The organism is Sphingobium sp., from assembly GCF_036170395.1.
Lineage (GTDB): Bacteria > Pseudomonadota > Alphaproteobacteria > Sphingomonadales > Sphingomonadaceae > Sphingobium.
In genome coordinates, this window is sequence record NZ_JAVHPD010000062.1 from 1 (window position 1) to 52,781 (window position 52,781).

Genomic DNA, 52,781 nt, shown 5'->3' on the forward strand with positions numbered 1-52,781 from the left:
ATAACGGCCAGCCGGTCGAATATGACCAGCCGCTGATCGTCATCGAATAAGGCCGGCACGCTCATGGCCATCGAAAAGCTGCTGATCGCCAATCGCGGCGAGATCGCGCTCCGCATCCACCGCGCCTGCCATGAAATGGGCATCAAGACGGTGGCGGTCCACTCCACCGCCGACGCCGACGCCATGCACGTCCGCCTCGCCGACGAAGCGATCTGCATCGGGCCGCCGGCCGCGCGCGACAGCTATCTCAACATCGCCGCCATCATTTCGGCGGCGGAGATCAGCGGGGCGGACGCCATCCACCCCGGCTACGGTTTCCTGTCCGAAAACGCCAAGTTCGCCGAGATCGTGGAAGCGCACGGCATCGCCTTCGTCGGCCCCAAGCCCGAACATATCCGCACCATGGGCGACAAGATCGAGGCGAAGCGCACCGCCGGCGCATTGGGCCTGCCGCTCGTCCCCGGCTCCGACGGCGCGGTCAGCGACCTTGAGGAAGCCAAGGCGATCGCGGAAAAGGCCGGCTATCCCGTCATCATCAAGGCCGCCTCGGGCGGCGGCGGCCGGGGCATGAAGGTGTGCAATTCGCCCGACACGCTCGAAACGCTGATGCAGCAGGCGGGCAGCGAGGCGAAGGCCGCCTTCGGCGACGCCACCGTCTATATCGAAAAATATCTCGGCAACCCGCGCCATATCGAAATCCAGGTGTTCGGCGACGGCAACGGCAACGCCATTCACTTAGGGGAACGCGACTGCTCGCTCCAGCGCCGCCACCAGAAGGTGCTGGAGGAAGCCCCCTCCCCCGTCCTCTCCGCCGCCGAGCGTGAGCGGATCGGCAGCGTTTGCGCGAAGGCGATGGCCGACATGGGCTATCGCGGCGCGGGCACGATCGAATTCCTCTGGGAAAATGGCGAATTCTACTTCATCGAGATGAACACCCGGCTCCAGGTCGAACATCCGGTGACGGAGATGATCACAGGTCTTGACCTCGTGCGCGAACAGATCCGCGTCGCCGAAGGCCGCCCGCTCTCGGTCGCGCAGGAGGATCTGCGCTTCACCGGCCACGCGATCGAATGCCGCATCAACGCCGAAGACCCCAAGAGCTTCGCGCCTTCGCCGGGCACCGTCACCAGCTATCATGTCCCCGGCGGCATGCACGTCCGCGTCGATAGCGGCCTCTATCAGGGCTACAAGGTGCCGCCTTATTACGACTCCATGATCGGCAAGCTGATCGTCTACGGCCGCACCCGCGAAGGCGCGATCATGCGCCTGAAGCGCGCGCTGGAGGAATATGTGATTGAGGGGATGAAGACCACCATCCCTCTCCACCAGGCGCTGCTCACCGACCCCGACTTCCTCGACGGCAACTACACCATCAAATGGCTGGAGGAGTGGTTGGCGCGGCAGGAGGGCTGACCCCAGAGTGCGTTGACAGAAATCAAGAGTTTCCTGTTCCCCGGCGGAGGCCGGGATTCAGTCCCGCCCCATCCGCCTCGCACCTCTTGCACCTCTTGCACCCTTCCATATTTCGACTAATATCGAAATATGGAATCGTCCGCCGCCATCGACGCCCTGGGCGCCCTCGCTCACCCCACGCGGCTGGCGCTGTTCCGCCTGCTCGCCACCGCGCCCGACGCGGGTCTTGCGGCCGGCGACATCGCAGAAAAGCTCGCAGTCGCGCCGTCCACCCTGTCGCACCATCTCGCCGCGCTGGAGCGGCCCGGCCTCATCCGCCATCGCCGCGACCAGCGCCGGCTGCTCTACAGCGTCGCTCCGCCGACCGTCAGCGCGCTCATCGCTTTCCTGACCGACCAATGCTGCGGCGGCCGCCCGGACCTGTGCGGAGGCCGGCCATGAAGCGCGTCTGCGCCGCCGAAGCGCTCGGCACCGCGCTGCTCGTCGCCACCGTCATCGGCTCGGGCATCATGGCGGAGCGGCTTTCGGGCGGCAATGTGGCCGTCGCCCTGCTCGCCAACACGCTCGCCACCGGGGCGGCGCTCTACCTCCTCATCACTCTGTTCGCGCCGATCAGCGGCGCGCATTTCAACCCGGTCGTCAGCGCCCTCGCCGCGTCGCGCCGCGAATGGCCGCATCGCATGGCTGCGCAGGTCGCCGGCGGCCTCGCCGGCACGATTCTCGCCCATGCGATGTTCGGCCTGCCGCTGCTCGCCCTCGGCACGAAGGTCCGCACCGGCCCCGACCAGTGGCTCGCCGAAGCCGTCGCCACCTTCGGCCTGCTCCTCACCATTCGCCTGGGATCGGCCTTCCGCCCCGCCGCCATCCCCGCTCTGGTCGCCGCCTGGATCGTCGCCGCTTACTGGTTCACCGCTTCGACCAGCTTCGCCAACCCGGCTGTCACGCTCGCCCGCGCCTTCACCGACAGTTTCGCCGGTATCCGCCCGGTCGATGTCCTGCCCTTCGTCGCCGCCCAGATCGCGGGCGGGGCGCTCGGCCATCATGTCGCCGGCTGGCTGCTCGCTGCCCCCTCCCACCCACTGGAAAGCCCGACCCATGAAAGCCACCATCTGGCATAATCCCGCCTGCGGCACCTCGCGCAAGACGCTCGCGATCCTTGAGGAGACGCCGGGCGTGGAGGTCGAGATGATCGAATATCTGAAGACCCCCTACAGCCGCGACAAGCTCGCCCAGCTCATCGCCGACGCGGGCCTCACGCCAGCGCAGGCGATCCGCAGGATGGGTACCGATGCCGAGGAAAAGGGCCTGCCCGATCTTGACGCGGACGCGATCCTCGACGCCATGGTCGCCAACCCCGCTTATGTGAACCGCCCCTTCGTCGAAACCGACAAGGGCGTCCGCTTCTGCCGCCCGCAGGATGTGGTGCGCGAGATACTCTGATTTCATTTCGATACCGAAACAAAACGGCATCGAAAGTGCGAATCAGCTGTCCCACTCGCTGTTCTCTTAAGCCCTCGCCATCCTGTCACGATCCCGTAACAAGGCCATGATTTCAGCCTTGCTTTAGGCGCGGGATTGCATAGCCTGCGGCCATGGCAAAGGAACCGGCATTGGCGACCATCGCCGTCTACAGCCTCAAGGGCGGCGTGGGCAAAACCACCTTCTCGGTCAACCTCGCCTGGACGTCGGCGACCATATCGAAGCGGCGCACTCTCCTCTGGGATCTCGACCCGCAGGCGGCGTCGAGCTGGCTGCTCTCCACCGACCAGACCAGCCGCGACGCCGCCCAGGCGATCTTCAGCAAGGATGTCGAGGTCAGGAAGCTGATTCAGCCCTCGACCGTGCCGGGGCTGGACCTCATCGCCGCCGACACCTCGCTGCGCGGCCTCGACCATCTGTTCCGCGAACTGGACAAGAAGAAGCGGCTCGCCAAGCTGATCGAGAGCCTGGGCAAGGATTATGACCGCATCATCCTCGATTGCCCGCCGGGCCTCACTGAAACCAGCGAGCAGGTGCTGCGCGCCGCCGACCTCATCGTCATCCCGGTCATCCCCTCGCCTTTGTCGCAGCGCGCCATGGGAGAAGTCGCCCGCTATCTCGTTCAGCGCGGCGGCGCCCATGCGCCGATCCTGCCGGTCTATTCGATGGTCGATCGCCGCCGCAGCCTCCACCGCAAGGCGATGGAGGCTCAGCCCGGCTGGGGCGTCATCCCGATGGCGAGCGGGATCGAGCAGATGACCGTCCGCCGCAAGCCGCTCGGCGCCTTCGCCCCCGCCTCGCCCCCGGCGCAGGCGTTCGCGTCGCTCTGGACCATGGTCGAACGGCAGCTCAGCGCCGGCTAAGCCTTGATGCCGATCGGCATCGTTTGAACCTTTTAGCCTGTTGTTCCCCGGCGAAGGCCGGGGCCCAGTTCCACGCTCTCGACTGGACCCCGGCCTGCGCCGGGGAACGCAATCCGTTCGTCAGATCCCCGGATCAACGCACTTTTGTTCACCCCACCGCCCGCTGCAACGGCGGCGGGAACAGCCGCGCCGCGTCCTTCGCCAGCATCGGCCGCCCGAAATAATAGCCCTGCACCTTGTTGCAGCCCAGCCGCCGGACCATGTCCAGCTCCGCCTGCGTCTCCACGCCCTCGGCGGTCGTCACCATCCCCAGGCTCTCGGCCAGCGTCACCACCGCCCGGATGATCGCCAGGCTCTCGGCGGTATTCTTCGACGCCCCGACCACGAAGCTGCGGTCGATCTTGATCGTGTTGAACCGGGTCCGGCTGAGATAGCCGAGCGAACTGTAGCCCGTCCCGAAATCGTCGAGCGACAGTTGCACCCCGAGGCCAATCAACTGGTCGAGCAGCTTGAGCGCCCCGGTATCGTCGTTCATGAACAGGCTTTCGGTGACCTCCAGCTCCAGCCGCCGCGCCTCCAGCCCGCTGCTGGCCAGCGCCGAAACGACCGCCGCGACGAAGCTTGGATGCGCCAGCTGCTCGGCCGACACATTGACCGCGACCCGCACATCCTCGGGCCAGTTCACCGCTTCCATGCAGGCGGTGCGCAGCACCCATTCGCCGATCGGGCCGATCAGCCGCGCCTCTTCCGCCACCGGCACGAACTTGGCGGGCGAGATCGGCCCCAGCTCCGGGTGAGTCCAGCGCACCAGCGCCTCGAACCCGACCACCACCTCGCGCCCGGCATCGACCACCGGCTGATAAACGACATGCAGCTGCTCCTTCTCCAGCGCCTCGCGCAGCGCCATCTCCAGCTGCCGCCTTTCCTCGGCCTGGGCATGGAGCTGCGGCTCATAGGCGCAATGCTGCCCGCCGCCGTCGCCCTTGGCGCGGTAGAGCGCCAGGTCGGCGCTGCGGGTCAGCGCCTCGGCGTCGCGCCCGTCCATCGGCGACATCGCCGATCCGACCGACGCGCCGATATGCAGCATATGCTGATCGACCTGATAAGGGGCCGACAAGGCAACGATGATCGCCGACGCCAGCCGCGCCACCGCCGCCTCATTTTCGACATGGGGCATCACCACCGCGAACTCGTCCCCGCCGATCCGCCCGCAGAAATCGCCATTTTCGCACAGGTCCAGCAAGCGCCGCGCCACCTGGCTCAGCAGCCGGTCGCCGGTCTGGTGTCCCAGCGTGTCGTTGATCGCTTTGAACCGGTCGAGGTCGATCATCAGGAAGGCGCAGCCAGGCATGCGCTGCTTGGCCCCCTCCAGCGCCTTATCCAGCGCCTCGCGCAGATGGCTGCGGTTAGGGAGGCCCGTCAGCGGATCGAAGCGGGCGAGCTGCGCGATCTTGTCGGCCGACTCGCGCTGTGCCGTCACATCGGAACCGACCCCGCGAAAGCCCAGGAACGCGCCTGTCTCATCATAGCGGGGCGAGGCGGACAATTCCCACCAGCGCCACTGGCCCTTCACCTCGACCGGCAGCACCAGCGCGCTGAAGCTCTCCCGCCGCTTGAGATAATCGGCGAGGGTGTGAAGCCCCGCCGCGAACCGCCCCTTGTCCCACCCGCTCCCGGCGAGCAGCTGCACTAGGGGCGCGCCCTCCACCTGACCCGGCGGCAGGCCCAGCGTCTCGGCGAAGCGCGCCGACACGCCGCTGATCCGCCGCAGCACGTCGGTCTCCCACAGCCAGTCCGATCCCCCCACCTCATATTCGCGCAGCAGCAGGCTCACCACCTCGCTCTTTTCCACCAGCTGCGCAGTCGTGCTGTGCTGGCGGGCGAAGGTGCGGGCATAGATGATGCACCCGGCCAGCAGCGCCAGGGCATAGCTGATCGACAGCGCGCGCGACGGCGCTTCGCCGCTGCCGTCGAACATGCCGAACAGGCCGACGATGCAGGGCAGCAGGAAGGCGGCGGCGGACAGCGGCACCGGCGCATAGCTGATCGCGCCGCACACCATGACGCAGCTGATGAGGGTCCAGAGCGCGACCAGCTCCTCTGTCTCGCCCGACCAGCCGACCAGCATCATGCAGGCGGCCCAAGCCAGCCCGCTCAGCAGAGCGCCCAGCGCATGGCGGCGCAGATCGGCCGCCGTCACCCCGCCGCCGCTGGCGCGACGGCCCCGGTCCAGAAGCAGCCCCGCCACGGCCGCGCCTACCAGCCCGGCGGTGAGACCGCTCAGCAGCAAGGGGGAACAGCAATGGGTGAAAACCTGCCACAGGAACAGCACCCCGCAGATGCTCATGCCGTGCCGCAGCGGCGCGATGGCGTCGGCGGACCGAAGCTGCGCCTCCGCCACCCGCAGGTCGGATCGTCCGGCGAGGCCAATGAGCCCCATCATCGCCCGCAGCGACGCGCGCCCATTCTGCCCTTTGCGGGCGCTTATCGTTTCATTGTCGACCACATGCCGGCCTTAGCAGGCGCGGGTTAGCAATCGGTAACCCGCCCGCTAAGCATGGCGCCGGCGCGTCAGGCAGCGATGTCGTAGGGCCGGATTTCCCCGGTCAGATAGAGGTTGCGGGCCTTGGACCGGCTGAGTTTGCCCGAGCTGGTGCGCGGCAGCGTGCGCGGCGGCACCAGTTCGACAACGCAGTTCATGCCGGTGATCGCCCGCACCCGCTCGCGGATCTGGTCGCGCAACCGGGAGCGTTCTTCATTGTCGGACGTGCGGCAATGGACCAGCACGGCGGGCGCTTCCTCGCCGCCCGGCGTCGTGATGGCGAAGGCGGCGATGTCGCCCTGCTTGAAGCCGGGAAGCTGCTCCACTGCCCATTCGATATCCTGCGGCCAGTGATTCTTGCCGTTGATGATAATCATGTCCTTGGCGCGGCCGACGATGTAGAGATAGCCGTCGGACAGATAGCCCATATCGCCGGTGTCCAGCCAACCGTCGGCCATGCACGCCTTCGTCGCCACCTCGTCGCGGAAATAGCCGACCATCAGGGATGGCCCGGTAGTCCACACCTTGCCGATCTGACGCTCGGCCATCAGCCCGCCATCCTCGTCGCGGATTTCCACGACCATGTCCTTGGCCGGCTTGCCGCAATTGACGATCGACCGATAGCGCTGCGGCCGCCCTTCGGGCGCGTCGCCGCCCGACAGGTCGGTTTCCTCGACCAGCTCGACGATGATGCCCTCCCCTGGCGGCATGATGGTGACGGCCAGCGTCGCTTCGGCCAGGCCATAGCTTGGCAGGAACGCCTTGGGCGAAAAGCCCGCGTCAGCGAAGGCGTCGACGAAGCTCTGCATCACGTCGGGGCGGATCATGTCCGCGCCATTGCCCGCCAGTCGCCAGCGCGACAGGTCGAACCGATCCTGCGCCTTGGTCTGGCTCGACATGCGCCGCGCGCAAATGTCGTAGCCGAAGGTCGGCGAATAGCTGATCGAGGTGCCTTCATTGCGGCTGATAAGATCGAGCCAGGCGAGCGGGCGGCGCGCGAAATCCTCGGTCTTCATATAATCCGCCGACACCTGATTGGCGACCGGCGACAGGAAGCAGCCCACCAGCCCCATGTCATGATACCAGGGCAGCCAACTGATGCAGCGGTCGCTCTCCACCACTTCCATGCCATGGCTGTGCGCCGACAGGTTGCTCAGCAGCGCATGATGGGTGACAGCGACGCCATGGGGGAAACGGGTGGAGCCGCTCGAATATTGCAGATAGGCGATGTCCTGCGGCTGCGCCTGCGGCAGATCGCGAGGCTCGGCTTCGCGGGCGACAAAATCCTCGAAGGCGATGCTGTCGACCGACTTCTGCCGCCCGGCCTCGCCCGCCATCTCTTCCAGTTCCTTCGGGAACAGGAACAGCATCGGGTCGCAGCTTGTCAGCTGGACGTTGAGCTGGTCGATATAGCTTTCCTTGCCGCCGAAGCTGGTGGGCAGCGGCAGCGGCACCGGCCAGGCGCCGGCATAGACAATGCCGAAGAAAAGCTGGGCGAAGTCCACGCCCGTTTCCGCCACCAGCGCCACCCGGTCCTGCGGCTTGACGCCATGCGCGATCAGCCGATGCGCGCAGGCGATGGCGTCCTCGCGCAGCTCGGCAAACGGATAGACGCGCGCCAGATTGCCGCGCGCGTCATGGAAATTCAGGCCCCGCTTCCCCCGCGCGGCATAATCGAGCGCTTCGCCCAGCGTCCCGAAATCGGAGAAGCGGCGCGGCAGATCGTCATAGGTCGGCGTCGGTGCCATCATCTCTTGCGAACCCGTCATATTGGTTTCACCCAATGTCATAAATCGTTGAAGCGCGGCCGCTAGCAGCTTTGCGGGCCGCGCGCACCGGATAGTTACAGTCCAGCGTCACTTCTATCCGACAAGGCAAGGTAAAATTCGGACCCGACTGTGGCATAAAGATGGCGGCTGATCCATGGTGCGCCGATGCCCGGCAAACGCCCGCCCCCGCCGCTCGACGCGGACGCCTTGCGCGATCTGGCGCTGCGCCATGTCAGCCGCTTCGCGCTCAGCCGGGGCAAGCTGCTCGCCTATCTCAACCGCAAGCTGCGGGAGCGCGGCTGGGCCGGGGACGGGCCGGCCGCGCCGGAGGCGCTCGCCGACCGGTTCGTGGACCTCGGCTATATTGACGATGCCGGCTATGCCGCGATGAAGAGCGCGGCGCTTGCCCGGCGCGGCTATGGCGCGCGCCGCATCGACGAGACTCTGCGCGCCGCCGGCATCGCCGAGCCAACGCGGCAGGAGGCCGGCGCGCAGGCGGATCGCTGGGCAGCGGCGGAGCGCTTCGCCCGGCGCAAGCGGATCGGCCCCTATGCCGATACGCTCCCCGATCCCAAGCAGCGCGACAAGGCGATCGCCGCCTTCCTGCGCGCCGGCCATGATTATGACCTCGCCCGCCGCTGGGTCGATGCGCGGCCCGGCGAGCCGCCCGAGGAAGCGTAATCAGGCGGCGACAGCAACGCTTTCCGCCAGCGCCTTGAACTGTGCGATCATCTGGTCCCAGCCGGGATGGAAGCCCATCTCCAGATGGCGCTGCTTGGCTTCCGCATCCCAATGCCGCGCGGTCGCGGTGAAGCGCGTGCCCTCCCCTTCGTCGGCGAAGCTCCAGATGGCGGTGAGGAACGGCGTCTGCGGCAGCCAGCCGACGCGATAGGCATCGGTCGTCACCACCCGTTCGCCGGGCACGACCTCCAGGAACACGCCCTCCATCGGCCCGGTATCCTCGCCATCGGGACCGAACATCTGGACCGCGCTGCGCCCGCCGGCGCGCATATCCTCCGCGATCACCTCGGCGCGCCACGGCTTGGGGCAGAACCAGTCCGCCTTGCGCTCCGTCCACACCCGCCAACACAGGTCGCGCGGCGCAGCGACATAGGCCGTCACCGACAATTCATGCTCCGCGCCGCTCATACCGTCTCTCCCTCGAAAGCCGCCTGCATCGCGACGGTGTCCAATTTCCGCATCGTCATCATCACCTTCATCATGCGAGCGATGCCGGCCTCGTCGCCGGTGCGATACTTCGCCATGATGCCGCTCGTCACCAATTGCCAGGACAGGCCATATTTGTCCTTCACCCATCCGCACGGTCCGTCCGAACCGCCATCGGCAGTCAGCGCGTCATGATAGCGGTCCAGTTCCGCCTGATCCTCGCACGCGACCGAAAGCGACACCGCCTCATTGAACTGGAAGTGCGGGCCGCCGTTCAACGCCTGATAGCCTTGCCCGTTCAGCGTGAACTCGACCAGCAGCACCCGGTCGGACGGCGTCGGCGCCGGGGTCATATTCTCCTCGGGATAATGGCTGACATGATCCACCGACCCGCCGAACACCGAAACGTAGAATCGCGCGGCTTCCTCCGCCTGCCCGTCGAACCACAAGCATGGAACGATGCGGTCCATCACGCCGCACCCCTCGACCCGACCAGCGCAAACATCGCGCCCTGCGGATCGGTCGCCTGGATGATCCAGCCGCCGCCCGGCACTTCCATCGGCCCGTTCAGCACCTGCCCGCCGCCGGCCTTGACCTTCTCGACCGCTGCGTCGATGTCGCCCACCACGAAGTAGAAGAGCCAGACCGGCACCGGCACTTCGTTCGGGCGCGGCATGATGCCGCCGTCCATATTCTGGAAGTCGGCGCCGCCCGTTTGCGACACGAGTTGATAGGTGCCCATCGGCCCCATATCCATGGCCTCTCCCGTGCTCCAGCCGAACTGGCCGGTGTAGAAGGCCAAGTCCCGGTCGAAATCGCCGCTATAGAGTTCATGCCAGCCGACATGCCCCTGGGCCATGGGCGGGGCGGGCTCCATGCCGTCGGGACTGTTGCCCTTAAGCAGCATGAAGGTCGCGCCGCCCGGATCGTTCAGGACGGCAAAGCGCCCGACGCCAGGAATATCCTCCGGCGAGCGCATCACCTTGGCGCCCGCCTCGGTCAGCCGCGCAGCGTCGGCATCCACATCGGGCGACCCGATATAGCCGCCCCACCAAGGCGACAGGCCGCAATCCTTGGCTTCCGCCGGGATCGCCATGATCCCGCCCAATGGGCCTGCGCTGCCGGACACCACATGATAGGGATCGTCGGTCCGCTCGCCGCCGAAAGGCTGCGCGGTCCAGCCCAGCACGTCGCCGTAGAAGGCCAGCGCCCCCTGCGGATCGCTGGTCATCAGTTCGTACCAGAAGAATTTGCCGTTAAGATCAGCCATCGTTCCTCTTCCCTTTCAGCCTTTGTGATCGACCAGAACCGCAAAGCCGCCATAGATCAGCCGCGCGCCGGAAAAGGGCATCTCATCCGGGCCTTGATCCATCCGGGGGTCGGCCATCACCTTTGCGGAGCCCGCATCGCGCGTTTCCTTGTCCGGCCATTCGATCCAGGAAAAGACGACCTCCTCCTCTTCCTCGGCAAGGACCGCGGTGCGGAAGTCATTGACCTTCCCCGGCTTCACATCGTCCTGCCAGCATTCAACGACGCGCGTCGCGCCATGTTCGATGAAGATCGGCGCGGCAAAGGCCGCCAGTTCCCGATAGCGCTCCTTGTTGCCCTTGGGCACCGGGATCACGAAACCATCCATATAGGCCATCGTCTCTCTCCTTGGCGAAGGTCGGCGGCTGCCCAGTGGCAAGCGACTCACCGCTTGAACTTTGTGCGCGCGATGCTTAACCAATGCAACTTGTAAGTTAGAAAAGATAACCAATGACGACCGAAACACGCAAACGCGCCTATCAGGACGGCTGCGCCACCGCGCATGCGCTCGACATCATCGGCGATCGCTGGGCGATGCCGATCATGCGCGAACTGATGCTGGGACCGAAGCGCTTCACCGACATTCGCGCCGGCCTGCCCGGAATCAGCGCCAATGTGCTCACCCAAAGGCTGGAGGAGCTGGAAGCGGCGAGCATCCTCGTGCGCCGCCGCCTGCCTCCTCCGGCCGCGGTCCAGGTGTATGAGCTTACGGAATGGGGCCGCGAGTCGGAGATATTGTTTCAGGTGCTGGGCCGCTGGGCGTGCCGGTCGCCGACGATGCAGCCGGGCAAGCCCATGAGCCAGGCGTCGGTCGTGCTGTCGATGCGCACGATGATCGACCGCAGCCGCATCGGCGACATGAGCGCGACGATCGGCTTCCGCTTCGGCGCGGAGGAATTTCGCGCTGTCATCGCCAGGGGCGACTTCCAGATGGATCGCGGAGAGGCAAGCGGCGCGGACCTGATCCTGTCGGGCGACCAGAATGCGCTCGCCGCCGTCCTTTATGGCGGGGCATCGTTCAAGGATGTCGCCAACGCGCTCCATGTCGAGGGGGACAGGCGGCTGGCCGACCGGTTCGCCCGGCTCTTCCCCCTGCCCCCCAAGGCCCCTTCGACGGTCAGTGCTGGTTGAGCGCGGCGAAGACCTGCTCGAAATCGCCGCGCCTGGTCGCTTCGCTCAGGAATTTGACGCGTTCGACGTGAATTTCCGAAGGGGTCGGCTGCTGCCGCAGCAGCGCCATCGTTTCGGCGATATAGTCGGCGAGCGGCATCATCTCGGGATTGTCGGCATGGCCCGGCATCAGGTCGGTCTGCACGCCCGGCGGCACGATCTCGATCACCTCGACCCGGCCTTTGAGCTGTTCGCGCATCGAGAGCGACCAGCTGTGGATCGCCGCCTTGGTCGCGCTGTAGGTGGGCGTCGCCGCCAGCGGCACGAAAGCAAGGCCCGATGAGACGGTCAGCAGCGCCGCGCTCGCTTGCGTTTCCAGATGGGGTAGCAGCGCATGGGCGAGCCGGATCGGTCCCAAGAGGTTGGTCGCGATCGTCGCTTCGGCCGTGGCAAGGTCGATACCCTGCTCCGCCACCATGATGCCGGCGTTGAGCAGCGCGGCATTGAGCGCGGGAAATTGCGCCACAATCTCCTTGGCGAACGCTTCGATCGCAGCGGAGCTGGTCATGTCGAGGGTCATCGCCGCCATGCCGGGATGATCGGCGACGACGGCGTCGAGCGCCGCCTGCCGCCGTCCGGCGATGATGACCTGATTGCCGGCCGCGTGAAATTCATGCGCCAGCGCCGCGCCGATGCCCGATCCGCCGCCGGTGATGAGGATGGTGTTGCCTGAACTCTGCATGGGAAAGCTCCTTTCAATGCTCTGCGATCCCATGTAAATCGACACTCTCTTTTTGAAAGTAGGCACGTCAAAGTGCCATAGTCACCGGACAGTAAGCATGAGCAAATCCGCCGCCCGCTTTTCCGCCGATACGATCGCCGAAGCCGAAACCTACCTCGCCGGGCCGGATGAGGAGACGACCGACCCGCGGGTAGAGCGACTCGTCAACGATCTGATTGGACGGGTCGCGGACAAATGGACCCTGCTGGTGCTGGAGGAACTGGAGGAGAAGGGCGTGATGCGCTTCACCGAAATCGGCCGCGCCGTCGAGGGAATCAGCCAGAAGATGCTGACCCAGACGCTGCGGCAGATGGAACGCGACGGACTTGTCCGCCGCACCGTCCATCCGGTCGTGCCGCCCCATGTCGACTATGCGCTGACCCCGCTGGGCGAGAGTTTGAGCGCGGCCTTCTGCGGCGTGTGGATGTGGGCCGAGCGGCATCTGGAGCAGGTGGAGGCCGCGCGCGCCACTTTCGACGCGCGCGACTGATTATTCGTTGCCGGCGGGCAGCGGCTGAACCACCAATTTGGGCGCGCTGTTGTCGGGCAAGGTCCGCGCCGGCGCCGGAGGGCCGGACGGCGTGCCCGAAGGGGTCGTGACCGGCGTGGTCGGCGTCACCGGAAGGCTGGTCGGCATACCGGGGGTCCAGCCGGCGGGCACTTCGGCCGGGGGCCGCGGCGGCGGCGGCAGCGGCGTGGGAGACAAGGTGAGAGTCACGGTCGCTCCGAACCGCGACTGCCATTCCGCCAGCCGGCGCAGATAATCTTCATAGGCGGCATAGAAGTCCTGGAAGGGCTTTTCCAGTTCGGCCAGCAGCGCGGGCGCTTCCACCAGCAACTGGGTGGACGGGATCGCCAGCACCTTCGCGCCCACCGTCACCGCGACCGGGCAGAAATTCTTGATGACCGGCGGCAGGGCGAAGAAATTATAGACGATCGTGTTCAGCCGCTCGCGCGACTGGAGCGCGGCATTGCCATAGGCGGCCTTGTAATTACGGTCCACCGCAGAGTTGGCGTCGCCCAACATGTCCTTATGCACCGTCAAAATCTGATTATACTGGTTGCGCGCGGTGCTGCCATATTTGTCGCAGTTGAGCGCGGCGACGTTGAGCGCCATGCGGACATGCCACAGGGCGGTGTTCGAGGTGACGCCGCGGTTTGCGGTCAGGAATTTGCCCGTCTCGTCCTTGCCCGGGATGCTCATCCCTTCGGCGGCATTGTCCGGCGGGACGGGGCGCACGGTCGGCACCACCGGCGGCGGCGGGGTGGGCGGCGGCGGCGGTGGCGGCGGGGTCGAACAGGCCGCCAGGACCGCCAGCGATACCAGCGACAGGCGGCCGAGGATGCGGCGCGAAAGGGGCATCAAATTCTCCGATGAAGCTTTGCGCCGGTCATGCCGGGCATTGAGACATGAGGAAATATGCCGAACGCTCCGTTCACCGCAAGCCTTCACGCGGCTCGCCGCTCCAGCGCTTGCGCGGCCTCGTCCAGCAGCTGCGCGATGATCGCCGCGACCGGCTCCTCGCGGGTCACCATGCCCACCGACTGTCCCGCCATCAGCGATCCGCCATCGACATCGCCGTCGATCACCGCGCGGCGCAGCGCGCCGGCCCAATAATGTTCGATCTGCAATTGCGCCTCTGCCATGTCCACCTTGCCCTCGTCGAGCAGGGTGGCGACTTCGCGCTGCTTGGCGGTGAAGGCTTCGGTGCCGGCATTTTTAAGCGCGCGCACCGGGATCACCGGCAGACGCGGGTCGATCTGGACGCTGGCGATAGCGTCGCGGGCCGAGGCGCGAAAGAAGGCTTTCTTGAAGGCGGGATGGGCGATGCTTTCGGTCGCGCAGGCGAAGCGGGTGCCAAGCTGCACGCCCGCCGCGCCCATTTCCAGATAGGCGGCGATCGCTTCGCCCCGGCCGATGCCGCCAGCGACGAACACCGGCACCTGATCGGCCATTTCGGGCAGGATTTCCTGCGCCAGAACGCTGGTGGCGACCGGGCCGATATGGCCGCCCGCCTCCATCCCTTCCACCACCAGCGCATCGACGCCCGAGCGCACCAGCTTCTTCGCCAGTGCCAGCGCAGGCGCGAAGCAGATGAGCTTGGCGCCCTTCTGCTTGATCGCCTCGATGCTGCCCTTGGGCGGGAGGCCGCCAGCGAGCACGACATGGCCGACATCATGCCGCGCGCATATGTCGATCAGGTCGAACAGTTGCGGGTGCATGGTGATGAGGTTGACGCCGAACGGGCGATCGGTGAGCGCTTTCGTCGCCGCGATTTCCCGGTCCAGGAGGTCGGGGGTCATCGCGCCGCAGGCAATGACGCCGAAGCCGCCGGCGTTGGAGATGGCGGAGACGAGGTGCCGCTCCGAAACCCAGCTCATCGCGCCGCACAGGATCGCGGTTTCGCAGCCCAGAAAATCGGCGCCGCGCGCCATGAGGGACATGAGCTTGCTTTGCGTGGTCATGATGCGCTGTCTTCCTTCCCCGGCCCCGGTGGGTCGCGCCTATCCAGGGCATCGGCGGCCGATGCAAGCGCAAAATGGCGGCGTAGCGATGGCGGCGACGCGCTCAATCGACCCGGTCCATCAGGTAAAAGTCGCGCAGCGCCCGGGCATCATGCAACGCATTATGCGGCACGCGGCTGTTGGCGGCGGCGCTGAAACCGGCGGCGTTGATGAGTTCGAGGCGCAGGCCGAAATCGACCCCGGCCATCCTGCCCGGCCCCGTCACCAGCAGCGCGCAGAAATGGGCGAGATCCTCCGGCCAGTCGGCGATGATGAGCGGATCATCGTCGCCCGCGAGATAGGCGGCGACCATGTCGGCGGCATCCACCCGATCCAGTTCATGATCGACGCCGGGCGGCACGAGGCGAAGGTAGGGCACGACATTCTGCGCAACCCAGGGTTCCAGAACCTCCGGCAGCGGCAGCGAGATATAGAGTTCCTGGTCGCCATGTTCGGGCACCAGCGCGACGCTGATGAGGCCGCCGCCAAAGCCGTTAAATTCGGTATCGAGAAAATAGCGCATCGCGGGTGCCTGTAGCATTTGCGCCGATGTTGCCAAGCTGCCATGCGGCGCGACGCGGCAAATGGAAGGACAGGCATCATGATCCCGCGGGAATATCTGGGCTCGGCGCTGGTGCCGGGCGGGCAGGAGCTGAAGCTCTACCGGCGCGGCGCGGACCATATGATCGTGCTCGACCGCAACGAACTCATGAGCAGCCGGATGAGCGGCTCCGAGAAGCAGCTGGCGCTGATGACGATAGAGCGGCTGAAGGGGCGGAAAAGCCCGCATCTGCTGATCGGTGGCTATGGCATGGGGTTTACGTTGCGGGCGGCGCTGGGGGTGCTGGATGGGTCGGCGCAGGTGACGGTGGCCGAACTGGTGCCGGAGATCATTGCATGGGCGCGCGGGCCGATGGTCGAGCTGATGGCGGGGTGCCTGGATGATCCGCGCGTGGACCTTTTGATCGAGGATGTCGTGCCGGTGATCGGACGCGCGCGGGCGAGCTATGATGCCATCTTGCTTGATGTCGACAACGGGCCGGACGGGCTGACGGCGGCGGCGAACGACCGGCTCTATTCGGCGGCGGGGCTGGAGGCTGCCAAGGCGGCGCTGAAGCCCAGCGGCATATTGGCGGTGTGGTCGGCGGGATCGGACGAACCCTTCGCCCGCCGCTTGCGGAGCGCTGGCTTTCTGGTCGACGAGGTGGCGGTGAAGGCGCGCGACAATGGCAAGGGTCCGCGCCATGTGATCTGGTTCGCGCAGAAGCGGTGAGGGGCGAAGTATACAGTGTCGTGGGGCTTTTTGGGGCTTAAGCGCCTGCGACGCGCTCGCGACGCGCCTGCAAGGCGACGGGTGGGTCACGGTGACGCGCCGCCGATGCGCCGCTGACGCTTCACCCGCTTGACGGGCGTTATTTTGCGAACGGAAGGTCGGCGAGGGGGTCATCGCCGAGGATAGATCAGAGAAAATCCTATTTTGGAAGGGGTTGGCTGCTGCGGCTTGCGTCCGCGCTTCCCAAGAAGCGGGATGCCGGGTCGAGCCCGGCATGACGGGGAGGTGATACTGAGCGCCATGTGATGATCGTCGGGCTTGCCGACATTTCATGGTGCGGTAAGCTTCGCGCCATGAAGATGCCTGGAAAAGCCGTAGCCGGCGGTAGCCTGCGTATTGGATTGCCCATCATCATCCTAATCGCGATCGGTGTCTATTGCGCTTTCCCGCACCCGACGCATAACCGAGCGAAATTGAGGGCGATCGCTTCGGAATCTCAGCGGCTGATGGCAAAATATCCTATCGGCCCTCGTGGCGAGGCTGTTACTATCCGAGAAGGTGAATGGCCGCCGGCCATCGTTGGATTGAAGCCTTATACTGTGATCGTTTTCGATGGCTCGGTGCATATCGGCACGAGGCCCTTCTTCGATGGCGGCTGGGGATATGGCTATGCGCCTGACAGGCGCAACCTTGGCATGCTCCCCCAATGCTGGTCGGAACTGGGCTCCGGTATGTTCTGGCATGGTCCGTGCTGAAGGAGCGACGACCAGCGTCCTCTCCATTATCGTCATGCCAGCGAAGGCTGGCATCTCACTTCTTTTGGCGCTGCGGTGAAAGAAAAGAGAGATCCCAGCATTCGCTGGGATGACGATTTTGGGGGTGTCTCTTGCACTATTCAGCCGTTTCCCAGGCTGCGCCATATCTTCAATGAAAATCCCGCGAACTCGGTAGTATCCGCACGTCCCTCGGGTGCCGGCGCGGGGAAGGCGCGGCTCTTGGGTGGCCCGGATGCGTGACTTCGTCGCTGCGGCTCATTGGTTGTTCGTGCAGCCAGTCGAGCGCGCTGCTGGCGTCGGTGACGCGGTCGACCATCAGGTGGACGACATTTTCCTTGCTGCGCTGGATCGTGCCGTCGATCAGCATCAGGCGAGCAGCCATGACGGCGCGGCGCTGTTTCTCCATGTCGCGCGCCCAGAGCAAAGCGTTGACGATGCCGCTTTCATCCTCGATCGTGATGAAGACGGCATTGCCCTTGCCCGGTCGCTGGCGGATGAGGACGACGCCCGCCACGCGCACCTTCGCGCCATCCTTGGCGGCGTTGACGGCGGCGCAGTCGATGACGCCATGGCGCGCGAAGCGGGCGCGCAGGAACTGCATGGGGTGGCCTTTCAGCGACAGGCGATGGGTCTGATAGTCGATCGCGACTTCCTCCGAGAGGGGCATGGGGGGCAGCGCGGCGTCGGTTTCTTTTCCGAGTTCGGGCAAGTCCTGCGCGGCGAAGAGGGGGAGTTGCGCAGGCGGCACGCGGCGCGCCTCCCACCCCGCCTGCCGCCGGTTCTGGCCAATGGATCGGAGCGCGTCGGCATCCGCCAGCAGGTGAAGCGCGCGCGCCGGCATGTCCGCGCGGCGGGCGAGATCCTCCATGTCGCGGATCGGCGCTTGCGCGCGCGCGGCGATCAGGGTTTTGGCCCATTCCTCGCGGAAGCCGTCGATACGATGGAGGCCGAGGCGCAGGATGCGCGGCCCTTCCAGCGTGCTGTCCCAATGGCTCGCCTGCACGTCGATGGGTCGCACCTCCACGCCATGCTCCTGCGCGTCGCGGACGAGTTGGGCAGGCGCGTAGAAGCCCATCGGCTGGCTGTTGAGCAGCGCGCAGGTGAAGACGGCGGGATGATGGCATTTGAGCCAGGAGGAGACATAGGCGAGCCAGCCGAACGCCTGGGCATGGCTTTCGGGAAAGCCATATTCGCCGAACCCCTCGATCTGCTTGAAGCAGCGTTCGGCGAAGTCGCGCTCATAGCCGCGTTTCACCATGCCTTCGATGAGAGCAGTCTGGTAATTGCTCACCTGCCCGGTGCGGCGGAAGGTCGCCATAGCGCGGCGCAGTCCGTCGGCCTGTTGCGAGGTGAAGCCGCCGGCGACCATGGCAAGGCGCATCGCCTGCTCCTGAAACAGGGGGACGCCGAGGGTCTTGCCCAGCACGTCCTTGAGTTCGTCGGGGTTGCCGGGCGGACCGGGCAGTTCGGCGGCTTCCTCTCCGTTGCGGCGGCGGAGGTAGGGGTGAACCATGCCGCCCTGGATCGGGCCGGGGCGCACGATCGCGACCTGAATGACGAGGTCGTACAACTCCTTGGGTTTCATGCGGGGGAGCATGGCGATCTGGGCGCGGCTTTCGACCTGGAAGGTGCCGATGCTGTCGCCTTTTTGCAGCATCTGGTAGGTGGCTTCATCCTCCAGCGGGACGGTGGAGAGGTCGATGTCGCCCAGGCCATGCTCGCGCATCAGGTCGAAGCTCTTGCGGATCGCGGTCAGCATCCCCAGCGCCAGCACATCGACCTTCATGAGACCGAGCGTGTCGAGATCATCCTTGTCCCATTCGATGAAAGTGCGATCGGGCATGGCGCCGTTATGGATCGGGACCAGTTCGTCGAGCCGCCCTTCGCTGAGCACGAAGCCGCCGACATGCTGCGAGAGGTGGCGGGGCGTTTCGTAGAGGCGATCGGCCATGTCGCGCAGGCGGGCGAGTTCGAGGTTTGCGGGGTCGAAGCCGGCTTCGGCCACGCGGCTTTCGGGCAGCCCCTCCCCGCCCCAGCCCCAGACGGTGCCGGAGAGGCGCGCGGTCACATCCTCGGTGAGGCCGAGCGCCTTGCCGACTTCGCGCAGGGCGCTGCGCTGGCGGTAGCGGATGACGGTGGCCGCGATGCCGGCGCGGCCGCGGCCGTAGCGGGCGTAGATATATTGCATCACCTCCTCGCGCCGCTCATGCTCGAAATCGACGTCGATGTCGGGCGGTTCGGTGCGCTGGTCGGAGAGGAAGCGGGTGAAGAGCAATTTTTCGCGCACCGGGTCGATCGGGGTGATGCCGAGCAGGTAGCAGACGAGCGAATTGGCGGCCGAACCCCGCCCCTGGCAGAGGATCGGCGGATCGAGGCTGCGCGCGTAGGCGACGATGTCGTGGACGGTCAGGAAATAATAGGCGTAATTCTTGGCGCGGATGAGGGTGAATTCCTCGATCAGCGTTTCGCGATATTTAGGGGGCAGGCCGTCGGGGAAGCGCTCTTTCGCCTTTTCCTCCACCAGATGTTCCAGCCAGTCCTGCGGTTGCCAGCCTTCGGGCACGGGTTCGTGCGGATATTCGTAGCGTAGCTGGTCGAGGGTGAAGGCGATGCAGGCGAGCAGATGCTGCGTCGCGGCGATCGCTTCGGGGCAGGCAGCGAAGAGGCGGGCCATTTCGGCGGGGGCTTTCAAATGCCGTTCGGCATTGGCGGCGAGACGGCGGCCGGCCGTCTGCACGGTCAGCCCTTCGCGGATGCAGGTGAGAACATCCTGCATCGGGCGGTCGTCGGCTTCGGCATAAAGGGCGTCGTTGGTGGCGATCAGGGGCACGCCTGTTTCGGCGGCCAGCCTTTTGCGCTTCGCCAGCATCCGGGCGTCGCGGCCGGCGCGGTGCATCGTCGCGGCGAGCCAGAGATGGGGGGTCGTTTGCCTCAATTGCTCCAGCAGCGTGGCGTCGCCGTCCATCGCGATCAGCGCCATGTCCTGCGCATGATCGATGAGGTCGGGGAGGCGCAGCTCGCATTCGCCCTTGATCGTGCGCCGGTTGCCGAGCGTCAGCAGCCGGGTCAGCCGGCCCCAGCCGAAACGGGTCATGGGATAGGCGACGATGTCGGGCGCGCCGTCCGCGAATACCAGCCGCGCGCCGACGATCAGGCGCATCTCGCCAGCAAGCGCGCCCAAGTCTTTGAGCGCCTGATGCGCGCGCACGACGCCGGCCACCGTGTTGCGGTCGGCGATGCCGATGGCGGTCATGCCGAGATAGGCGGCGCGGCGCACCATTTCGCGGGGGTGCGATGCGCCGCGCAGGAAGCTGAAATTGGTGGCGGCGACCACTTCCGCAAACGCCGTCATGCGAAGAGGCCGTGCAGATACCAGCCGATGTCGGCTTCTTGCCCAAACAGGCCGTGGCGGAACATCCAGTAGCGGCGGCCGTCGCTGTCCTCGATCCGGTAATAGTCGCGCGTCCGCCCTGCCCCGCCGGCATGGTGGCCGCCCTGCCTGCGCCACCATTCGGCGGCGATCCGCTCCGGCCCCTCGGCCAGCACCACTTCATGCAGCCTGCCGCGCCAGCGGAAGCGCTGCGGCGGGCCGTCGGGGACGCCGGCGATCACGGCGACGCTCTGGGGGGGATCGAACAGCAGCAAGGGGCGTGGCGGACGGCCGTCGGTCGGGGGCCAGCCGGCGGCGGCCGCCTGGGCGGCGGGAACGAGGCGCTGGGCCGCTTCGGGGAGGTGCCGGTCGCGCGGTTGCAGGCGGCGGATGCGCTGCGGGCCGAGGCGGACGCCGAGCCGGTCGATGAGCGCAGTCACGCCTTCCCGCGCAGCCTCCTGCGCGCCGCCGTCCAGGCTGCGCTGGCGGTCGGCGAGCGGCTCGGTCCAGGGGACGGCGAGATGCACCGAATCGAAACCGAAGCCAGGGTCGATCGGGTCAGCGAGCGTATCGATCCGCTCGCGCAGCAGGCGCAGCACGGCGGCGGGATCGCGCACCGGCTGGGCGGTTTCGATGGCGAGATCGCGCCGCGCACCGTCGCTGCGGATCAGGCGGACGAGGAAGCGGCGGCCGCCGATGCGCCGTTCCTCCATCTGCCGCGCGGCCTCGGTCAGCAGATGCTCGATCACGTCCATGACATCATCGGTGCGGGCGATCGGCTCAGGGAAGCGGGCGTGGGCGCGGATCGGCGTTTCTGCGCGGCGCGGCGCGATGGGGCTGGCGGCTTCGCCGAGGATCTGTCGCAGGCGGGTGACGGTCTGCTCGCCGAAGCGGGCGGCGATCATGCTCATGGGCCGGCGGGCGAGATCGCCGATCGTGCGCAGCCCGGCGCGCCGCAGCGCCGCGAGCGCGCGATCGTCCAGGTCGAGCGCCGTGACGGGGAGCGCGTGGACATCGCTGTTCTTGCCGCCATGGCGGGCGAGCGCGCGGGCGGCGGTGGCGTTGGGACCGAAGCCGCAGCGGCTGGCATAGCCAGCCTCCCGCCGCGCCGCGCGGGCCAGCGCCTTCTCGCCGCCGAAGAGGTGGGCGCAGCCGCTGATGTCAAGGATCAGGCCGTCGGGCGGGTCGAGCGCCACCATTGGCGTGAAGCGCCGCATCGCCACGGCCAGGCGATCCAGTTCGCGCGCGTCGGCTTCCGGGTCGGCGGCACAGGTGGCGAGCGTCGGGCAGCGCGCGCGGGCATCGGCCAGGGTCATGCCAGCGACCAGCCCTTGGCTCTGCGCCTGGGCGTCGAGCGCCGCCAGCCGCAGCGCATTGCCGGTGCGCGTCACCAGCGCCAGCGGCGCGTCAGGCGACGCGGCGTCGGGGATCGTCCGCCGCATCCGCTCGCAAGCCAAGAAAGGGAACCACAGCGCCAGGCATTGTCTCCCATTGGGGCTGGAACCGGGCGGCATCGCGAAAACATCCATGGTCCATGTCCCAGATCAATCGCCATCGCGTCCCGGCGGGGCCGCCCCGGCAGCGCAGCAGTTCCGCGTCGATCGCGGGCCACCCCGGCGCATCGGCCTCCAGCGGCACCGAGGGCGCGCTGGCGACCGTCCAGCGGGTGCGCGCCGCGCTCGATCGCGGTTCGGCGTCCACGCGCAGCAGAATGACGCAGGCGCGGGACGCCTCCGCCGCCAGCACCAGCCGGCGGCTGGCGGTGAGGTCATAGTCGGCGAAGCGGCCCTCGCTTTCGATCAGCACCGCCGCCACCCCGGCGCAGCGTGCGGCGTCCAGCCCCGCGCGCAGCATGTCGATCTCGCTTGCCGGCTCGACCAGAGTCAGCCGGGCCGGGTCCAGCCCGAGCAGCGCCAGACCGTCGCCCGAAAAGAGCGTCGGCAGGCGCGATCGCCCCGGCACCCGCAGCGCGACGATCGCGCCATCGGGGGCGAACACACCCATCGCCAGCGCGAAGGCGAGCGCGGCGGCGCGATCCTCTCCCTCCGCATGGATTTCATGCAGTTGCCCTGCTTCCAGCGCCGGCAGAGGCGCTGGTTGCTGCGGCATGATCCGTTCCGAAGAACGGCCGCCGCCAAGGGGTGCAATCGAATCCATATCCCGAATCATCCACGATGTTCACTTTATGTTCCATCGCAGAACGCAGGTCCAGAGGATTTGAGCCTCTGTCCTTTCGGTCAGGAGTCATACCTCGTCAGAGTTCAGTCGAGAGCGCGGGACTGGACCCCGGCCTGCGCCGGGGAACAGGTAGACAGGCCTGGTGTCAGGCGGGGAGGAGCGCCTGGTTTTCCGCTGCTTCGGCGCGGCCATGATCGGCGACTGCTTCGCCCACCAGCAGCAGGGTCGGTTCCCTGTCGCTGACCGCCTGAACGAGAAAGGCGAGCGCGGAGAGCTTGCCGCGGATCAGTCGCTCGGTGGGCAACGAGACGTTGACCGCGACCATGACGGGCGTGTCGGGGTGACGGCCCGCCGCGATCAGGTTGCGGCTGATCTCGCCCGCCGCTTCGCGCCCCATATAGATGCCGAGCGTGCCGCTGCCGGCGAGCGCCGCCCAGTCGAGCGCGAGCGGCTCGCCGGCGCGCAGATGCGCCGTCACCAGCGTCAGTCCGCGCGCCACGCCGCGCAGGGTGAGCGACATATGGCCGCTGGCCGCCGCCGCGCTGGCCGTGGTGATGCCGGGGCAGATGTGGACGCGGATGCCTTCGCGGCCGAGATGTTTCATTTCCTCGGCGGAGCGGCCGAAGATGGAGGGATCGCCGCCCTTCAGCCGGACGACGCGGCGGCCCGCCCTGGCTGCCGCCAGCAGCAGGTCGTTGATGCTGCCTTGCGCCTTGCTGTGGCGGCCGGAGCGCTTGCCAACGCTGATGCGCTCGACGCCGGGCGGGATCAGGTCGAGCACGCCCGGCCCCACCAGCGCGTCGTAGAAGATGATGTCGGCGGCGGCGATCAGCCGTTCGGCCTTGCGGGTCAGGAGGTCGGGATCGCCCGGCCCCGCGCCGACCAGCCAGACGTCGCCAGACGCGATCAGATCATTCTGCGGCATGGAGAGTCTCCTGGGTGGTCTGGGCGAGGATGTTGGCGAGCGCGGGGCGGCAGGAGCCGCAATTGGTGCCCGCGCCGATCGCCTGGCCGATGGCGGGCACGTCGACGAGGCTCTGGTCGCGGATCGCGGCGACGATCTGGTTCAAACCGATGTCGAAGCAGACGCAGATGGTCGCGCCCTTGTCCGGCCGAGCGCCGGGGCCGCGCGCGGCGAGGACGGATGCGGTCACCTGTTCGGCTTCGAGCTGGCCGATCAGCCAGTCGCGCGAGGGCAGCAGGCCGGTGCGGGTGACGAAGAGGACGGCGGCGAGCCGTCCGTCGCGCAGGATCGCGATGCGGCGCGTGCCGCGCGTCTGGTCGATCGCCTCGACCCTGTCGCCCTTGGGCAGGCAGGTTTCGAGGCGGGCCGGATCGCCATTGCCGGCAATCTCGTAGAGCGTGCCGCCCGAGACCGTGACTCGCGTGGCCCAGAGGCAGGGGAGCGTCACCGGCTCCGTTCCGCGCAGGATGAGGAAGCCCTTCCATTCGGCCGTGACTTTGGCGAGGCTGGCGGGCGTGGACTTGAAGCCGGGCTGACCCGAATGGGGATCGACCAGACGGCGAGGAAGCAGGCCGGTGCGGCCGCCGGTGGAGACCTGATCGGTCCAGTGGATCGGGGTGAAGATTTCGCCGGGGCGCTGGCCTTCGGTAAGGTGGGCGCGGAAGAGGCTGTCCCCTTGCGGCGTGGCGACGCGGGCGAGGTCGCCGTCCGCAAGGCCGAGCGCCTGCGCGTCGTCGGGATGGACCTCGACCAGCGGTTCTTCGCGGTGACGGGCGAGTTTGGGGGACAGGCCGGTGCGGGTCATGCTGTGCCACTGGTCGCGATAGCGGCCGGTATTGAGCGTCAGCGGCCAGTCGCGCAGGGGCGGCTGGAGGTCCATCTGCTTCGTCAGGACCAGCCGCGCCTTGCCGTCGGGCGTGGGATAGCGGCCATCGGCGAAGGGCGCGCCGCCCCAGCGGAAGGGTTCCATCGCGTCATAGGCGTCGTTGCCGATGGTCGCGTGGGCGCGCAGGTTCAGCAGCCGCGCCCCGTCATTCTGATAGGCGGTGAGGCGCGCATGTTCGCGCCAGATGTCGGCGGGCCGGTCATAGGCGAAGGCGCTTCGCCAGCCCATGCGGCGCGCGACCTGGGTGACGATCCACCAGTCGGGCCTGGCCTCGCCGGGCAGGGGCAGGAAGGCGCGCTGGCGGCTGATCGTGCGATCGCTATTGGTGACGGTGCCGTCCTTCTCGCCCCAGCCGGCGGCGGGCAAGCGGACATGGGCGTGGGCGCTGCTGTCGGTCTGCGCCATGATGTCCGACACGATGAGGAAAGGGATCGAGGCCAGCGCCTCGCGCACGCGGGCGGCATCGGGCAGGGAGACGGCGGGGTTGGTCGCCATGATCCAGAGCGCCTTGATCCGGCCTTCGTTGATCGCGCGGAACAGGTCGACGGCTTTCAGGCCCGGCTTGGTCGCCATGGTGGGCGCGGCCCAGAAGCGGCCGACGCGGGCAACATTATCGGGCGCGAAGTCCATATGCGCGGCGAGCGTGGAGGCGAGGCCGCCGACTTCGCGGCCGCCCATGGCGTTGGGCTGGCCGGTGATCGAGAAGGGCGCGGCGCCCGGCTTGCCGATGCGGCCGGTGGCGAGGTGGACGTTGAGGATCGCGTTCACCTGATCGGTGCCGCGGATCGACTGGTTGACGCCCTGGCTGAACAGGGTGACGGTGCGCGGGGTGGCGGCGAACAGACGGAAGAACTGCTCCAGTTGCGCGGGCGGCAGGTCGCATGTTCTGGCCGTGGTCCAGAGATCGTGGCCGGTGCGGATATGGTCCCAGAAGCCTTCCGGCACGGTCAGATGGTCGGATGACGCGATGCCTTCCCGATCACACCATGCCAAAAGGGCGTTCATCAAGGCTACGTCGGTTCCGGGCTTGAGCGCGAGGTGCAGGTCCGCGCCTTCGCAGGTTTCGGTGCGGCGGGGGTCGATGACGACCAGCTTCGTGCCGCGCGCGGCGCGGGCGGCCTGGATGCGCTGATAGACGATCGGATGGCACCAGGCGGTGTTGGAGCCGACGAGGACGATAAGGTCGGCTTGGTCCAGATCGTCATAGCTGGCGGGGACGATGTCTTCGCCGAACGCCCGGTTGTGGCCGGCGACAGCGCTCGACATGCAGAGGCGGCTGTTGGTGTCGATATTGGCCGATCCGATGAACCCCTTCATCAGCTTGTTGGCGACATAATAATCCTCGGTCAGAAGCTGGCCCGAGACGTAGAAGGCGACGCTGTCGGGGCCATGGCGGTCGATCGTGTCGCGGAAGCGGCGGGCGACGAGGTCGAGCGCCTTGTCCCAGCTTGCGCGCTTTTGGCGGATCATCGGGTACAGCAAGCGGCCCGCGAGGCCCACCGTTTCGCCGAGATGCGTGCCCTTCGAGCATAGGCGGCCGGCGTTGGCGGCGTGGGCTTCGTCGCCTTTGATCGTGACGGAGCGCGGGCCGGTCGGCGTCGCGGCGATGCCGCAGCCGACGCCGCAATAGGCGCAGGTGGTGCGGATGGCACGATCCATTACCCCTCCCCTTCAGGGGAGGGGCAGGGGGTGGGGTTTTGCCGGGTGGCGCTGCGCTTGGGGCCAGACCCCACCCCAACCCCTCCCCTGAAGGGGAGGGGCTTTTTGATGTATTCGCTCACGCCGCCGCCCTCGCCGGCTCGGGGCGGGCGATAAGGATGCGCTCGCCCGCCATCCGCACCGCCACTGTCGGCGTGCAGCCCTTGTCCGCGCCTTGTGCTTCGCCGGTCTTGAGCGCGATGGTCCAGTTGTGGAGCGGGCAGGCGACGCTGTGGCCATGGACGATGCCCTGGGAGAGCGGCCCCTTCTTGTGCGGGCATTCGTTGACCAGCGCGAAGACCTGGTCGTCGCCGGTGCGGAAGACGGCGATTTCCTTTTCGCCGACCATATGAACGGTGCGCGCGCCGCGCGGGGGGATGTCGGCCAGCGTGCCGATGTCGATCCAGTCGGTCATGGTCTTACTCCGCAGCGATGGCGATAGGGGCGAGCGGCTGGTGCAGGTCGGCGCGGTCGCCGGCGGCGCGCTCCGCCCAGGGGTCGTCCTGGCTGAAGCTCTGCGCATAGAGGAACCGCGCCCGCAGCGCTTCGCGGCCGGCGTCGTCCTCGACGATCCGGCTCTTCACATAATCGATGCCGACCCGCTCGATCCAGGGCGCGGTGCGCTCCAGATAGCGGGCTTCCTCGCGGTAGAGCTGGATGAAGGCGGCGCAGTAGTCGAGCGCTTGCCTCTCGGTCGCGACCTTGCAGAGCAGGTCGGTGGCGCGGACATGGATGCCGCCATTGCCGCCGACATGGAGTTCATAGCCCGAATCGACGCAGACGATGCCGAAATCCTTGATCGTGGCTTCCGCGCAGTTGCGGGGGCAGCCCGACACGGCGATCTTGAACTTGTGGGGCATCCAGCTGCCCCAGGTCATCCGCTCGGTCTTGACGCCAAGGCCCGTCGAATCCTGCGTGCCGAAGCGGCACCATTCGGAGCCGACGCATGTCTTTACCGTGCGGAGCGACTTGCCATAGGCGTGGCCCGAGACCATGCCGGCGGCGTTGAGATCGGCCCAGACGGCGGGCAGATCCTCGCCCTTGATGCCGAAAATGTCGAGCCGCTGGCCGCCGGTCACCTTGACCATCGGCGCGTTGTATTTCTCGACCACGTCGGCGATGGCGCGCAGTTCACGGGGATTGGTAAGGCCGCCCCACATGCGCGGGACGACCGAATAGGTGCCGTCCTTCTGGATGTTGGCGTGCATCCGTTCGTTGACGAAGCGGCTCTGCTGGTCGTCCTGATAGTCGCCGGGCAACGCGCAGAGCAGGTAATAATTGAGCGCGGGGCGGCAGGAGGCGCAGCCGTCCGGGGTGGTCCAGTGGAGCCGCTGCATCACTTCGGGGATGGAGCGCATCGACTGGGCGACGATCTCGCGCCGCACATCTTCATGGGTGAAGCTGGTGCATTTGCATAGCGTCTTGGGGCCGGCCTTGACCTCCGCGCCCAGAACGACGCTGAGCAGATTTTCAACGAGGCCGGTGCAGCTGCCGCAGCTCGCCGACGCCTTGCAGGTCGCACGCACGGCATCGAGGCTGCATGCGCCCTGGTCTATGCAGGCGACGACCTGGCCCTTGGATACGCCGTTGCAGCCGCAAATCTCGGCATCGTCCGAGAGCGCCGCAACGGCCGCCTTAGGGTCCAGCGCGCCCCCTCCCTGGGCGAAAGCCTGGCCGAAGATCAGCAGGTCGCGGATGTCGGCGATATTCTCTTCGCGCCGGAGCAGGTCGAAATACCAGCCACCGTCCGCCGTGTCGCCATAAAGCACCGCGCCGACGATGCGGTCGTCCTTGACGACAACGCGCTTGTAGACGCCGCGCGACGCATCGCGCAGGACGATGTCCTCGCAGCCTTCGCCGCCCGAAAAGTCGCCGGCGGAGAAGACGTCCAGCCCGGCGACCTTGAGCTTGGTCGAGGTCACCGAGCCCTTGTAGCCGCTATGCCGGTCAGTGAGGCCGTCGGCGAGACTGCGGCACATGTCCCACAGCGGCGCGACCAGGCCATAGACATTGCCGTCATGCTCGACGCATTCGCCTACCGCCAGCACGGCGGGGTCGCTGGTGACCATATGGTCATCGACCAGGATGCCGCGATTGACCGCGAGGCCGGCTTCACGGGCCAGCGCGGTCGCGGGGCGGATGCCGACCGCCATGACGACGAGGCTCGCGGGAATGTCGCGCCCGTCCTTGAGGCGCACGCCTTCGACCTTGCCCTCTCCGTAAATCTCAGCGGTGTTCGCGCCGGTCAGGATCGTCTGGCCCCGCGCCTCCAGCGCGCTCTTGAGCAGCCAGCCCGCCGCTTCGTCGAGCTGCCGCTCCATCAGCGTGTCCATGAGATGGATGACGGTGACCTTCATGCCGCGCAAGGACAGGCCGTGCGCGGCTTCGAGGCCGAGCAGGCCGCCGCCGATGACCACCGCGTCGCCGCCTTTCCCGGCGGCCTCCAGCATGGCGTCCACATCCTTCATGTCGCGGAAGCTGATGACGCCGGGCAGATCCTTGCCCGGAACCGGGATGATGAAGGGATCGGAGCCGGTGGCGATCAGCAGCCGGTCATAGCCCAAGGTGCGACCCGATCGGCTCGTGACGGTTTTGGCGGCGCGGTCGATCGCGGTGACGGGATCGCCGGCGATCAGCTCTATGCCATTGTCGGCATACCAAGCGGCGTCGTTGATGACGATCTGATCGAACGTCTTTTCGCCCGCCAGCACCGGCGAGAGCATGATGCGGTTATAGTTCACATGCGGCTCTGCCCCGAAGATGGTGACGCGGTAACGGTCCGCGTCGCGCGCCAGCAGTTCCTCGACCGCGCGGCATCCGGCCATGCCGTTGCCGACGACCACCAGATGTTCGCGGACATCCTCGAACGGGACGAGCATGTCGTCCTCCGCCCCTGCCCTGCTGTCGTCTCTGACCTGCGATTCCATTGCCCGTCCCTTTTCCGAAACAAAAAAGGCCGCCATCCAGACACTCGGGCTTGAACCCGAACGTCTGGATGGCGGCCTTGCCATCATGAGCGCCTTGTCGATCCGTCCGTGGATCGTCGCGGCTATGGGAGCGAGGACAGCCTTGTCCTCTTGCGGTGCAGCATAAGCCGATTCGCTTACCGGCTCAAGCAGGAATTGGCGCGTGCCGATACTATCGTTCCCCGGCGCAGGCCGGGGTCCAGTTCCACGCTCCCGACTGGACCCCGGCCTGCGCCGGGGAACAGCAAGGGTTGCGGCATTAAGACGCGGTCAGTAGGTCCAGTCGGCCTGGAGCCAGAGCTTCTCCGTGTTTGTCCCCAGCGCCTTGGCGTCATAATGGGCGTAGCGGACGGACAGCATCGTCTTCTTCAGCTTGGCCGAGGCGAGCAGATTCCATTCGTCGCCATAATAGAGGTCGAGCCGGTCGCTCTTGAAGCGATGCCAGGTCGCCGACAGGCTGACGCCCGCGAGCGGCCCCAGTTGTTTCCAGCCATAGCCGCCGCCGACATAGAAATCCCGTACACCGTTGGCCGGGGTGGTGAGGAATTTGTCGGCCCAGCCCTGGAATTTGAAATTGGTGCCGAGCGGGGTCTGGAAGCTGGTGAGCGCCGCCCCCTTGTCCGCGCCCAGCACTTCATAGCCAGCGTTGAGCTTCCATCCCTTCACGTCCAGCGTCGCGTCGGCCAGCCAATAGTCGGCGCGGTAGTCGTTGGGGTTGCGGTGATAGTCGGACTGACGCGCGTGGCTCAACTGGTAGGAGATTTTCGCCGCTTTGGAGAGCGACTGGATTCCGGCGAGCCGCAGGCCGTAGGTCTGGCTCGACAGGCGGAAGCCCTGCACCGCTGCTTCGTCCTGATCGACCAGATAGGCAAAGCCCGTCAGCGTGCCCACCGGCGTCGCGTAGGAGAGGTTGGCGAAGAGATTGTCGCCGCTGATCGCCTGCTGCCGCGCGCCCTTGCCGTCTATGCCCCAGATGGTGCGGACGCTCCAGGCATAGGCGAGGTCGAGTTTCAGCCCCTTGGCCGGGGTGAGTTCGGCGCGCACGGCGTCGAAGGTCTGGGCATTGTCGCGGAAGGCAACGTTGCCGACGAAGCGCTCGTCGTCCAGCGATAGTTTCTGGCGGCCGGCGGTGAGGGCCAGCGCCTTGGTCTGATAGCGAAGCTGGGCGATATAGAGGGCGATATTCTGCGGGTCGGCGACGATCGGGCGAGTGGCCGCGTCGTTCACGCCGTCATAATAATCGTCGATGAGGGCGAGGCTCCCCTGCCCCACGACTATCGCCGATAAGCCGCCGCTGGCGGCGGTGACGCCGGCGCGGAGGCGGGCGGTGAGTGCGTCGCTCGTTTCGGTGGGAAGGCCGTCCTGCCGGGCCTGTTCATAGCGCAGGCGGGCTTCGGCGACGGGCTTGAGCGCGATTTGCTGGGCGCAGGCCGGCGCTGCGACGGCCATGGCGGCCGCCGATGCGAGAAGATATTTCATCGGATTATTGTCCCCTCTAGGACAGGCAATCAGTGCTCCGGCGAAAGCCGGAGCCCAGGGTCTCAGGCGCACCGCACTGACGCCCTGGGCTCCTGCTTTCGCAGGAGCACGGCGGCGATCAGATGCGCGCGCCGCTGGTCCAGGTGGCGCGCCACTTGCCCTTGACGAGGGCGAGGCCGATCAGCGCCGCGACCGCGAGGCCGGCGAAGATCAGGAAGCCGGGGGCGAAGCTGCCGGTCAGCTGTTTGGCGAGGCCGAGCGAGCTGGCGAGGTAGAAGCCGCCGACCCCGCCCGCCATGCCGACAAGGCCGGTCATGACGCCGATCTCCGCCTGAAAGCGCTGCGGCACCAGCTGGAACACCGATCCGTTGCCGGCGCCGAGCGCCAGCATCGCGACCACGAACAGGCCGAGCGCGCTGGCGAGGGTGGGCGCGAAGCCCACGCCGGCGAGCGCGAGGGCGGCCACGACGAAGACCATCATCAGCGCCTTCGACCCGCCGATCCTGTCGGCGAGCGCGCCGCCCATCGGCCGCACCAGCGATCCGGCGAAGACGCAGGCGGCGGTGCAGTAACCGGCGATGACCGGGGTCAGGCCGAACTGGTCGGTGAAGTAGATCGGCAGCGACGCGGCGAGGCCCACAAAGCCGCCGAACGTGACCGAGTAGAAGGCCATCAGCCACCAGGCGTCGGCCTGCTTCAAGGGCTCGAAATAATCGACCAGCCGCTTGGCCGGCGGCGCGTTTGGCGCGTCCTTCGCCATCAGCATATAGGCGACGAACACGATAGAGAGCGGGATGCAGGCGAGGCCCAGCACCGCGTTCCAGCCGAACAGCTTCGCCAGCATCGGCGCGAACAGGGCGGCGAGCACCGTGCCCGAATTGCCCATGCCGGCGAGACCCATGGCCTTGCCCTGATGTTCGGCCGGATACCAGCGGCTGGCAAGCGGCAGGGCGATCGCGAAGCTCGCGCCGGCAAAGCCCAGGATCACGCCCAGCGCCAGCGTGCCGCCGAAGCTGTTGACCCCCATCGCCCAGGCGCAGAACAGGCCGGCGATGACGATGATCTGGCTGATCGCGCCCGACCGTTTCGGCCCGATGCGGTCGACCAGCAGGCCGTTCACGACGCGCAGGAATGCGCCCGCCAGCGTCGGCGTCGCCACCATCAGCCCCTTTTCTGCAGGGGTCAGCAGCAAAGTCTTGGAAATCATCGGCGCGAGCGGGCCGAGCAGCACCCACACCATGAAGGCGAGATCGAAATAGAGGAAGGCGGCGATCAGAGTCGGCGCGTGGCCGGCCTTCCAGAAGCTGGTCGCGGCGGCGGGCGAACTGTCCTGCGTGTCGCGATCCCAATAAGCGGTAGCCATGATACGTCCCCCAATAAACGGAAATGGACATGAAAAAAGCCGCAGGCCGGACAGGCGCATGTGAGGCGTGTCCGGTCAGCGGCTTTGCTGCGATGTGGAGAGGATGCGCGGCCCGCCCTTGGGACGACGCATCCAAATAAGCGCGCTTCGTCGCGCGACCCTGATGTTATCCCGCGATTCGCTTCATGTTGCAAGGCACAAAATTGCGCCTGGTTTCAGCGGGGCGGCGGGAAGCCGGCGAGATAGTCGTCGATGCGTTCGGGATCGAAAATCCGGCCGTCGAAGAATCGATCCGGCCCCAGCGTCAGTTCGCCGCGCCGCGACCCGACGCCAAGCGGGCGATCGACCGCGCCCTCCACTTTCATGCTCGCGCCCGGCATCGCGACATCCAGGTTGGCAAGCGCGCGGCGATAGACATCCGGGCGGAACACCCCGCCCGCCTTCGTTGCCGCGACCGGATCATGGGGCACCATGTTCCAGCGGACGAGCTGCGAATAAATCCACAGCGCCTGGCTGCGCCAGGGGAAGGGCGTGGCTTCCCGGGCAAAGAGCATGAAATCGGGATGGGCGATCGGCCCCTCCCCTGCGCGCGCAACGATCTGGCCGGAGAGGGCGCGGGCGATGAGATCGGCGGGCTGGTCGATATATCGGCCATCCGACAGCATATCGGCGAGCGCGGCATGGTTGGCCGGATCGTCGCACCAGGCCGCCGCCCGCGCCAACGCGCGCAGCAGCCGGTCCACGGTATCGGGATTCTCTTCCATCCAGCGCTCGCGGAAAGCCAGCACCTTCTCCACCCCGCGCCGCCAGATGCGCTCGCCGGTCGCCACGGTTTCGGCAAGGCCCGCCTCGACCGCTGCGCTGCCCCAGGGTTCGCCGGCGATGAAGCCGTCAATCTCGCCCGCGCGCATCGCTTCCACCGTCAGCGAGGGCGGCAGCACGCGCAGCAGCACGTCGCGGTCGGGATCGACGCCCGCGCTCGCCAGCCAGTAGCGCAGCATCAGCGCATGGCTGGAGAAGCGATGGACGACGCCGATCACGGGCTTGCGCCGCCACAAGCCGATCGCGGCGGCGAAATCATGCGCGGCGGCGAGCGGATCGGCGATGCGGGCGGCGACGTCCGGCTCCAGCGCCTTGGCGAAGTCGCTAGCCATCACCAGCATGTTGCCGTTGACGCCGAGCTTGTAGGGCGCGGCGATCGGCGCGGCCTGCTGGCTGAGGCCAAGCGTCACCGCAACCGCGAGCGGGGCGAGCATGTGCGCGGCGTCGACCTGCCCGAAGACGAGCCGGTCGCGCAGCGTCGCCCAGCTGGTCGTGCGGACGAGATCGAGGGCCAGCCCCTCGCCTTCCGCAAAGCCCTTTTCCCGCGCGGCGACCAGCACGGCGGCGTCGTTCAGCGGCAGGAAGGCGATCTTCAGATGAACGGTCATAGCCCCCCTCCGAGCAGGTCGCTGGCGGTTATCAGCGCCTGCGCGACATCGACGATCTTCTTGCCCTGGTTCATCGCGCTCGACCGCAGCAGGGCGTAGGCATCCTGTTCGGAAAGGCTGCGCTGGTTCATGAGGATGGACTTGGCGCGGTCGATGATCTTGCGATCGTGCAGCGCGGTGCGCGCTTCCTCCAGTTCCGCCTGCATTTTCGAGAAGGCGTTGAAGCGGCGGACGGCGAGTTCGAGCACGGGCTTGACCCGCTCCTTGCGGAGGCCATCGACGACATAGGCGGAGACGCCGGCGTCGATCGCCGCGCCGATCATCGCTTCGTCGGACTGGTCCACGAACATCGCGATCGGGCGGGCGAGCGCGCGGCTGACGGTCAGCATCTCCTCCAGCGTGTCGCGGCTGGGGCTGCCGAGGTCCATCAGCACGACGTCGGGGGCCATGCGCTCCAATCGGGCGACGAAGGCGCCGCGCGGGGGCACGATATGGATATCGTCATAGCCCGCCTCGCGCAGCCCATCCTCCAGCACCGTGGCGCGCAGGCCGCTGTCGTCGATAATCACGATTCGCATGAGGCTGGACCGCCGGGCATGGGGACGAGCAGGTCGGGCAACGGCGCGGCAAGGTCAAGAGGCAAGCGCTTGCCGTAGCGGCTTCACCCGCTATTCAGCGCGGGTTTGCGAAACCGTGATGGAGATGATGATCCTGTTCCGTCTGTCCCTGCTCGCCATCCTGCTGTCGTCCGGCCTGAGCGCGGCGGCCCATGCCGAGACCTATTTCATCGATTCCCGTGTCGGCGACGATCGCGCCAGCGGGACGGCGGCGGACCGGCCGTGGCGGTCGCTGGCGCGGGTCAATCGCCAGCCGCTGAAGGCCGGCGACCGGATATTGCTGGTGGCGGGATCGGTCTGGCGCGAGGCGCTGACGATTACGCGGTCGGGCAAGAAGGACGCGCCGATCAGCGTGGCGGCGACCGGCGCGGGACCGCGGCCGCGCATCGATGCCGGCGGGGTGTCGGCCCATGCGGTCGGGATCATCAACGCCGAATATGTGACGCTGAGCGGGCTGGAGGTGACGAACGACGCGCCGACGCCGGCATTGCGGCATGGCGTGCTGGTGTCGGCGGAGGATCGCGGGGTGACGCGCGGCATCCGGGTGCAGGACATGTATGTGCATGACGTGCGGGGCATCAACAGCCGCAAGGATAATGGCGGCATTGTCTTCCGCGCGGTGGGGCAGAAACGGCCGACCCGCTTCCACGACCTGCGGATCGAGCGCAACATCGTGTGGAAGGTCGACCGGTCGGGCATCGCCGGGATCAGCGACCGCGTGACCGCGCGCGACTGGTTCCCGAGCGAGCGGGTGGTGATCCGCGACAATCTGGTCGAGGATATAGGCGGCGACGGCATCGTGCCGCGCGGCACCGACGGGGCGCTGGTCGAGCATAATATCGTCCGCTACGCCGGCAGCCGCGCGCCCGGATATAATGCGGGCATCTGGCAGTGGAGCACCGACAATAGCCTGATCCAATTGAACGAGGCCGCGCATACCGTCACCCGCTATGACGGGCAGGGGTTCGATTCCGATTTCAATTCGCGGCGGACGACGATCCTCTACAATTACAGCCACGACAATGCCGGCGGCTTCCTGCTGATCTGTTCGCCCCGGCCCAACGACAAGGATAATCTGGGCAACCGCGGCACGGTGGCGCGGTTCAACGTCAGCCGCAACGACGGGACGCGGATCTTCCAGCTGTCGGGCAATGTGTCCGACGCGCTGATCGAGCGCAACGTGATCCATGTCGGGAAAGGCATGGACGTGCAGATGGTGGTGGCGACCAACTGGGACGGGTGGGCGCGCGACGTGCGGTTCGTTGGCAATGTCTTCAATGTCGCGGGGACGGCGCGCTATGGCAGCGAGAGCGGGCGGAGCGGGCCGGATTATCTCATCAGGGCGGGGTTCGATCCGGCCAGTTTCATCCGGTTCGAGAAGAATGATTTTTATGGGGCGCATGTCGATCGGCCCGGCGAGGATGCGGGCGGGTCCACTCTGCCCTATCGCGACGTGCCGGCGGACTGGGCGGTGCCGGTGTTCGATCCCGCCAGGCCCGACGGCTTCCCCGCCTTCATGGCGCAGCATCGCGCCTGGATGCTGGCGATGCTGGCGCGTGAGCTGGGGGAGCCGGTGCGGTTGCGGCAGCCGAGGCGGATTTCGATCTTCGAGGCGCGGTAGGAGATTACCGGCTTCACTTTTATCGTCACCCCGGAACAAGTCCGGGGTGACGGTTTAGTCGCTATCTCGATCATACACATCGGGCAGGAAGCGCACACCCTGGTCGGTGGGGACGGCGGTCAGGTAGGTGAGATAGACGGGCACGGGCTGGGGTAGCGGGAGATGCTGTTCGGGCGCGCTTCCGTCTGCGGCGGGGGGCTTGCCGAAGAACCAGCGGCCGAGGCGCTGGGCGTCCTCCAGCCGGACGCAGCCATTGCTGTAGTGGCGATCCTCCTTGGCGAAGAGCGCGCGCTGGGGCGTATCGTGAAGATAGATGCCAAGGTCGTTGGGGAACATGAACTTGACCCGGCCCATCGCATTGTCGCCGCCGGGAAGCTGGCGGACGCGCACCTCCTGCCGGCCCGCCGCCACCGCGTTCCAGTCGATCGCGCTCTGGGCGAGCGGCGCGGGGTTGGCGCTCCAGTCGGCCAGCGCTTCGTAGCGCATGGCTTTGAGCGAACCGCCGCCGAGGATCTTGGGCGCGACCTTGCGCTCGACCAGTTCGGGCGGGATGTTCCAATAGGGGTTGAGCGTCGCGTAGCGGATCATGCCCGCCATCATCGGGGTCTGGCTCTCCTTCGCGCCGGCGACCACCTTCATCGTGCCGTCGAGCGCGCCCTTGCTATAGTACCAGAGGCGAGCGGACGCGGCGTCCACCACCACATGGCGAGTCCCGGGGCCGGGCAGCAGGCGCGCGCGTTCGAGGTTGAGGGCGAGCGCCTGCTCGTAGCGGTCGCTCCCCTGGTTGAGCGCGGCGATGGTCATCGCGCCGGCGACGCCATCGAGGTGGAGGCCATGATCGGCCTGATAGGCGCGGACCCTTGCCGCCAGCGCCTTGTCGTAGCTGGCGCCGTCGGGCAGGCCGAGGCGGTAGCGGAGCATTGCCACAGCCTCGCCTTTGCCGCCCGGACGCAGCTTCACGCCGGCGGGGATTAGGACCGCCGGCAGGTCGCCCCATTTGCGGCCATAGTCGGCGCGGGCGCTGCGCAGGCGCATGTAGAGCGGGCTCATCCAGCCGGCGCTGCGGATATAGTCGGTGAGCGAAGGGGCGAGCGCGGCGACGCGCAACGTGTCCGACGGATCGGGGTCGCGCGGTTCGACCTCCCGGTCGAGATAGCGCATCCTGAGACCGCGCGCCGGGCGGCGCATGTCGGCGACAAGGCTGGCGAAGCTGCGCGAGAGAGCCAAGTCGGCGCGGGCGAGCGCCTTGGGATCGGCGGAAGCGTCGGCCTCTTCGATCAGGCGGCGGAGGGCGCGCGCGTCATAGTCGCGCGGATCGAGACCGTCGACTTCGACATCATCGATGAGGGCGAGCAGCGCGTCCGCCTGGGGGCCGAGGCGGTCCTGCTCCACCCACAGCGGCCAATAGCCGCGCGGGGCGTAGAAATCCTTATATTTGCCGCCGACCTGCGCCCGTATCTCGGCCGCGACGCTCGACCGGGCAGCCTGTGCGGCGTCCGGTTGCGCGGCGGCGCTTTGTGGGAGCGCCGAAGCGGCGATCAGCAGCAGGGGAAGAAGCGAGCGGGCGCGGCGGGATCGCCGCGCCCGATCCGATGCGTGGATCAGCCGCGTTCTCCCCGGCGCGGCGGCGGGGGCGGCGGCGGCGGCGGACAGGGCGGACCCTGAACGGCATGATAGATGCCGTCGGCGGTGTAATAGCCGTCGACATAGCCGTCGCCGTCGCGATCGGCCGCGACGGTGCCGGCGATCGCGCCGGGGCCGATCGGCGGCGCGGTGGTGACCGGCGCTTCATTCCTGGTGCAGGCGCCGAGCGCCAGCAGACCGCCCGTGGCGATTGCCAGATATTTTAGGTGCATATCATCTCCCTGGACGTGTCGGGCGCAGAGGCCGTCACGCCTTTTGACTTTGATGCCGCGACCCGTGCGGCTGGACGCTAACGCCCGACCGGGCGATTTAATCCATTACCGCAGCGAAATGACGGCAGGCCGTTATACGGGAGCGCCGAGCCGTTAGTCCATGACCCAGTCGGCGGCGGCGATGCCCTGCGCGTAAAGCAGGACCGAAAGGTCGCCATGGACGATCTCCGCCGCGGCCGCTTCACGGGTCTTGGGCTTGGCGTGATAGGCTACGCCGAGGCCAGCGCCCTCGATCATCGGGATGTCGTTCGCGCCGTCGCCGACCGCCAGGGTGAGCGCCCGGTCGATGCCGCTGGCGATCGCCGCCTCCAGCTCGGCCCGCTTGCGCGCGGCGTCCACGATCGGGGTCTGGACTGTGCCTGCGAGCGCGCCATCCGCGATGTCCAGCACGTTGGAGACATGGGTGTCGAAGCCGATCTCCGCCGCCACCGGGCCGGTGAAGCGGGTAAAGCCGCCCGACACCAGGAGTGTCCTTGCGCCGCGCGCCTTCATCGTGCGGACCAGCGCCTTTGCGCCGGGCATGATCCTGACGCGCTCGGCGCGGCACTGGTCGATGGCGCTGTCGGGCAAGCCCTTGAGCAGCGCGACGCGGCCATGCAGCGCGCCCTCGAAATCCAGTTCTCCGCGCATTGCCCGCTCGGTGATTTCGGCGATCTGCGGCTTGATGCCGGCATAGTCGGCGAGTTCGTCGATACACTCCACGGTAATCATTGTGGAATCCATGTCGGCGATAAGGAGCGATTTGGCGCGGGTGGCGGCGGGCTGAACGATGACGTCGATGCCCTCGCCGATGTCGGTGAGGACGGCGCGGGCGGTGACGGGGTCCATGCCGAAGAAGATGTCGGCGGCCTTCCCCTCGTCCAGCCAGACGCTTGTCGCAGGCGTGCAGCCGGCGGCGCCGAGCCGGCCGGTCGCTTGCGCAATATCCCCCTGCCCCATGGAGCCACTTGCCACTAAGGTCGCGACGAACATGCTTACTCCCGAACCCAGAACCGGCGAATCCCGCCCACGGGTCGCGCTTATTGCCGGGCCGACCGCCAGCGGCAAGAGCGCGCTGGCGGTGGCGCTGGCGAAGGCGGCGGGCGGGGTCGTCATCAATGCCGATGCGAGCCAGGTCTATGCCGACCTGTCGATCCTGTCCGCCCGGCCGACGGTGGAGGAAATGGGCGACGTGCCGCACCGGCTGTTCGGCCATATCGACGGGGCGGAGGCGTGCACCGCCGCGCGCTGGGCGGGCGAGGCGAAGGCGGAGATCGAGGCGGCGCATGAGGCAGGCCGGCTGCCAGTGCTGGTGGGCGGGACTGGGCTTTATATCCGCACCTTGCTGGACGGGATCGCGCCGGTTCCTGACATCGATCCCGCCGTGCGAGCGCAGGTGCGGGCGATGCCGGTGGCGGAGGCCCATGCAGCATTGACCCGCGAAGACCCGGAGGCCGCCGCCCACCTCGCCCCCGCCGACACGACGCGGGTCGCGCGGGCGCTGGAGGTGGTGCGATCGACGGGACGGACTCTCAAAAGCTGGCAGGCGCACAAGGCGGGCGGGATCGGCGACAGGATCGCCCTTGCACCGCTGATCCTGCTGCCGCCGCGCGCGTGGCTGATGGAGCGGTGCGACCGGCGGTTCGGGCAGATGATCGAGCGGGGCGCGGCGGCGGAGGTCGCAGGGCTGCTGGCGCGCGGGCTCGATCCCGCGCTGCCGGTGATGCGGGCGATCGGGGTCCCGGAGATCGCCGAAGCCCTTAAAGCGAACAGCGAGTGGGACAGCTGTTTGGCCAAAGCGCGCACCGCGACGCGACAATATGCCAAGCGGCAATATACCTGGTTCGCGCACCAGCCGCCCGACCAATGGCCGCGCGAATATCGCGCAATAGATGACAAAATCATCTCTGAATTGGTAATTAAATTTCAAAGTTAGCTATTGACCTGCCATTTTATGTCCACTAGAGGCAGGCGCCTTGCCATCGCCGGCGCAGGCGCGCAAAGGCGCGGTCTGTATATCGAAGGAGTTATCTCGTGGCCGAAAAGAGCGGCGCGGACATTTTGGTCGAATGCCTGGTCGATCTGGGCGTCGAGGTCGTGTTCGGCTATCCGGGCGGCGCGGTGCTGCCCATTTATGACGCGCTCTACAATCATCCCACGATCCGGCACGTCCTCGTCCGCCACGAACAGGGCGCGACCCATATGGCGGAGGGCTATGCGCGCTCGACCGGCAAGCCCGGCGTCGTGCTCGTCACCTCCGGCCCCGGCGCGACCAATGCGGTTACCGGCATCACCGACGCGCTGATGGATTCGATCCCGATGATCGTCATCACAGGCCAGGTTCCGACGCAGCTCATTGGCACCGACGCTTTCCAGGAAGCGGATACGGTCGGCATCACGCGCCACTGCACCAAGCATAATTATCTGGTCAAAGATCCGGCGAAGCTGGCGCAGGTCGTCCATGAGGCGTTCCATATCGCCACCACCGGCCGCCCCGGCCCGGTCGTCATCGACATTCCCAAGAATGTCCAGATCGCGACCGCGCCCTATGCCCGGCCGGCGCTTCAGGTCCATGCCAGCTATCGCCCGCAGACCAAGGCGGACGCCGCGGCGATCGACGCGGCGGTCGAGATGCTGGCGGCGGCGGAGCGGCCGATCCTCTACACCGGCGGCGGGGTCATTAATTCGGGGCCGGAAGCCAGCGCGTTGCTCCGCGAACTGGCGGCGCTGACCGGCGCGCCGGTCACGTCGACGCTAATGGGGCTGGGCGCCTTCCCCGCCTCCTCCGACCAGTGGCTGGGGATGCTGGGGATGCACGGCACCTATGAGGCCAATTGGGCGATGAACCAGGCGGACCTGATCCTGTGCGTCGGCGCGCGCTTCGACGATCGCGTTACAGGGCGGCTGGATGCGTTCGCGCCCCATGCACGCAAGATCCATATCGATATCGACCGCAGTTCGATCAACAAGATCGTGGACGTCGATGTCGCGGTTGTGGCCGATGTCGGCAGCGCGCTCGATGACATGATCGCGCTCTGGAAGCAGCGGGGCCACAGACAAGCCGACCTCGCCGAATGGTGGGCGCGGATCGCGGGCTGGCGCGCCAAGCGCAGCCTGGACTATGCCGAAGACGGCGTCGAGATCATGCCGCAGCGCGCGATCGCCGACCTTTACAAGGCCTGCGTCGCCACGGGCAAGGATGTCATCATCACCACCGAAGTCGGCCAGCACCAGATGTGGGCGGCGCAGCATTTCGGGTTCGAGGCGCCGAACAAATGGCTGACCTCGGGCGGGCTCGGCACCATGGGCTACGGCTTTCCCGCCGCGATCGGCGCGCAGATGGGCAATCCCGAGAGCCTCTCCATCTGCATTGCGGGCGACGCCTCGATCCAGATGAACATCCAGGAAATGGGAACCGCCAGCCAATATCGCCTGCCGGTCAAGATCTTCATCCTCAACAATGAATATATGGGCATGGTCCGCCAGTGGCAGGAGCTGACCTATGAAAGCCGCTATTCCAACAGCTATTCCGACAGCCTGCCCGACTTCGTGAAGCTGGGCGAAGCCTATGGCTGGACCGGCATCCGCATCGAAGGGCCGCAGGAACTGGAGAGCGGCATCCGCCAGATGCTGGAGACCGACGGGCCGGTGATCGTCGATTGCCGGGTGGCGAAGCTGTCCAACTGTTTCCCGATCATCCCGTCGGGCGCGGCGCATACCGACATGCTGCTCGATCCCCGGCAGATCGCGGGCGTCATGTCCGACGAGGCGAAAGCGCTGGTATGAGGATCGTGCAGTGACTGGGCATCTGAAGCTGCGCATCCATGTGACCGAGCCGTGGGATTTCGATCGTGAGGCGGGGACGGCGGAACTGACCGGCTGGACTGTGGATCATGCCGACCCGGAAAACGAGGAATGGGAAGTGCATCTCGACCATGGGTTCGACTTCCACAAGCGGCACATCGGGACGCTGCTGGTGGGGCCGCGCTATGTCGGCGAGCGGCTGGAGCGGATGTTCGACGCGGTGGCGGGCTTCCCGGTACGGCTCGCCCACCGGCTCGACAATGACTGGCATTTCGCCTTCGTCGCCATGATTTCGCAGCGGCACGACAGGGTCGCAGACGACCATCAGGATCACGGAACCAGCATCTGATGCATATCCAGGAAGAAACCAGCCAGCGGCACGTCCTGTCGCTGACAGTGTCGAACGAGGCGGGCATATTGGCGCGCATCGCGGGGCTGTTCACCGCGCGCGGCTATAATATCGACAGCCTGACTGTGGCGGACATCAGCGCCGACCATGCGATCAGCCGCATCACCATCGTCACCAACGGCCCGCCCAAGGTGATCGACCAGATCATCGCGCAGCTCGACCGGCTGGTGCCGGTGCACAAAGTGACCGACCTGACCGAGGAAGGCCCCTTCGTCGAGCGCGAGCTGGCGCTGGTGAAGGTGGCGGGCACGGGCGAGGACCGGATCGAGGCGCTGCGCCTGGCCGACGTGTTCCGCGCCAAGGTGGTCGACACGACGATCGAGAGCTTCATCTTCGAGATCACCGGCACGACCGAGAAGGTCGACAATTTCGTCGGCCTGATGCGGCAGATCGGGCTGGTCGAGGTCGGGCGGACGGGTGTCGTCGGGCTGATGCGGGGGAAAGAGGCGAACTAGATTCCCTCTCCCCCTGGGGGAGAGGGTTGCGGAGACTCGGGCACGCAGTGCCCTAGTCGCAGCTGGGTGAGGGGGCGCGGCGCGACTGCCCCCCTCCAACTTCATCTAGGACCGGCTGCGCCGGCCCAAGATTTCGTATCCTCCCCCCTTCAAGGGGGGAGGGAGATATTGGAACGGGAAGAGACGAGACATGAAGGTTTATTACGACCGCGACGCGGATATTGGCCTCATCAAGGGGAAGAAGATCGCCATTCTGGGCTATGGCAGCCAAGGCCATGCCCACGCGCAGAATCTGCGCGACAGCGGCGTCGCCGAAGTGGCGATCGCGCTGCGTGCCGGTTCGCCGAGCGCCAAGAAGGCCGAGGGTGCTGGCTTCAAGGTACTGCCGAACGCGGAAGCGGCCGCCTGGGCCGACGTGCTGATGATCCTCGCCCCCGACGAGCATCAGGCCGCGATCTACTCCGCCGACATCCACGCCAATCTGCGCCCCGGCGCGGCTCTGGCCTTCGCCCATGGCCTCAACGTCCATTTCGGGCTGATCGAGCCGCGCGCCGACGTGGACGTCATCATGATCGCGCCCAAGGGGCCGGGTCATACCGTGCGTAGCGAATATCAGCGCGGCGGCGGCGTGCCCTGCCTGATCGCGGTCCATCAGGATTCGACCGGCAACGCGCATGACATCGCCCTCTCCTATGCTAGCGGAGTCGGCGGCGGTCGCAGCGGCATCATCGAGACCAATTTCCGCGAGGAATGCGAAACCGACCTGTTCGGCGAGCAGGCGGTGCTGTGCGGCGGCACGACCGCGCTGGTGCAGGCGGGCTTCGAGACGCTGGTCGAGGCCGGCTATGCCCCGGAAATGGCCTATTTCGAATGCCTGCACGAGTTGAAGCTGATCGTCGACCTCATGTATGAGGGCGGCATCGCCAACATGCGCTATTCGATCAGCAACACCGCCGAATATGGCGACATCAAGACCGGCCCGCGCATCATCACCGAAGAAACCAAGAAGGAAATGAAGCGCGTATTGGCCGACATCCAGTCGGGCCGCTTCGTCAAGGACTTCGTGCTCGACAACCGCGCCGGCCAGCCGGAGCTGAAGGCGAGCCGCATCGCCTCCAAGCGTCACGCGATCGAGGAAACCGGGTCCAAGCTGCGCGCGATGATGCCGTGGATCACGGCCAACAAGCTGGTGGATCAGGAAAAGAACTGACTTTGCCTAACCCTCGGCAAGGAGGGCGGCGAACCCAGCCACGTCATTCCCGCGAAAGCGGGAATCCATCTCCCGACCCCACATCAAGAGGATAGCGCTGGAGATGGATCCCCGCTTTCGCGGGGATGACAATTGAGGTGATTACGCCTTCCGCAAGGGACGGAAGGCGCATCATCGCGCCGGCATCCTCACCCCAGGATGAAATCCACCCCGGCCTTGGCGTGGATGTGGGTGCAGTCGTAGATGGGGAGAACATTGGCCTTCACATCGACGATCAGTTCCAGTTCGGTGCAGGCCAGCACCACCGCCTGCACATCCTGCTTGGCGATGTCGGTCAGTTCCGACTTCATGAAGCGTTCGGATTCCTTGGATGGCTTGCCCACGGTCAGTTCGTCATAGACGATGCGGTCGATCCGGTCGGCGAGGTCCATGTCGGCGGGGAGCAGCGACACGCCCTTCGCCACCAGCCGCTGGCGGTAGAATTTCTCGGTCATGACGTTGCGCGTGCCGATCAGCGCCGCGCGCTCGATCCCGTCCGCCTGCATCCGGTTGCCCACCACATCGGCAATATGGATGATCGGGACGCCGACCTGCGCCTGCACCTGATCGTAAACCCGGTGCATCGAATTGGCGCAGATGAGCAGGGTTTCAGCCCCGCCCTGCTCCAGCCGGCGGGCCGAGGCGATCAACTGCCCGGCGGCGCAATCCCAGTCCTGCTGCGTCGCGCAGCGGGCGACTTCGGCGAAATCGAGGCTTTCGATCAGCAGCGGCGCGCTGTGCTGGCCGCCCAATGCGCGGTGCACGGCCTGGTTGATGATCTGATAATAGCGGGCGGTGGACGTCCAGCTAAGACCGCCGATCAGGCCGAGTTTGCGCATTATGATCCCTGTCTCCCTTTGAGCGGCCACGCCGGCGGGCGCGGCCTTCGCCCTACCCCCTCTTAGCGCAAGCGAAGGGAGATGCCAGCGCCCAGAAGCGGCGCTGCCTTGCCAGCGCCGCTGTCCCGGCGCAAAGGGGTTTGGGGCAAAAGAGAGGAATTGGGGCGGATATGGGCGCGGGATCACGAGCGCGGTTCGTGCGGGAGACACCCGATGTGCGGCGGCAAGCGCTGATCGAGGCGACCGCGCGCTGCCTCGCCGAAAAGGGCGTGGCCGGAACGTCGGTGCGGGCGATCTGCGCGCGGGCGGGCGTGTCTTCGGGGCTGCTTACCCATTATTTCGACGGCGTCGACGCGCTGATCCTGGCGACCTATCGCGATGTCGGCGCGAAAGTGTCGGCGACGCTGGACGCTGCGGTCGAAGCGGCGGGGGACGATCCGCGCGACCGGCTGCGCGCCTGCCTCCAGGCCAATTTCACCGGGCCGATCCTGGACCCGGACCTGCTCGCGACCTGGATCGCCTTCTGGAGCCTGGTCAAGTCCGACCCGTCAATCGCCGCGGTCCATGCCGACGTCTATGGTGCGACGCGGCGGCAGATGGAGCAGCTTCTGTGCGCCGCAGCGCCCGCCATGTCGGCGCAGCAGGCGCGGATCGCCGCGATCAGCCTGCAGGCGCTGGTCGATGGGCTGTGGCTGGAGCTTTGCCTCGACCGATCCGCCTTTTCGCCGGAAGAAGCCCAGGCGATGGTCGCCGATGCGATGGAGCGGTCGCTTTCGCCGCTGGACGGAAACGACGATCAAAGCAGCCTCGATTAATCGCTTTTCTCACTAAGCAGGTTAGAGAAAACCAATTTCCCATCGCCTTGCAGGCTTCCTACATGCTGCGTCGCAACAGCAACCCCTTCAACAAGGAACTGGATAGCCCATGGCTCTTATCAACACCCCCCTTCAGCCGTTCAAGGCCACCGCGTACAAGGAAGGCAAGTTCGTCGACGTCACCGATGCCGATGTGAAGGGCAAGTGGGCCGTCTTCTTCTTCTACCCGGCCGATTTCACCTTCGTGTGCCCGACCGAGCTGGAAGACCTGGCCGATATCTACCCCACCCTTCAGGGCATGGGCGTGGAAGTCTATTCGGTGTCGACCGACACGCATTTCTGCCACAAGGCGTGGCACGACACCTCGCCGGCGATCGGCAAGATCAACTATTATATGCTGGGCGACCAGAATCACGCGCTGTCGAACCAGTTCGGCGTGCTGCGTGAAGGCGTGGGCCTCGCCGATCGCGGCACGTTCGTGCTCGATCCCGAGGGCGTGATCCAGCTGGTCGAAATCACCCCCGAGGGCGTGGGCCGCAACGCCGCCGAACTGCTCCGCAAGGTGAAGGCGCTTCAATATTGGGTCAGCCATCCGGGCGAAGTCTGCCCCGCCAAGTGGGAAGAAGGCGCCGAGACGCTCGCGCCGTCGCTCGACCTGGTCGGCAAGATCTAAGCCGCCGACAGGCATCGCCGGGACGGGTCGCGCTGACGCGCCCGCCCGGCGAGACTTTCCAATAACAGCCGCATCCGCCGGGTCTTCGGGTCGCACCGTCCGGCGCATGGGCCTTCGCGCCTCTCCGGCAGGCGCGCCATCAACGGAGCTACGATCATGTTGGACGCAAATCTCAAGGGCCAGTTGAAGGCCTATATGGCGAACATCACGCAGCCCATCGAGCTGGTGGCGTCGCTGGACGACAGCGCTAAGTCGCGCGAAATGAAGGAATTGCTGGGCGAAATCGCCGAGCTGTCCGACAAGGTGAGCCTCACCACGGGCAGCGACAGGCGTGTCCCCAGCTTCATGATCCGCCGCGTCGGCACCGACATCGGCGTGACCTTCGCCGGGCTGCCGATGGGGCATGAATTCACCAGTCTCGTGCTGGCGCTGCTTCAGGTCGGCGGGCATCCTTCGAAGGCGGCGCAGGATCTGATCCAGCAGATCAAGGATCTGGACGGCGACTTCGCGTTCGAGACCTATTTCTCGCTCTCCTGCCAGAACTGCCCCGACGTGGTGCAGGCGCTGAACCTGATGAGCGTCTTGAACCCCCGCATCAGCCACGTCGCGATCGACGGCGCGCTGTTCAAGGAGGAAGTCGACGCCCGCAAGATCATGGCGGTGCCGACCGTGTTCCTGAACGGCGAACCTTTCGCCAGCGGCCGGATGGAACTGGAGCAGATCGTCGCGAAGATCGACAGCGGCGCGGAAGCGCGCGCGGCCGAGAAAATCCGCAAGCAGGAGCCGTTCGAGGTGCTGGTGGTCGGCGGCGGTCCCGCCGGCGCGGCGGCAGCCATCTATGCGGCGCGCAAGGGCATCCGCACCGGCGTTGCCGCCGAGCGCTTCGGCGGGCAGGTGCTCGACACGATGGACATCGAGAATTTCATCTCCGTGAGCCGCACCGAAGGGCCGAAGCTCGCCTCCGCGCTGGAGGCGCACGTCAAGGATTATGACGTCGAGATCATGAACCTCCAGAAGGCGGCGAAGCTGATCCCGGCGCGCGCCGAGGGCGGCTATCATGAGGTCGTGCTGGAAAATGGCGCGAGCCTGAAAGGGCGCACCGTCATCCTTTCGACCGGCGCGCGCTGGCGGCAGATGGGCGTGCCGGGCGAGGAGGAATATAAGAATAAGGGCGTGGCCTATTGCCCGCACTGCGACGGTCCTTTGTTCAAGGGCAAGCGCGTCGCGGTGATCGGCGGCGGCAACAGCGGTGTGGAGGCCGCGATCGACCTGGCCGGCATCGTCGCCCATGTGACGCTGATCGAATATGACAGCCAGTTGCGCGCCGACGCGGTGCTTCAGCGCAAGCTCGCCAGCCTGCCGAACGTCAAGATCATCACCTCGGCGCTGACGACCAGGGTCGATGGCAATGGCGAGCGGGTGACGGGCCTTTCCTACAAGGATCGCAATCACGGCACCGAGCATGATGTCGAGCTGGAAGGCATTTTCGTCCAGATCGGCCTCGTCCCCAACACGGAATGGCTGAAGGACGCGATCGCCCTCTCCCCGCGTGGCGAGATCGAGATCGACGCGCGCGGCGAGACGAGCCAGCCGGGCATCTTCGCGGCGGGCGATTGCACCACGGTCCCTTACAAGCAGATCGTGATCGCTTGTGGAGCGGGATCGACGGCGGCGCTGTCCGCCTTCGATTACCTCATCCGCCTGCCCGCGAGCGAAGAGGTGGCGCAGGCCGCCTGACCTGGGCAAGCCGAGCGGGGTGACCCTCGTCATCCTCCCCTGGAAGGGGAGGTGGATGGCCGCAGGCCAGACGGAGGGGTGTCCCCATTTCGATAGGGTGACACCCCTCCGTCACGCGCTTCGCGCGCGACACCTCCCCTTACAGGGGAGGATGGTGATGGCGCCTTACTCCGCCGCGTTGCTTGCATTGTCGGCGGCGGGTGGCGCGGGTTTCGCGCCTTTCACCGGGAAGGTGCGCAGGCTGTCGAGGACAGTGCCGGACATGGCCTGATATTGCTCGCTCAGCATTTCGGGATAGACGAAGGTCGCGGACACGATCGCGCCGTCGGGCTGGCGCAGCAGGCGGACGACGACATTGTTGCCTTCGCCGTCATTGGCGGTGCCGCGATATTCATTCTCGCCGATGAAGTCGCCGTCCACCCCCTCCGAGGCGCCGTTCACCGCCTCGACGATCTGCTGGAGCGTTTCGTCATTGTCGTTCTTCTGCCAGAAGACCCGCACGTCCGCGCCTGCGCCCGGATCCTGATAGACGACGCCGTCGGCATTGCTCGCCGCCTTGTCGATCGTCCACCCCTCCGGCAGGGTGATGGAGAAGCCCCGCGCCTCGTTCACATAGTTGCGGCTTTCGGCAGCGTCGGCCTGCGCGTTGGCGAGCGCGGTCGCGGCGGCGGCGTTGGCGGCGGCGGCGAGCTGTTCCTGGCTCGGCATGTCGCCCACCGGCTCGGTGCGGCCGCAACCGGCAAGCAGCAGGAGGGGAAGGCTGGCGGCGAGAAGAGCGCGTGTCATGCCATGCTCCAAAGCATAGCCGGGCGGAACATTCAACGCCCGTGGTTCAGGCGGCGCTGTCGATGCCCAGTTCGGCGAGCTTGCGATAGAGAGTGGATCGGCCGATGCCGAGCCGCCGCGCGACCTCCGTCATGCGGCCGCGATAATGGCCGATGGCGAGGCGGATGACATCGGCCTCGATCTCGGCGAGCTGGCGGACATGGCCGTCGCCCTCGAACAGGGTGATGCCCGCGCCGTCGCGATGCGGCTGTTGCACGGCGCGCGGGCGCAATTGATGCACCTCGGCGCTCGCCTGCGCCTCGATCTGGGCGGCGATCTGCGGGAAATCGAGCGGGGTGAGCGCGTCGCCCTCGCACAGCACGGCGGCGCGGAACAGGGCGTTCTGGAGCTGACGGACATTGCCCGGCCAGCCATGCTGCATCAGCAGCGCGAGCGCATCGTCGGTAAGGCCGAGGCTGCGGAGGCCTGGCTGAGTCGCGATGCGGGCAAGCAGGTGGCGGCAGAGCGCGGGAATATCGCCCATCCGCTCGCGCAGGGGCGGAACGGTAAGCTGGACGACGTTGAGGCGATAATAGAGATCCTCGCGGAAGCGGCCCGCCTCTATCTCCTCGATCAGCCTTTTGTTGGTGGCGGCGATGACGCGCACGTCGACATGGATCGGGCGGCGCGCGCCGATGGGCTGCACTTCGCCATCCTGGAGCACGCGCAGCAGTTTCACCTGCGCGTCGAGCGGCATTTCGCTGACTTCGTCGAGGAAGATGGTGCCCATGTCGGCGGCGGCGAATTTGCCGACATGCCGGTCGAACGCGCCGGTGAAAGCGCCGCGCTCATGGCCGAACAGCTCCGATTCGACGAGATTGGCGGGGATCGCGCCACAATTCACCGTGACGATCGCCTGTTTGTGGCGCGGCGAAGCGGCATGGATCGCGCGGGCGATCACATCCTTGCCGACGCCGCTCTCGCCCTCGATCAGCACGGGCACGCGGGCGCGCGCCGCCTTCGCCGCGATGGCGAGCGCGGCGCGGAATTGCGGGGCCGAGCCGACCACATCCTCGAACGAGAGCGGTGCGGTGATCTTTTCGGTGAGCGGGCGCAACTCCCCGGCATTCGCCCCGTCCGCCAGCGTCGCGTTGAGCGCGGCGAGGAGGCGATCGGGCGCGATCGGCTTAGAGAGATAATCGGTCGCTCCGGCCCGCATCGCCTCCACCGCGACCGCGACATTATTGTGCGCGGTGAGAATCAGGATCGGCAGCGCAGGGCGGCGCGCACGGATTTCGCGGATCAGGCCGGAGGGCTGATAGTCCGGGCTCCACTGGTCGAGAATGATCGCATCCAGCATCATCCCGTCCTGCGTGCCCAGGGTCGCGATCGCCGTTTCGCCGTCCGCCGCGAAGATCGTCCGCCACCCGGCGCGGGCGGCCAGCGCCGACACGAGCCGCCTCTGGGCCGGCTCGTCGTCGATCAGCATCAGCATGGGAACGCCCTCGCGCGCCATGGCCACCCCTCAATTGCAACAGGCGACCGACCCTAGGGCGCAGGGGTAAAGGCGCGCTTAACCCCGAAAGATTTTCTTGTGACCCTGCGGGTTGAGGGGGGGGCGGCTTGTGGATAAGAGATTCGCCAATCGCTGCGAAAGGGAGTGAAAATGGCGTCGAACGACATGAAGGCCGCGAACGAAACCTATGCGGGGTTCGTGGGGCTGATGAAGTGGGGCACGATCGCAAGTGTCGCCGTGGCCGCTCTGGTGGTGCTGCTGATCGCGACCTGAAGCGGGATCGGCAACAGGGGAGGATATAACGATAATGAAGATAGCGGTGGTAAAGGAACAGGCGGCGGGCGAGAAGCGCGTCGCCGCCACGCCGGAGACGGTGAAGAAGTTCATCGGGCTGGGGGCCGAGGTAGCGGTGGAGGCCGGGGCTGGCCTGACCGCCTCGATCGCCGACGCCGACTATGCGGCGGCGGGCGCGACCGTGGCGGACCGCGCTGCGGTGCTGGCCGGGGCCGACATCGTGCTGGGCGTGCAGGGTCCGGCGGTCGAGAGCCTTGCCGGCGCGAAGCCCGGCGCATGGATCGTGGCGGGCCTCAATCCCTTTGGGGAGCGGGCGCGGGTGGATGCCTACGCCGCAGCGGGCTATGAAGCGCTGGCGATGGAGTTCATGCCGCGCATCACCCGTGCGCAGTCGATGGACATCCTCTCGTCCCAGTCGAACCTGTCGGGCTACAAGGCAGTGCTCGACGCCGCGGCCGAATATGGCAAGGCCTTCCCGATGATGATGACGGCGGCGGGCACCGTGTCGGCGGCCAAGGCGTTCATCATGGGCGTCGGCGTTGCCGGCCTGCAGGCGATCGCCACCGCGCGGCGGCTGGGCGCTCAGGTCAGCGCGACCGACGTGCGCGCCGCGACCAAGGAGCAGATCGAGTCGCTCGGGGCCAAGGCGATCTTCGTCGAGAAGGTCGCCGGCATCGAGGGCGAAGGCACGGGCGGCTACGCCACCGAAATGTCGGACGAATATAAAGCCGCGCAGGCCGAACTCGTCTCCGCCCATATCGCCAAGCAGGACATCGTCATTACCACGGCGCTGATACCGGGCCGGCCCGCGCCGCGCCTCATCACCGACGCGCAGATCGCGACGATGAAGCCGGGCAGCGTCATCGTGGACCTCGCCGTCGAACAGGGCGGCAATGTCGAGGGCGCTGTGCCGGGCGAAGTGGTCGAGCGGCATGGCGTGAAGATCGTGGGCCACCGCAATGTGCCATCGCGGCTGGCGACCGACGCTTCCGCACTGTTCTCACGCAACCTGTTCAACTTCCTGTCCGCCTTCTGGGACAAGGACAAGAACGCACCCGTGCTGGACGAGGAAATCGGCAACGCCATCCGCCTGACACAGGGCGGCAGGGTCGTGAACGAACGGTTGTTGGGGTGATGCTGGGCTTGGTCCCCATCCTCCCCTGCAAGGGGAGGGGGACCGCCAGCGAAGCTGGTGGTGGAGGGTGTCCCGCTATCGAGAGGGTGACACCCCTCCGTCAACCCTGCGGGTCGCCACCTCCCCTTACAGGGGAGGATGAGGGTGTTGCAGGGGCGGATGGATCGGGCACGGCAGCTTCGGCGCGAGATGACGCTGCCCGAAGTGAAGCTCTGGCAAGTCCTGCGCCAGCGCCCTGGAGGTTTCAAATTCCGTCGTCAACACCCCTGTGGCCCCTACGTCGCCGACTTCTATTGTCACGAAGCGCGGCTCGTGATCGAGGTCGATGGCGAAGCACATAATCGCGGCGGCGCGCCGCAAAGAGACGAGCAACGTGACGGCTGGTTTGCGGCTAAAGGACTTACCATTCTTCGCATACCGGCTGTCGATATTTTGAACGAACTGGAGGCTGCCGTCATGGGCATTGTGACGACGGCCAAGGGGCAAATAGGGGAGGACTAGAATGGACTTCATTTCCATCCTGTCGGTTTTCGTGCTGGCGTGTTTCGTCGGCTATTATGTCGTGTGGTCGGTGACGCCGGCGCTCCATACGCCGCTGATGGCGGTCACCAACGCGATTTCGTCGGTCATCATCGTCGGCGCGCTGGTCGCATCGGCGGAGGCCGGCAGCATCGCGGCCAAGGTGCTGGGGCTGCTTGCGGTGGTCTTCGCATCGGTCAACATCTTCGGCGGCTTTGCCGTTACCGAGAGGATGCTGGCGATGTACAAGAAGAAGGAGCGCAAGTGATGCACGAACTTGCGCCCGTTTCGCCCTTCGTCGCGCTCGCCTATCTGATCGCCGGCGTCCTCTTCATCCTCGCTTTGCGCGGCCTGTCCAGCCCGGCGACCAGCCGGCGCGGCAACCGCATGGGCATGGCCGGCATGGCGATCGCCGTCGCCACCACCCTCTACACCCATGATGTGGTGAGCCTGCCCGAGATCATCGGCGCGATCGTGGTCGGCGGCGGCATCGGCTTCATCATCGCCCGCCGCATCGCCATGACCGACATGCCGCAGCTCGTCGCGGCCTTCCACAGCCTGGTCGGCCTGGCGGCGGTGTTCGTCGGCGCGGCGGCCTATCTCAACCCCGGCGCGTTCGGCATTCTCGATCCGCTGACGGACGAGATCCACAATGCCAGCCGGGTCGAGATGGGGCTCGGCGTCGCGATCGGCGCGATCACCTTTTCGGGATCGGTCATCGCCTTCCTGAAATTGAACGGCAACATGTCGGGCAAGCCGATCATGCTGCCGGGGCGGCATATCATCAACCTGGGCACGCTGGCCGCGATATTGGGCCTCGTCGCCTATTTCGTGACCGACCAGAGCCCCTGGGTGTTCTGGACCGTGACGGCGCTGAGCTTCGTCATCGGCTTCCTGCTCATCATCCCGATCGGCGGGGCGGACATGCCGGTCGTGGTGTCGATGCTGAACAGCTATTCGGGCTGGGCGGCGGCCGCGATGGGCTTTACCTTGGGCAACAGCGCGATGATTATCACCGGCGCGCTGGTGGGATCGTCGGGCGCGATCCTCTCCTACATCATGTGCAAGGCGATGAACCGCAGCTTCATCAGCGTGATCGCCGGCGGCTTCGGCGCGGA

General features: G+C 66.8%; 51 protein-coding genes. 24 read left to right on the forward strand and 27 right to left on the reverse strand.

Annotated features, from left to right (window positions below; translation table 11 throughout):
* Positions 1-63: 63 nt before the first annotated feature.
* The 5 genes from accC (at position 64) to V2B31_RS15950 (ending at position 3,755) form a co-directional block, all read left to right on the forward strand.
* Positions 64-1,413 (forward strand): acetyl-CoA carboxylase biotin carboxylase subunit, encoded by a 1,350-nt coding sequence (accC, locus tag V2B31_RS15930; RefSeq protein WP_328280317.1) that lies wholly within the window; start codon positions 64-66, stop codon positions 1,411-1,413.
* Positions 1,414-1,542: 129 nt separating this feature from the next.
* Positions 1,543-1,854, forward strand: coding sequence for an ArsR/SmtB family transcription factor (locus V2B31_RS15935; protein WP_328280319.1), 312 nt, complete (start codon positions 1,543-1,545; stop codon positions 1,852-1,854).
* Positions 1,851-2,531: an MIP/aquaporin family protein gene (locus V2B31_RS15940; protein ID WP_328280321.1), complete on the forward strand. Its 681-nt coding sequence runs from the start codon at positions 1,851-1,853 to the stop codon at positions 2,529-2,531. The genes V2B31_RS15935 and V2B31_RS15940 overlap by 4 nt, the downstream gene beginning before the upstream one ends.
* Positions 2,509-2,853 carry an arsenate reductase family protein gene (locus tag V2B31_RS15945; protein ID WP_328280323.1) on the forward strand — a complete coding sequence of 115 codons (345 nt, stop codon included), beginning with the start codon at positions 2,509-2,511 and terminating at the stop codon, positions 2,851-2,853. The genes V2B31_RS15940 and V2B31_RS15945 overlap by 23 nt, the downstream gene beginning before the upstream one ends.
* A gap of 152 nt (positions 2,854-3,005) precedes the next feature.
* Complete coding sequence (locus tag V2B31_RS15950; RefSeq protein WP_328280325.1) at positions 3,006-3,755, forward strand: ParA family protein; 750 nt, start codon at positions 3,006-3,008, stop codon at positions 3,753-3,755.
* A gap of 148 nt (positions 3,756-3,903) precedes the next feature.
* Here V2B31_RS15950 and V2B31_RS15955 read toward each other — a convergent pair whose 3' ends face one another.
* Positions 3,904-6,198, reverse strand: a complete 2,295-nt coding sequence (locus V2B31_RS15955) for a putative bifunctional diguanylate cyclase/phosphodiesterase (RefSeq protein ID WP_328280412.1) — start codon at positions 6,196-6,198, stop codon at positions 3,904-3,906.
* A gap of 128 nt (positions 6,199-6,326) precedes the next feature.
* A complete protein-coding gene (locus V2B31_RS15960) occupies positions 6,327-8,087 on the reverse strand; it encodes a fatty acyl-AMP ligase (protein ID WP_328280327.1) in 1,761 nt (586 codons plus the stop codon).
* Between the two features lie 144 nt (positions 8,088-8,231).
* On the opposite strand from V2B31_RS15960, the gene V2B31_RS15965 reads away from it, so the two are divergent.
* Positions 8,232-8,747, forward strand: coding sequence for a regulatory protein RecX (locus V2B31_RS15965; protein WP_328280329.1), 516 nt, complete (start codon positions 8,232-8,234; stop codon positions 8,745-8,747).
* On the opposite strand, the gene V2B31_RS15970 is transcribed toward V2B31_RS15965, so the two are convergent.
* The 4 genes from V2B31_RS15970 to V2B31_RS15985 are packed head-to-tail and all read right to left on the reverse strand — an operon-like array spanning position 8,748 to position 10,878.
* A complete protein-coding gene (locus tag V2B31_RS15970; RefSeq protein ID WP_328280331.1) occupies positions 8,748-9,215 on the reverse strand; it encodes an SRPBCC domain-containing protein in 468 nt (155 codons plus the stop codon).
* On the reverse strand, positions 9,212-9,703 hold the full coding sequence (locus V2B31_RS15975) for a VOC family protein (protein WP_328280333.1): 492 nt from the start codon (positions 9,701-9,703) through the stop codon (positions 9,212-9,214). Before V2B31_RS15975 ends, V2B31_RS15970 begins: the two co-directional genes overlap by 4 nt.
* Positions 9,703-10,503 (reverse strand): VOC family protein, encoded by an 801-nt coding sequence (locus V2B31_RS15980; protein WP_328280334.1) that lies wholly within the window; start codon positions 10,501-10,503, stop codon positions 9,703-9,705. Before V2B31_RS15980 ends, V2B31_RS15975 begins: the two co-directional genes overlap by 1 nt.
* A gap of 15 nt (positions 10,504-10,518) precedes the next feature.
* A complete protein-coding gene (locus V2B31_RS15985) occupies positions 10,519-10,878 on the reverse strand; it encodes a DUF1428 domain-containing protein (RefSeq protein WP_328280336.1) in 360 nt (119 codons plus the stop codon).
* A 113-nt stretch (positions 10,879-10,991) separates the two neighbouring features.
* Between V2B31_RS15985 and V2B31_RS15990 the strand changes: the two genes are divergently transcribed.
* Positions 10,992-11,672: a winged helix-turn-helix transcriptional regulator gene (locus V2B31_RS15990; protein WP_328280340.1), complete on the forward strand. Its 681-nt coding sequence runs from the start codon at positions 10,992-10,994 to the stop codon at positions 11,670-11,672.
* Here V2B31_RS15990 and V2B31_RS15995 read toward each other — a convergent pair.
* On the reverse strand, positions 11,659-12,393 hold the full coding sequence (locus V2B31_RS15995; RefSeq protein WP_328280343.1) for an SDR family oxidoreductase: 735 nt from the start codon (positions 12,391-12,393) through the stop codon (positions 11,659-11,661). The two genes, V2B31_RS15990 and V2B31_RS15995, sit on opposite strands and share 14 nt — an antisense overlap.
* Positions 12,394-12,490: 97 nt before the next feature.
* On the opposite strand from V2B31_RS15995, the gene V2B31_RS16000 reads away from it, so the two are divergent.
* A complete protein-coding gene (locus tag V2B31_RS16000; RefSeq protein WP_328280344.1) occupies positions 12,491-12,922 on the forward strand; it encodes a winged helix-turn-helix transcriptional regulator in 432 nt (143 codons plus the stop codon).
* Here the strand turns inward: V2B31_RS16000 and V2B31_RS16005 are convergent, their stop codons facing one another.
* The 3 genes from V2B31_RS16005 to V2B31_RS16015 all read right to left on the reverse strand — a co-directional run bounded on the left by V2B31_RS16005 (position 12,923) and on the right by V2B31_RS16015 (position 15,460).
* Positions 12,923-13,795 (reverse strand): hypothetical protein, encoded by an 873-nt coding sequence (locus tag V2B31_RS16005; RefSeq protein ID WP_328280346.1) that lies wholly within the window; start codon positions 13,793-13,795, stop codon positions 12,923-12,925. It lies immediately after the preceding gene.
* An 86-nt stretch (positions 13,796-13,881) separates the two neighbouring features.
* A complete protein-coding gene (locus tag V2B31_RS16010) occupies positions 13,882-14,898 on the reverse strand; it encodes an NAD(P)H-dependent flavin oxidoreductase (protein WP_328280348.1) in 1,017 nt (338 codons plus the stop codon).
* Positions 14,899-15,001: 103 nt separating this feature from the next.
* Positions 15,002-15,460 carry a hypothetical protein gene (locus tag V2B31_RS16015; RefSeq protein ID WP_328280414.1) on the reverse strand — a complete coding sequence of 153 codons (459 nt, stop codon included), beginning with the start codon at positions 15,458-15,460 and terminating at the stop codon, positions 15,002-15,004.
* Positions 15,461-15,538: 78 nt separating this feature from the next.
* Between V2B31_RS16015 and V2B31_RS16020 the strand changes: the two genes are divergently transcribed.
* Entirely contained in the window at positions 15,539-16,210 is a 672-nt protein-coding gene (locus V2B31_RS16020; protein WP_328280350.1) for a spermidine synthase, read from the forward strand.
* Positions 16,211-16,515: 305 nt separating this feature from the next.
* Complete coding sequence (locus V2B31_RS16025) at positions 16,516-16,965, forward strand: hypothetical protein (protein ID WP_328280352.1); 450 nt, start codon at positions 16,516-16,518, stop codon at positions 16,963-16,965.
* A 169-nt stretch (positions 16,966-17,134) separates the two neighbouring features.
* On the opposite strand, the gene V2B31_RS16030 is transcribed toward V2B31_RS16025, so the two are convergent.
* From V2B31_RS16030 to V2B31_RS16080, 11 genes are all read right to left on the reverse strand, one after another.
* Positions 17,135-20,338, reverse strand: a complete 3,204-nt coding sequence (locus V2B31_RS16030; RefSeq protein ID WP_328280354.1) for an error-prone DNA polymerase — start codon at positions 20,336-20,338, stop codon at positions 17,135-17,137.
* Entirely contained in the window at positions 20,335-21,798 is a 1,464-nt protein-coding gene (locus V2B31_RS16035; protein WP_328280356.1) for a Y-family DNA polymerase, read from the reverse strand. The genes V2B31_RS16030 and V2B31_RS16035 overlap by 4 nt, the downstream gene beginning before the upstream one ends.
* Positions 21,764-22,513, reverse strand: coding sequence for an ImuA family protein (locus V2B31_RS16040; protein ID WP_328280357.1), 750 nt, complete (start codon positions 22,511-22,513; stop codon positions 21,764-21,766). The genes V2B31_RS16035 and V2B31_RS16040 overlap by 35 nt, the downstream gene beginning before the upstream one ends.
* Before the next feature lie 166 nt (positions 22,514-22,679).
* Positions 22,680-23,459, reverse strand: coding sequence for a uroporphyrinogen-III C-methyltransferase (gene cobA, locus V2B31_RS16045; RefSeq protein WP_328280359.1), 780 nt, complete (start codon positions 23,457-23,459; stop codon positions 22,680-22,682).
* Positions 23,446-26,043, reverse strand: coding sequence for a molybdopterin-dependent oxidoreductase (locus V2B31_RS16050; RefSeq protein ID WP_328280361.1), 2,598 nt, complete (start codon positions 26,041-26,043; stop codon positions 23,446-23,448). Before V2B31_RS16050 ends, cobA begins: the two co-directional genes overlap by 14 nt.
* A gap of 118 nt (positions 26,044-26,161) precedes the next feature.
* Positions 26,162-26,497, reverse strand: coding sequence for a nitrite reductase small subunit NirD (gene nirD, locus V2B31_RS16055; protein WP_328280363.1), 336 nt, complete (start codon positions 26,495-26,497; stop codon positions 26,162-26,164).
* A gap of 4 nt (positions 26,498-26,501) precedes the next feature.
* Positions 26,502-29,009, reverse strand: coding sequence for a nitrite reductase large subunit NirB (nirB, locus tag V2B31_RS16060; RefSeq protein WP_422247766.1), 2,508 nt, complete (start codon positions 29,007-29,009; stop codon positions 26,502-26,504).
* 309 nt (positions 29,010-29,318) lie between these two features.
* On the reverse strand, positions 29,319-30,527 hold the full coding sequence (locus tag V2B31_RS16065) for a hypothetical protein (RefSeq protein WP_328280365.1): 1,209 nt from the start codon (positions 30,525-30,527) through the stop codon (positions 29,319-29,321).
* A gap of 118 nt (positions 30,528-30,645) precedes the next feature.
* Positions 30,646-31,890 carry a nitrate/nitrite transporter gene (locus V2B31_RS16070; protein ID WP_328280369.1) on the reverse strand — a complete coding sequence of 415 codons (1,245 nt, stop codon included), beginning with the start codon at positions 31,888-31,890 and terminating at the stop codon, positions 30,646-30,648.
* 215 nt (positions 31,891-32,105) lie between these two features.
* Positions 32,106-33,320 (reverse strand): ABC transporter substrate-binding protein, encoded by a 1,215-nt coding sequence (locus tag V2B31_RS16075; RefSeq protein ID WP_328280371.1) that lies wholly within the window; start codon positions 33,318-33,320, stop codon positions 32,106-32,108.
* Positions 33,317-33,898 (reverse strand): ANTAR domain-containing response regulator, encoded by a 582-nt coding sequence (locus tag V2B31_RS16080; RefSeq protein ID WP_328280373.1) that lies wholly within the window; start codon positions 33,896-33,898, stop codon positions 33,317-33,319. Before V2B31_RS16080 ends, V2B31_RS16075 begins: the two co-directional genes overlap by 4 nt.
* A 118-nt stretch (positions 33,899-34,016) precedes the next feature.
* On the opposite strand from V2B31_RS16080, the gene V2B31_RS16085 reads away from it, so the two are divergent.
* Positions 34,017-35,558 (forward strand): right-handed parallel beta-helix repeat-containing protein, encoded by a 1,542-nt coding sequence (locus tag V2B31_RS16085; RefSeq protein ID WP_328280375.1) that lies wholly within the window; start codon positions 34,017-34,019, stop codon positions 35,556-35,558.
* A 54-nt stretch (positions 35,559-35,612) separates the two neighbouring features.
* Here the strand turns inward: V2B31_RS16085 and V2B31_RS16090 are convergent, their stop codons facing one another.
* The 3 genes from V2B31_RS16090 to serB all read right to left on the reverse strand — a co-directional run bounded on the left by V2B31_RS16090 (position 35,613) and on the right by serB (position 38,446).
* Positions 35,613-37,100, reverse strand: a complete 1,488-nt coding sequence (locus tag V2B31_RS16090; protein ID WP_328280418.1) for a L,D-transpeptidase family protein — start codon at positions 37,098-37,100, stop codon at positions 35,613-35,615.
* Between the two features lie 59 nt (positions 37,101-37,159).
* The gene (locus V2B31_RS16095; RefSeq protein WP_328280377.1) at positions 37,160-37,414 is read right to left on the reverse strand and encodes a hypothetical protein; all 255 of its coding nucleotides are present in this window, start codon (positions 37,412-37,414) and stop codon (positions 37,160-37,162) included.
* A gap of 153 nt (positions 37,415-37,567) precedes the next feature.
* Complete coding sequence (serB, locus tag V2B31_RS16100) at positions 37,568-38,446, reverse strand: phosphoserine phosphatase SerB (RefSeq protein ID WP_328280379.1); 879 nt, start codon at positions 38,444-38,446, stop codon at positions 37,568-37,570.
* Here serB and miaA point away from each other — a divergent pair.
* From miaA to ilvC, 5 genes are all read left to right on the forward strand, one after another.
* Entirely contained in the window at positions 38,445-39,389 is a 945-nt protein-coding gene (miaA, locus tag V2B31_RS16105) for a tRNA (adenosine(37)-N6)-dimethylallyltransferase MiaA (RefSeq protein WP_328280381.1), read from the forward strand. The two genes, serB and miaA, sit on opposite strands and share 2 nt — an antisense overlap.
* Positions 39,390-39,487: 98 nt before the next feature.
* Positions 39,488-41,239 carry an acetolactate synthase 3 large subunit gene (locus V2B31_RS16110; protein ID WP_328280383.1) on the forward strand — a complete coding sequence of 584 codons (1,752 nt, stop codon included), beginning with the start codon at positions 39,488-39,490 and terminating at the stop codon, positions 41,237-41,239.
* Between the two features lie 10 nt (positions 41,240-41,249).
* The gene (locus tag V2B31_RS16115) at positions 41,250-41,606 is read left to right on the forward strand and encodes a hypothetical protein (RefSeq protein WP_328280385.1); all 357 of its coding nucleotides are present in this window, start codon (positions 41,250-41,252) and stop codon (positions 41,604-41,606) included.
* Positions 41,606-42,121 (forward strand): acetolactate synthase small subunit, encoded by a 516-nt coding sequence (ilvN, locus tag V2B31_RS16120; RefSeq protein WP_328280388.1) that lies wholly within the window; start codon positions 41,606-41,608, stop codon positions 42,119-42,121. The genes V2B31_RS16115 and ilvN overlap by 1 nt, the downstream gene beginning before the upstream one ends.
* Before the next feature lie 190 nt (positions 42,122-42,311).
* Entirely contained in the window at positions 42,312-43,331 is a 1,020-nt protein-coding gene (gene ilvC / locus V2B31_RS16125) for a ketol-acid reductoisomerase (RefSeq protein WP_328280390.1), read from the forward strand.
* 188 nt (positions 43,332-43,519) lie between these two features.
* On the opposite strand, the gene V2B31_RS16130 is transcribed toward ilvC, so the two are convergent.
* Positions 43,520-44,209 carry an aspartate/glutamate racemase family protein gene (locus V2B31_RS16130; protein WP_328280392.1) on the reverse strand — a complete coding sequence of 230 codons (690 nt, stop codon included), beginning with the start codon at positions 44,207-44,209 and terminating at the stop codon, positions 43,520-43,522.
* Positions 44,210-44,379: 170 nt separating this feature from the next.
* Between V2B31_RS16130 and betI the strand changes: the two genes are divergently transcribed.
* The 3 genes from betI (at position 44,380) to ahpF (ending at position 47,434) form a co-directional block, all read left to right on the forward strand.
* Positions 44,380-45,024: a transcriptional regulator BetI gene (betI, locus tag V2B31_RS16135; RefSeq protein WP_328280394.1), complete on the forward strand. Its 645-nt coding sequence runs from the start codon at positions 44,380-44,382 to the stop codon at positions 45,022-45,024.
* Positions 45,025-45,133: 109 nt separating this feature from the next.
* The gene (gene ahpC, locus V2B31_RS16140; RefSeq protein WP_328280396.1) at positions 45,134-45,697 is read left to right on the forward strand and encodes an alkyl hydroperoxide reductase subunit C; all 564 of its coding nucleotides are present in this window, start codon (positions 45,134-45,136) and stop codon (positions 45,695-45,697) included.
* 156 nt (positions 45,698-45,853) lie between these two features.
* Positions 45,854-47,434, forward strand: a complete 1,581-nt coding sequence (gene ahpF, locus V2B31_RS16145) for an alkyl hydroperoxide reductase subunit F (protein ID WP_328280398.1) — start codon at positions 45,854-45,856, stop codon at positions 47,432-47,434.
* Positions 47,435-47,599: 165 nt separating this feature from the next.
* Here the strand turns inward: ahpF and V2B31_RS16150 are convergent, their stop codons facing one another.
* Both V2B31_RS16150 and V2B31_RS16155 read right to left on the reverse strand, forming a co-directional pair.
* Positions 47,600-48,220, reverse strand: a complete 621-nt coding sequence (locus V2B31_RS16150; protein ID WP_328280400.1) for a hypothetical protein — start codon at positions 48,218-48,220, stop codon at positions 47,600-47,602.
* Positions 48,221-48,266: 46 nt separating this feature from the next.
* Complete coding sequence (locus tag V2B31_RS16155) at positions 48,267-49,715, reverse strand: sigma-54-dependent transcriptional regulator (protein ID WP_328280402.1); 1,449 nt, start codon at positions 49,713-49,715, stop codon at positions 48,267-48,269.
* A gap of 150 nt (positions 49,716-49,865) precedes the next feature.
* Here V2B31_RS16155 and V2B31_RS16160 point away from each other — a divergent pair, with 150 nt between their 5' ends.
* From V2B31_RS16160 to V2B31_RS16180, 5 genes are all read left to right on the forward strand, one after another.
* A complete protein-coding gene (locus tag V2B31_RS16160; protein WP_328280404.1) occupies positions 49,866-49,988 on the forward strand; it encodes an aa3-type cytochrome c oxidase subunit IV in 123 nt (40 codons plus the stop codon).
* A 34-nt stretch (positions 49,989-50,022) separates the two neighbouring features.
* Complete coding sequence (locus tag V2B31_RS16165) at positions 50,023-51,144, forward strand: NAD(P) transhydrogenase subunit alpha (RefSeq protein WP_328280406.1); 1,122 nt, start codon at positions 50,023-50,025, stop codon at positions 51,142-51,144.
* A gap of 159 nt (positions 51,145-51,303) precedes the next feature.
* Positions 51,304-51,645 carry an endonuclease domain-containing protein gene (locus V2B31_RS16170; protein WP_328280420.1) on the forward strand — a complete coding sequence of 114 codons (342 nt, stop codon included), beginning with the start codon at positions 51,304-51,306 and terminating at the stop codon, positions 51,643-51,645.
* Position 51,646: 1 nt separating this feature from the next.
* The gene (locus tag V2B31_RS16175; RefSeq protein WP_328280408.1) at positions 51,647-51,931 is read left to right on the forward strand and encodes an NAD(P) transhydrogenase subunit alpha; all 285 of its coding nucleotides are present in this window, start codon (positions 51,647-51,649) and stop codon (positions 51,929-51,931) included.
* A partial coding sequence (locus tag V2B31_RS16180) for an NAD(P)(+) transhydrogenase (Re/Si-specific) subunit beta (protein ID WP_328280410.1) occupies positions 51,931-52,781 on the forward strand: 851 nt, incomplete at its 3' end. The genes V2B31_RS16175 and V2B31_RS16180, both read left to right, overlap by 1 nt.

Bases quoted from the DNA above. Each gene is read 5' to 3' on its own strand.
- V2B31_RS16005 (WP_328280346.1), bottom strand. From the start codon at position 13,795: ATGCCCCTTTCGCGCCGCATCCTCGGCCGCCTGTCGCTGGTATCGCTG.
- ahpF (WP_328280398.1), top strand. From the start codon at position 45,854: ATGTTGGACGCAAATCTCAAGGGCCAGTTGAAGGCCTATATGGCGAAC.
- V2B31_RS15940 (WP_328280321.1), top strand. From the start codon at position 1,851: ATGAAGCGCGTCTGCGCCGCCGAAGCGCTCGGCACCGCGCTGCTCGTC.
- V2B31_RS16040 (WP_328280357.1), bottom strand. From the start codon at position 22,513: ATGGATTCGATTGCACCCCTTGGCGGCGGCCGTTCTTCGGAACGGATC.
- V2B31_RS15990 (WP_328280340.1), top strand. From the start codon at position 10,992: ATGACGACCGAAACACGCAAACGCGCCTATCAGGACGGCTGCGCCACC.
- V2B31_RS16080 (WP_328280373.1), bottom strand. From the start codon at position 33,898: ATGCGAATCGTGATTATCGACGACAGCGGCCTGCGCGCCACGGTGCTG.
- V2B31_RS15960 (WP_328280327.1), bottom strand. From the start codon at position 8,087: ATGACATTGGGTGAAACCAATATGACGGGTTCGCAAGAGATGATGGCA.
- ilvN (WP_328280388.1), top strand. From the start codon at position 41,606: ATGCATATCCAGGAAGAAACCAGCCAGCGGCACGTCCTGTCGCTGACA.
- V2B31_RS16030 (WP_328280354.1), bottom strand. From the start codon at position 20,338: ATGACGGCGTTTGCGGAAGTGGTCGCCGCCACCAATTTCAGCTTCCTG.
- V2B31_RS15955 (WP_328280412.1), bottom strand. From the start codon at position 6,198: ATGATGGGGCTCATTGGCCTCGCCGGACGATCCGACCTGCGGGTGGCG.
- V2B31_RS16035 (WP_328280356.1), bottom strand. From the start codon at position 21,798: ATGCGGCGGACGATCCCCGACGCCGCGTCGCCTGACGCGCCGCTGGCG.
- V2B31_RS16175 (WP_328280408.1), top strand. From the start codon at position 51,647: ATGGACTTCATTTCCATCCTGTCGGTTTTCGTGCTGGCGTGTTTCGTC.
- nirD (WP_328280363.1), bottom strand. From the start codon at position 26,497: ATGACCGACTGGATCGACATCGGCACGCTGGCCGACATCCCCCCGCGC.
- V2B31_RS16085 (WP_328280375.1), top strand. From the start codon at position 34,017: ATGGAGATGATGATCCTGTTCCGTCTGTCCCTGCTCGCCATCCTGCTG.
- V2B31_RS16010 (WP_328280348.1), bottom strand. From the start codon at position 14,898: ATGACCACGCAAAGCAAGCTCATGTCCCTCATGGCGCGCGGCGCCGAT.
- V2B31_RS16050 (WP_328280361.1), bottom strand. From the start codon at position 26,043: ATGGATCGTGCCATCCGCACCACCTGCGCCTATTGCGGCGTCGGCTGC.
- V2B31_RS16165 (WP_328280406.1), top strand. From the start codon at position 50,023: ATGAAGATAGCGGTGGTAAAGGAACAGGCGGCGGGCGAGAAGCGCGTC.
- serB (WP_328280379.1), bottom strand. From the start codon at position 38,446: ATGTTCGTCGCGACCTTAGTGGCAAGTGGCTCCATGGGGCAGGGGGAT.
- V2B31_RS16170 (WP_328280420.1), top strand. From the start codon at position 51,304: ATGGATCGGGCACGGCAGCTTCGGCGCGAGATGACGCTGCCCGAAGTG.
- V2B31_RS16065 (WP_328280365.1), bottom strand. From the start codon at position 30,527: ATGAAATATCTTCTCGCATCGGCGGCCGCCATGGCCGTCGCAGCGCCG.
- betI (WP_328280394.1), top strand. From the start codon at position 44,380: ATGGGCGCGGGATCACGAGCGCGGTTCGTGCGGGAGACACCCGATGTG.
- V2B31_RS16000 (WP_328280344.1), top strand. From the start codon at position 12,491: ATGAGCAAATCCGCCGCCCGCTTTTCCGCCGATACGATCGCCGAAGCC.
- V2B31_RS16160 (WP_328280404.1), top strand. From the start codon at position 49,866: ATGGCGTCGAACGACATGAAGGCCGCGAACGAAACCTATGCGGGGTTC.
- V2B31_RS15995 (WP_328280343.1), bottom strand. From the start codon at position 12,393: ATGCAGAGTTCAGGCAACACCATCCTCATCACCGGCGGCGGATCGGGC.
- V2B31_RS16095 (WP_328280377.1), bottom strand. From the start codon at position 37,414: ATGCACCTAAAATATCTGGCAATCGCCACGGGCGGTCTGCTGGCGCTC.
- V2B31_RS16015 (WP_328280414.1), bottom strand. From the start codon at position 15,460: ATGCGCTATTTTCTCGATACCGAATTTAACGGCTTTGGCGGCGGCCTC.
- V2B31_RS15975 (WP_328280333.1), bottom strand. From the start codon at position 9,703: ATGGACCGCATCGTTCCATGCTTGTGGTTCGACGGGCAGGCGGAGGAA.
- ahpC (WP_328280396.1), top strand. From the start codon at position 45,134: ATGGCTCTTATCAACACCCCCCTTCAGCCGTTCAAGGCCACCGCGTAC.
- V2B31_RS16075 (WP_328280371.1), bottom strand. From the start codon at position 33,320: ATGACCGTTCATCTGAAGATCGCCTTCCTGCCGCTGAACGACGCCGCC.
- V2B31_RS15950 (WP_328280325.1), top strand. From the start codon at position 3,006: ATGGCAAAGGAACCGGCATTGGCGACCATCGCCGTCTACAGCCTCAAG.
- V2B31_RS16150 (WP_328280400.1), bottom strand. From the start codon at position 48,220: ATGACACGCGCTCTTCTCGCCGCCAGCCTTCCCCTCCTGCTGCTTGCC.
- V2B31_RS15945 (WP_328280323.1), top strand. From the start codon at position 2,509: ATGAAAGCCACCATCTGGCATAATCCCGCCTGCGGCACCTCGCGCAAG.
- V2B31_RS15985 (WP_328280336.1), bottom strand. From the start codon at position 10,878: ATGGCCTATATGGATGGTTTCGTGATCCCGGTGCCCAAGGGCAACAAG.
- V2B31_RS15970 (WP_328280331.1), bottom strand. From the start codon at position 9,215: ATGAGCGGCGCGGAGCATGAATTGTCGGTGACGGCCTATGTCGCTGCG.
- cobA (WP_328280359.1), bottom strand. From the start codon at position 23,459: ATGCCGCAGAATGATCTGATCGCGTCTGGCGACGTCTGGCTGGTCGGC.
- accC (WP_328280317.1), top strand. From the start codon at position 64: ATGGCCATCGAAAAGCTGCTGATCGCCAATCGCGGCGAGATCGCGCTC.
- V2B31_RS15965 (WP_328280329.1), top strand. From the start codon at position 8,232: ATGCCCGGCAAACGCCCGCCCCCGCCGCTCGACGCGGACGCCTTGCGC.
- V2B31_RS16130 (WP_328280392.1), bottom strand. From the start codon at position 44,209: ATGCGCAAACTCGGCCTGATCGGCGGTCTTAGCTGGACGTCCACCGCC.
- V2B31_RS16025 (WP_328280352.1), top strand. From the start codon at position 16,516: ATGATCGTCGGGCTTGCCGACATTTCATGGTGCGGTAAGCTTCGCGCC.
- V2B31_RS16020 (WP_328280350.1), top strand. From the start codon at position 15,539: ATGATCCCGCGGGAATATCTGGGCTCGGCGCTGGTGCCGGGCGGGCAG.
- V2B31_RS16155 (WP_328280402.1), bottom strand. From the start codon at position 49,715: ATGGCGCGCGAGGGCGTTCCCATGCTGATGCTGATCGACGACGAGCCG.
- V2B31_RS15980 (WP_328280334.1), bottom strand. From the start codon at position 10,503: ATGGCTGATCTTAACGGCAAATTCTTCTGGTACGAACTGATGACCAGC.
- miaA (WP_328280381.1), top strand. From the start codon at position 38,445: ATGCTTACTCCCGAACCCAGAACCGGCGAATCCCGCCCACGGGTCGCG.
- ilvC (WP_328280390.1), top strand. From the start codon at position 42,312: ATGAAGGTTTATTACGACCGCGACGCGGATATTGGCCTCATCAAGGGG.
- nirB (WP_422247766.1), bottom strand. From the start codon at position 29,009: ATGGAATCGCAGGTCAGAGACGACAGCAGGGCAGGGGCGGAGGACGAC.
- V2B31_RS16070 (WP_328280369.1), bottom strand. From the start codon at position 31,890: ATGGCTACCGCTTATTGGGATCGCGACACGCAGGACAGTTCGCCCGCC.
- V2B31_RS15935 (WP_328280319.1), top strand. From the start codon at position 1,543: ATGGAATCGTCCGCCGCCATCGACGCCCTGGGCGCCCTCGCTCACCCC.